This is a genomic window from Microvirga aerilata (genome assembly GCF_016743775.1).
GTDB lineage: Bacteria > Pseudomonadota > Alphaproteobacteria > Rhizobiales > Beijerinckiaceae > Microvirga > Microvirga aerilata.
The window spans coordinates 111760-158871 of record NZ_JAEQMY010000009.1; the positions used below are offsets into that span (position 1 = coordinate 111760).

The window sequence follows — 47112 nt, forward strand, 5'->3', positions numbered from 1 at the left end:
CCGGCCGAGAGGCTCTCCCCGGCGGTTGCTCACCGGCAGGGGGCAGTTCAGGCCTTTGAGGGCGAGGTGCTGCATGAGGCCGAGGAAGAACGGCAGGTCCGCCTCCCGCACCCGCTTTTCGTAGAGGGTCAGGATGTAGGAGCCCTGTGTGGTGTGGAGGAAGTAGTTGGTGTTCTCCACGCCCTCCGCGATGCCCTTGTAGGAGAGCACCGTGCCGATATCGTAGGTTTCGAGGAAAGCCGACAGCTCCTCGTCGCTGACTTCCGTATAGACTGCCACCGCTTACTCCGCCGCCTGCTCACGAAGCTCGCGAGGCAAAGGAAAGAACACGCTCTCATCCGCCGTCGACACGCTCTCCACCGACACCTCGTAGCGGGCGGCGAAAGCGTCGATGATCTCCTCGACCAGCACCTCGGGCGCGGAGGCGCCGGCCGTGATGCCGAGGCTCCGGATGTTCCCGAACAGGTTCCAGTCGATGTCCTCGGCTCGCAGGATCAGGCGGACCAAGCGGCACCCTTCCCGCTCGGCCACCTCCCGCAGGCGCTGCGAATTGGAGGAGTTCGGCGAGCCTACCACGATCATGGCCTCGACGGCCGGCGCCACGCGCTTGACCGCGCCCTGGCGGTTCGTGGTGGCATAGCAGATGTCTTCCTTGTGCGGCCCGACGATGGAGGGAAAGCGCTCCTTGAGGGCATTCACCATGTCCTGAGTGTCGTCGACCGACAGGGTCGTCTGGGTGACGAAGGCCAAGTTGTCCGGGTTCTCCGGCTGGAGCCGGGCGATGTCGTCCACGGTCTCGACCAGGGTCGCGGCCCCTTCGGGCAGCTGGCCCATGGTGCCGATCACCTCCGGGTGGCCCGCATGGCCGATCAGGAGGATGTGCCGGCCCCGCTTGTGATGCACCTGCGCCTCGCGGTGGACCTTGGTCACCAGGGGGCAGGTGGCATCGATGGCGAAAAGGTTGCGGGCCTGGGCCGCCTCGGGAACTGTCTTGGCCACACCGTGGGCCGAAAAGATCACGGGGGCACCGGTATCCGGCACCTCGTCGAGCTCCCGCACGAAGACGGCGCCCTTCCGCTTCAGGTTTTCCACGACATATTTGTTGTGAACGATCTCGTGGCGCACATAGACCGGCGCGCCATGGATCGCCAGCGCCCTCTCGACCGCATCGATGGCGCGAACGACCCCGGCGCAGAAACCGCGGGGGGCACACAGCAGAATGTCGAGAGAGGGCTTCGTCATGATGAGGCGATGTGGCGAGACGAGACCCCTCCTGTCAAGCGGGAGCGACGCTTATTCGCGGCGGGATGACAGTGGGGCGTCCCCTTCGATATCCTGACTGACCTTGTGCCGACCATCCATGTCTTGAACCACCGCAAAGACGTGGAGGCGAAGACGAGAGTCTCAGAACCTGTGCCATGAGGCACAAGGCGCGACAGCCCGCGTCAAGAAACGCTCGCGCTTGTCCTTAAGAATCCCTAGAAAGGCAAAGCAGCTTTCACCCCCTGATCACCCATGGCATCCACAGCGTCCCACGTCAGCTTTCTTCCACCCATCCTGACCTTCTGCGGGGCGGCGGTCGTGGCCGTGCCCGTGTTCCGGCTCCTGGGCCTGAGCGCCGTTCTGGGCTACCTCGCCGCAGGCGTCGCCATCGGGCCCTCCGGCCTGAGCCTGGTGGAAGATCCGCAGACCATCGCGACCGTCGCGGAACTCGGCGTGGTGCTCCTGCTCTTCATCATCGGGCTCGAGCTCAAGCTGTCTCATCTGTGGTCCATGAAGCGGGACATCTTCGGCCTGGGGTTCGCCCAGCTGACCCTGACCGCGGTCTGCCTCGGTGGCGCGGCACTCGCCATCGGCTTCTCGCCCAAGGCATCCTTCGTCACCGGGGTGGCGGTCGCGCTCTCCGCCACGGCCATTGCCCTCCAGATGCTGGGGGAACGCAACGATCTGCCCACCCCTTACGGCCAGCGCTCCTTCGCGATCCTGCTGTTCCAGGACCTGTCCGTCGTGCCGCTGCTGGCCATCCTGCCTCTTCTGGCCTCCGGCGCCGCGGCGGAGCAAACCTCCCTGATGGATCGTCTGCTGACGGTTGGCGAAACACTTGCTGCCATCGCGGCTGTCATTTTGGTCGGCCGCTATGGGCTGAACCCTTTCTTCCGAGTGCTCGCCCGCAGCGGCGCCCGCGAGGTGATGACGGCCTCCGCCCTGCTAGTGGTGCTCGGCGCCGCCCTGCTGATGCAGGAGGTGGGTCTCTCCATGGCCATGGGGGCGTTCCTGGCAGGCCTGCTGCTCGCCGAATCGAACTTCCGGCACCAGCTGGAGGCCGATATCGAGCCCTTCCGCGGCATGCTGCTCGGCCTGTTCTTCATGAGCGTGGGCATGTCGATCGACCTCGCCCTGGTGCGGGAGCAATGGCTCCTGCTGGCGCTGGCCGCACCCGTGGTGCTTCTGGGCAAAACCCTCCTCATCACCGTCCTGTCCCGGCTGTTCGGCGCGCGCTGGCGCGACGGCCTGCGCTCCGGCACGATCTTGTGCACCGCCGGCGAGTTCGCCTTCGTCCTGCTTCCCGTCGCAACGGGCCTCGGGCTCATGACGGCTGCCGAGGCGCAGCCCGTCACGGCGCTTGCAGCCATCACCATGCTGCTGGGCCCGATCCTGTCCACGGTGGTCGAGAAGGTCCTCAGCCGCCACCGCGAAGCCGAGGAAGAGCCCGATCCGGGGGCCGTTCCCGGTCATGAGGGAGAGCTTGAAAGCCGCGTCCTGGTGATCGGCTTCGGCCGCTTCGGGCAGATCGTCAACCAGGTTCTTCTGGCGCAGGGCATCGACGCCACCGTGATCGACAACGACGTGGCGCGCATCCGCGATGCGGGGCGCTTCGGCCTGAAGGTCTATTACGGCGACGGCACGCGCCTCGACGTGCTGCGCGCAGCCGGCGCCGAGAAGGCCGAGATGATCTGCATCTGCATCGACGATCAGGACGCGATGATGAAGATCATCGAGATCATCCATGAGAACTTCAAGAACGCCCGCAGCTTCGTGCGCGCCTTCGACCGCATTCATGCGGTCGAGCTCATGCACCATGATGTGGACTACCAGATCCGTGAGGTGTTCGAATCCGCCATCGTCTTCGGGCGGGCGGCGCTCGAGGAGCTCGGAACCGATCCGGACACCGCGGCCGCCACGGCAAACGATGTGCGCAAGCGCGACATCGCCCGTCTCGTCCTGCAGAAGGAGGTTGGAACCATGGGCGGCGCGGAACTTGTGGTCGGCGCGAAGATTACTCCCGAGCCTCTCAAAGCCCCGACGGGCAAGGCCAAAGCTCTCAGTCCCGAAACCCGCGATATTCTTGGCGAAGAGGTTCTTTAATGGATGCCAGCCCCTCGGCTGCCGATGCGGACCAGAAGGCCGAGGCGCCACGCTTCGTCGTAGGTTCGACCATGCGCCATGTTCTGGTGATGACCGGAACGGGAGCAGCCGGTCTCGTTGCGATCTTCATCGTCGATCTCGTTTCGCTTCTCTACATTTCCTGGCTGAACGATCCCAGCCTCACCGCAGGCGTCGGACTTGCCACGGTCGTGATGTTCTTCACGATCTCCATCAATGTAGGCCTGATGATCCCCATTGGGGCGCTCGTCTCGCGGGCGCTCGGCGCGCGAAGGCCCGAGGACGCCCGCCGTCTGGCGACTTCGGGCAGCATCCTCATGGCCATCGTGGCGGCCTGTGTCAGCCTTATCCTCCTGCCGCTGCTCCCGCTCCTTTTGAACGCGATGGGCGCCAGCGAGCAGACCTACGAGGTGGCTCGCAACTTTCTCTGGATCGCCCTGCCGACGAACGCTCTCATGGCGGTCGGCATGGCGTTCTCGACCGTGCTGCGCGCGGCGGGCGATGCCAAGCGCAGCATGTACGCCACCCTGTCGGTTGCCGCCGTCACGGTGGTGCTCGATCCCATCCTGATCTTCGGCTTCGGGTTGAAGGCCAACGGCGCGGCTCTGGCGATCAACATCGCGCGCGTGGCCTATGTCTATGTGTGCTTTCTCTATCTCACGCGTGCCCATAATCTCCTGGTCGTGCCCAGGCTGAAGGCAGTCCTTGCCGACGCGCGGCCCTTCTTCGCCATCGCGGTACCGGCGATCCTGACCAACATCGCAGCTCCCGTATCCAACGCCTTTTTCACAGGCGTCATCGCGCAGTTCGGGGATGAGGCCATCGCGGCATCCGCCATCATCGACAGGGTGACGCCCGTTGCCTTTGCGGGCGTTTTTGCGCTCGCAGGAGCCATCGGCCCTGTGCTGGGACAGAACTGGGGCGCGCAGCGCTACGACCGCATGAAGCAGACGCTCAAGGATGCCCTGACCTTCACGGTCGTCTATGTGGGCTGCGTGTGGCTGGCCTTGTTCCTCGTGCGCGTCCCCCTGACACACGCCTTCAACGCGCCGCCGCTCACGGCCGATCTGGTGCAGTTCTTCTGCCAGCTCAGCGGCTTCATCTGGTTCTTCATCAGCCTCGTCTTCGTGGCGAATGCCTCGTTCAACAATCTCGGCTATCCGCTCCTGTCCACGTTCTTCAACTGGGGCCGGGCGACGTTGGGCATGATTCCCTTTGCGTATTTCGGAGCCCGGATCGCCGGGCCCGAAGGTGCCCTGATCGGCATCGGAGCAGGGTCCGTGGTGTTTGGAATCGCAGCCGTGATCACTGCGTTCTGGACAATCCGTCGTTTGGAGAGGCAAGCTGTTCCGGCCTTGTGACCGGGACAAGCAAAAGGAGGCCGCGATGTTCAACTGGTTCGACCTGATGCGCCAAGCCCAGACCAGCGCGGCCATGGACGCTCTTGCGCGGCAGTTCCAACTGTCAGGCGATCAGCCCCAGAAGATCATGGCGGCCTTCATGCCGGCCTTTGCCATGGGGCTGCAGCACGCCACCACGTCCAGCGACCCTGCCCGGCTGTTCCAGTCGATGATGAGCGGGGGCTACCAGAACTTCTGGCAGGCTGCGGGCAATGCCTTCACGCCGCAGGCTCAGCAACAGGGCCGGCACCTGCTCGACCAGCTCTTCGGCTCCGACGAGGTCAGCCGCCGCGTGGCCCATCAGGCGGCCAACTATGCGGGTATCAGCGCGGAAACCATGCAGCAGGCCCTGCCGCTCCTGGCCGGCATTTTCGCCGGCGGCATGGCTCAATGGATGAACACCCAGGGCCAGGCCTTTCAGGCCGGTGCGCCCACCAAGCCGGCAGCACCCGCCAATCCTTGGGCCGAGTTGTGGGATGGCTGGATGAAGGCGGCGGCCCCTGAGAAGAAGCCCGCCAATCCCTTCGAGGAGATGATGGCGAGCTTTCTCCAGGCGCCGCCTGCCGCAAAGCCGGCACAGCCGGAGCCCGATCCTTCGGCACCCCTCAACGAGATGATGGAGAAGGGACGCGAGATGCAGATGCAGTATCTCACGTCCCTCCAGTCGATCTTCACCGATGCCTGGAAGGGCGGTCCCGGCAAGACCTAGGCGCAGCGCTTGTCCAGCGTCACCATCGGCACTACGGGCCGGATCTGATGGGCGGAGCGATCTGGCCTCTCGGCCCGGGAATGTCGCTCCGCACTTCGCACCAACACCCATGACGGATTGCGCAGGAGCGGCTCGTCGAGCGCGCTCGACACATCGCCGCGCGTGAGCCCGATATCCTTCAGCATGCGGTCATCGAACTCTTCCAGGTTCTTGATCTCGCGGCGATGCCTCAAAGCTTTCGTGAAGCGGACGAGCGAACGGGTGAACTGCCCCACAGCGGCCATGGTCAAAAAGGTCATGGTGGATAATGCAGACCGGCTCATCGTACCTCTCCTTACGTCACTCTCGATGCATTCGCTCTGGAAGGAGCTTCCAAAGACATGTGAGAGAAGCCACCATGGGTCTCTCACTTAAATCATTGATTCTGCTGGTTTAAACTCTTTCATCTGGCATGTTCTACCAGAGGCATTTCATCACTTGAAGCGATTGTTTGAAATATGTATCATCATGATTATTGATGATGGAGTGTGAGGCCATGCACCTGCTCGATATCGACCAGCTCCGGACGTTCGTCGCCATTGCGGATACGGGGTCGTTCACCCGCGCGGCGGAGATCGTGCACAAGACGCAGAGCGCCGTGTCCATGCAGATGAAGCGGCTGGAGGACCGGGTCGGCAAGGCGATCTTCGAGCGCGACGGACGCCTGTCCAAGCTCACTGACGAGGGCGAGCGCCTGCTGGACTATGCCCGGCGCATCGTGCGCCTGAACACGGAATGCATGGCGTCCTTCAACGACAACGAGCTCACCGGCCGCGTGCGCCTAGGATTGCCGGACGATTACGCCGACCGCTACCTGCCCGAGATTCTCGCCCGCTTCTCGCGCTCCAACCCGAAGGCCGAGGTGACGGTGATGTGCGAGCCCACGCACAACCTGATCGAGCGGGTGCAGCACGGGGACCTGGATCTGGCGATCATCACCCATGTGGACCGGCGCGGGCCGTCCGAGATCGTGCGCATCGAGCAGCTGCTCTGGGTCACCTCCGCCCGCCACGGGGTGCACGAGGAGACGACCGTGCCGCTGGCGCTGGGCCGCCCGAACTGCGGCTGGCGCCACTCGGCGACGGAGGCTCTGGAGAGCGCCAGCCGCCCCTTCCGCATCGCCTATGTGAGCTGGCATTCCACCGCCGTGGGCGCGGCGGTTCTGGCGGGGCTTGCGGTGTCCGTGCTGCCGGAAAGCGCCGTGCGCCCCGGCATGCGGATCCTCGGCCCGTCCGACGGCTTCCCGGCCCTGCCCTCGTGCAAGATCGGCCTCATCCGCGCCCGCGGCGAGGAGAACCCGCTGGCGGACGCGCTGGGCTTTCACATCAAGCAGTCGCTGGACAACCTGGGCTCCACCCGCACCATGCAGCCCATCGCGGCGGAGTAGACCGCGGCGGGCCAGACCCTACCTGGCCGCGGGCCGGCGCAGCACCAGCACGTTGCCCGCGAGCGCCAGCACGACGCCGATGCCGGCAAGAGCCGTCCACACGTAACCCTCGATCACGGTCGAGACCGTGAGCGCCACGACCGGAAACAGCACCGTGGCGTAGCCCGCCCGCGCGGCCCCGAGCCGCCGCAGCAGGGTGAGGTACGACATGAAGGCCAGCACCGACGCGCCGATGGAGAGATACAGCAGCGAGCCCACGTATTTGGCGGTCGGCTCGATGATGAAGGCGTTGCCGCGCACGAGGTTCAGCGCCAGCAGCACCGCGCAGCCATAGGTCATGCCCCAGGCGGTGGCCGACAGAAGCGGCACGCCCCGGCGCTGCACCACCGTCGAGATCATGTTGCCCGAGCAGAAGAACAGGGTGCCCATCACGCAAAGCCCGAGGCCGAACAAGGCATCGGCGTTGAAGCCCGCCCCCGTAATCTCCGGCCAGAACAGGAACACGATGCCCGCCACGCCGATGACGCCGCCCAGCGCCACCCGCGGCTCCACCTTCTGTCGGAACACCAGGAAGCCGAGGGCCAGATTGAACACGGAGGCGAGCGAGAACACCACGGACAAAAGCCCGGACGGCACGCTCAGGCCCCCGTAGTAGAACGAAATGAAGTTGAACGAGAACAGGCAGCAGCCCACCGCCGCGAAGCGCCCGTGATCGGCGCGCCCGAAGCGCACCTTATGGCCCGTGGCCAGCACCCAGGCCCACATGACGGCAGCCGCCAGCAGGAACCGCCACAGCACCGACATCTCCGGCGCCAGGACGCCGAGCTGCGCCCGGATGCCGATCCAGCTCACGCCCCACAGGAACACGGTGGCCGCGTAAAGCCCCAGGGTGGTCCCGTCGACCCCTTTCAGGCTCGGCTGGGGAACGGTGGCGGTGGCGTGGGTCATGGCAGGTCCGTTTCGTCGTCAGGCTGCCGGAATACGCCCGATGACGCATCAGCACAAATGATGAAAACTAATCGGTTGCCCCTGGATCGGTGATGAAACGCCCGAAAACCCCTGCCAACCCTGCAACACCCGCTGCAACGGGGCTGCAACGGGGGACTGCAACGGGGGACTGCAACGGGCTGCAACGGCGGTGCGGTCCGTTGCAGCCGGGGCTACATGCCGGCCCAATCTTGACAATTGCGGGTGTTCCGTTATCTTGTTCTTGTTTTGTTCCATGCGGGAGGCCATTGCCATGACGCTCTCTTCCTCCTCGTCCGCATTTCGCCGGGAGAAGCTCACCCCTGAGCGCATTGCCGAGATGCGCGGGATGGTGGAGGGCAGCACCCTCTCCTTCCGGCGCATCGCCGCCAGCATGAGCCTGACGGCCTCCACGGTATCCCGCTACGCGGCGGAAGGCGGCTGGCAGCGCCCAAGCGATCCGGCAGGCCCTGCCGGCGTCCCGGCTCCCGCTCCACCCCATGCAAAGGCCCGCCCGGCCCTCCCGACCGTTCAGCAGCGCGAGCGGATCACGCAGAAGCTCTGGCGGCTGGCGGAGCGCCACGCCGAAGAGCTGGAGGACCAGCCCCTCGAGGTCGCCCAGCGCGCCCTCCAGCCGCTCGCCCGCCTCACCCGGACGCTGGGCGAGATGGACAAGCACGTCCAGCCGCCCTTAGACGCGGGGCAATACGAGATCGACACCAAGCCCCGCCGCAGCCTCCACGAAATGCGCGACGAGCTCGTGGCTCATCTGGAGCGCATCGAGCGCGAGGAGCGGGAGTATGAGGAGCGCTATCGGTGGACGTTTGAGGATGGGGCGGGGATCTAGAGGGGTGAGCGTAAAAGTCGAAAAGCAGACGATCAGCGAATCTTTGAGCATCCTCGAATGACTCTAAGCGTAATCTGCTCAAGTTTTGATATTATTGGTCCCAGCAATTTTGGTGCAGCTTGATTGACTGACGAGAGCTGATCAAAGGCTGCAAGTCTGCATTCCGCACTTTCTTATAGTCAGTTTCACGGCTCCGCTTATGCCATGGATTCATTGCCGATCTTACGTTACTAAGGAACGTAGATCAGCATGCTGCTTGGGTCGATGATCCTACTCTAGCGCAGTGAGTTGTTGTGGAGTGCCAACTGGGATGCCCGAAGCTGATACACCTGCATCGGGAACAGAGACTGCGAAGGCATCTGTTCCCGATGTTGCACACTGGCGCGAGGAACTGCGCCTCCTCCTCCATCCCGGCAATATCGGTCAATTCGACCACATCGAGCTGACTGAGATCATCGCCACGCCGCGCGGTGCCCGAACGCTCAACGTGCTGTCTGTGGCCGTGCTGGCCGAGGGGAGACCAGACGTCGGAAAGGTCGAGCAAACCCAGTTCCGCAATCTGCAAATCAGAGTTGACGGCTTCAAGGATTGGCGTTTCGGTGTTGGGCGCACCCTCCGGTCGCTCATGGCCCTCGACAAAGCTTTAGAGGAGTTTGCCACGACGGGAGTATGGGCGCTGAGCGGCCAAGCGCTCGAGGTGGGCAATATGTGGCCTGAACCTGCGATGTTTGCCCCACCAGATGGGACAGTCGAGGTCCCACTAAACAAGATCCTGAAGAACAATTTTTGGGCTGGCTCGCACGTGTTCCGTCTTACCGACCGAGGCAAGGAGAGCTTTGCCCCATTCTTTGCCGACAGACGGCGCCTGCAGGCGCTGTCTGATGCCGTTTCCCAGGACGTGCCAATGGCCTTCGCGGGTCTTGCGGATCTGCTGGGCGATATCGTAATCCAGCTCCCAGTCACCATCTTGGCGCCGAGTGTCGAGGCGCCGCGCGGCGCGGAGCACTCGGAAGTGAAGGTAGCGTGGCGGCGAAGATCGGCGCCGCGAGATCTAGTCGTTGCCGCTCGGAACCGTTGGGACGAACTTTTAATCGGTGCAGCCGTGAGCCAGGGCTTTAGGGATACTGCGAACCTCCCTATCAATGGCCATCGTCAATCTGTTGAATCAGAAACTTGGGACACCACGACAGGTCGCCTTATCAGCGCAACAGTGTCTACATCGACCCTCAAGACGATTGAAGTTGATGTGCACGAGGTGCAACATGAACCCCGACTGTTCGCCGCTCCAGATCTTGACGGTGAGCCGCAGAGGGGACGCGTGGAACTGACGCGCACGAGGACCATCGTCGTTGGTGAGGAGGCGGTGCAGGACGCCAACTATTGGCTCAGTCGTCGGCAGGATCTTGAGGAGAGGCGCCGTCTCACGGAGACCCGCGACTTTGTCCAATACCGCTCCCGCTCTGGCTCGTCGGACGAGCGAGTCCGGGCTCTGACTGATCTCCGCTTTCTAATAAACAAACACGGCGAGGCTGGGGTGGATCTCTGGGATCCGTACCTAACTGGAGAGGATCTACTTCAGACCCTATTCTGGTGCAGTCATGGGGACGCACCCTTGCGAGGGCTGACCGATGGCCGCGACCCACCATCCAGCGAACCTCCGGACGATGCCGCTCCGCGGGAGCCCACAACGCTAAGAGTGGCCTTCCCACATCGGCAGAGGGCTGTCCTTGAGCGCGATAAGGGCAACTGCCAGGGCCTGCATCTCGAATACCGAACTCGGCGGGGTCCGAAGGGTTGGGGCTTCCATGACCGGTTCCTAATCTTCCCGAATGGGCGAGATGGCCCACGGGCATGGTCGCTCGGGACTTCCGTCAACAGCCTGGGTAAGGCGCACCACATCCTGCAACGAGTCTCGAACCCCGCGATGGTGGCTGGCGCTTTTCAAGATCTTTGGGAAGCGCTGGATGAACCACAACACGTCGTATGGAGATCGTGGTGAGCCCGCGTGCGAGGGCGCTAGTGCACCTCCTTAAAGCGTGGGACGGGCACGTCGAGCCACCCGTGAGCCTTGAAGCTGTTATCCGAGAGATGCAGCCGTCGGCTGCCGACTCAATGGTTGAGAGCCTGATAGAGGCCGTGCGCAGCGACCTGGCTGATGTTCCGGGCCTGCTTGCAACGCTGACGACGTTAGACCCAGCAGAGTTGCTCCGGTTAGCTAGGCGTCTCGGCTGGACCGTGCAGACATTCATCGACTTTGATCTTCACCAGCAGCGGTCCAGGTTGAGAATCGAGGCGGCTCTCGCATCCGCCGCGGTGTGGGACGATACAGGGAGCTTCTGGGAAGCTATGCGCCTCCAACTTGGCGGCTGCCGCCCGGTTTTGACAGCCTTCGAAATCGTGGTGCGGAGCCGGGCCGCAGATATTCACGTACCTGAAGGTACACCGATATGGGAGCGCGAACACCTCCAGGATTTGCAGGAGGCAGACAGTGAAGCAGATTGGGAGCGTCTTGCAGAACGAGCCCACGCTTTTCCTAAACTCCCGAGACCCGACCTATGCGTAGCACAGGCAACCCGAGCCCTTGCGCTGCTGGATTGGCCTCGTTTGGTCCACCTTGCCGATGAGACAAAGAGTTGGCTGCTCGGCCATATGCTCCTAAGCCCCTTGCCGTTGGCAGATGCCTTCCGCCTTGCGACCGCAAGCGTCAGCGGCCACGTTCGCTTCGCGGCACTGGAACGTATCGTGAGGCGTGAAAAGCGCAGGCTATCACCAGAAGAAGAGACAGCGTTAAAGAATCTTCTGCTTATCTTGGCCAAGGATGAAAACGATTGGCCGCGCTGGCTTGCAGTCTGCAACCGCTATCCCGTTCGCAACCCTCACATGCAGGCCGCCCTCGGTCGCGCTCTCGCGCGCAGTGGGATGAGAGCACTTCGGGACTATGTAGAAAGTATCTCATTGCACATATCGGGCGGAGAGGGTCGTGAGTGCGTCACCCGGTGCCTGTCAGTTTTTCGAGCCTGCGCAGGGCAATCAAAGCGGCACACGCTCTGGCGCGAAGCGTTCAAGCGGTGGCAGACTTGGGACTTCGGCCGTGACGAAGAGCAGGGACTCAACACTATCGCTAGGAGCGAGCTCGACTATGGTGTTGTGGGATGGCTTATAGAGGGTGAGGAACAGGAGCCATGCCTGAATCTTGATCAAGCTTTCGAGCAGGAGTTGAGCGAGCTAGACATACAATGGCATGCATCAGTGAGCACAGCCATTTCAGGTTTTTTTAGATTGTTGTCCCGACATCAAGTCTTGGCTCATGCAAGGAGGCAATCAACACGCGATGCGGACTGGCTTCCAGGACCGTCCGTTTATGTGCCGGCAGCTGCAAGCGACGTGTTCAATCAGCGGCGCTACCATTGGGATGGCCGATAAAACAAGGCGCACAACACCCGCCCGGTGTTGCCTGAATGCATGGTCCGGCGGGCGCGCTCAATGCGCAGAGCATCGGCGGATGCATAATTTTTCCTCATGCGACTGCTGCCTTTGACCCTAGGCGGACACTCATGCATCACCGCAGCGATCCTGGCGTGTTGCTTCCCAGACGCCGCGGACAGCATTCGCATTAATCGCCGCAACGCGGAGGCCAACCATCCGATGGGCCACCTGAGCGCCACGCGTAATGCGATTGCGAATCCGCGTGCTACAATGGCCCGGACCTGCCAATCGAGCCCTGTGACGGCAATCTCCAGCTCAACCAAGACATTCCGTGGGTGGTCGCCGGAGCATTGTCGCGTCGGGCAATAGGACAAGCGAAACGGCCAATCATGATCAGGAACCGTGGGAATGCCAGTGACGGCGGGACGGTGAGCGTTCCGGTGATCGGTCACGTTGTGTGCGCGGGCTTTCCCTCCCCGGTTCAGGACGACGTCGAGGGCAACGTGGAGCTTCCGCGCTGGATAGTGCCTAATCCGGCCTTCCGCTGGCCGATACGGCGATGACGTTAAAGTGGATCAACCCATGGGAAGGGTCCTGGCTCAATCCACGCTCTTCACCTGACAGCGTCAGCGCCCGTCAAAGCTCCTGCCTGTCCCAGTGGGGTGCGTATCCGCGCCGTGTTCGGCCATAATCCGGCACGTCAGTTTCCCGGTTTCTCCTCTCGCCGTGGATCAGCCAGGCGAGGGCGTATCCGGCCGCTGCCGCCGTGAACAGCGCGAGCAAGGGGTTTCCTGCGACCTGCTGCGTCACGGTGCGCTGACCCTGGCGGATGTAGCGCTCCGCCTCCGGGTATCGCTCGCTCGCCTGTCGGGCGTAGTGCTCGCCGCGACCGTACATGTCGCGGGCGACGCCTGACGCCTGATCCGAAACCTCGTGCAGGGCATCCCGGACCTGATTCAGAACATGCTCGGTCGAGGCCTGCGGCGGATCGGCCTGCCGGTCGCCCGCCTGATGGCCGGGTTCCCGCTCGGGCTCGGGGCCTTTGGTGATGGTCACGGAGACCGGGTCGCTCGTCGGAAAGGTCTCCTCGATGGCGTGGTCGAGCCTTGCATCCAGGTTCTCCTGCGAGTTCTCGGCCAGATCGTTGTCCAAAGGTTGCCTTGCAGACCCGTTCCCCTCCCTTTCAGGTGCGGATCGGCTGCCAGCATGAGGGGGGTTTGCCATGTGCGTTCTCCAGGGCGCTCCGGGCGGGTCCGTCGCTCAGCGTCCTCGGGGTAACGCCAAGGCCGCAAAGGCTGTTCCGGCCCTGCTCGATCCGTGCAAGCAGCCTCACCGCACGCAGCGCCCGTCCGGCGGGCTCACGGTCGGGATCGGCGTTGACCCGTCCCCTTGTCAGCGCCATGTAAACGCAACGTCCATCAGGAAAGGAATGAACTCCATGGCCGGCAAAGCGCGCACCAGACCCTCGTTCAAGAAGAATACCCGCCGCTACAAGACGGTGATCGCCCCGGCCAAGGTGCTCGAAGGGCAGAGGAACCTCACGAAGAAACGCCGCTACGCCAACCGCCACGGCTAGCTGGACGGCAGACACGGGAAGAACAGCGGATCGCCCCGCTTCTTCAGGGACCGAGGCCACCGGCCACGCCTCGGGCTGCCCCTTCAACCCGGCTGCAACCATAGGCCTTTCGGGAGGCAGGTTCCGGCGCGAACGGCCGTGACCTAGCCCATCCCGAGGGCCAGCCTCCGCATGGTGCGGATCGGGCCTAGAAGGTGGTGAAAGCTGATGGTTCTATTTCCAGCTCCACCGCGCCTGTGGATGCCTACCACACCTCCGCGCATGACAAGGACCAGCCGCAGCGGAGCGTCTCGACGACCGTGCAGCTGATGGAGGCCACCAACGACACCACGATCCTGGTCAAGGCGGCCGAGGCGGGGGCCCGGCAGCTGTGGCGGGACGGCTACCGCTACTCCAAGGCCGGAGTCGTGACGGTCGATCTCGTGGCCATGGACCGGGCGCCACGCGCCCTCTTCGGCGGCTTCGACCGGGAAAGGGGCGCACGGCTCATGAGCGCCCTGGATGCGGCCAACGCCCGCTTCGGACGCGGCGCCGTCACGCTGGCGGCGGCGGGCATCAAGAAGCCGTGGGAAACGAAATTCGAGAAGCGGTCACCGCGCTACACGACGCGCCTGAGCGATCTTCCCAGCCTTTAGGACAATCGACCGGGCGGCGGCACCCCATCCGAGCCTTCCAGGGGGGCTGCTCTATATGAGCTCGAAGCCGAGCCTATTCGGATGATTGAGGGCGCCATGAGAGTGATCGTCTGCGGTGCCGGGCAGGTGGGCTCCACCATCGCCCGCCATCTTGCCACCGAGGGAATCGACGTAACGGTGGTGGACATCTCGCCGGAGCTGGCCCGGCGGGCGGACGAGAGCTACGACGTCCGCGGGATGGTCGGCCACGCCGCGCATCCCGAGGTTCTCGAGCGGGCGGGCGCACAGGATGCCGACATGCTGATTGCGGTCACCCGCTCCGACGAGGTCAACATGGTGGCCTGCCAGGTGGCCTATTCGCTGTTCAACGTCCGCCGGCGCATCGCCCGCGTCCGCCATCACGGCTATCTGGAGCCGATCTGGAAGGGCCTCTACGCGTCCGACCAGCTGCCCATCGACGTGATCATCTCACCCGAGGTCGAGGTCGCCAACGGCATCGTCCGGCGCCTCAAGACGCCCGGCGCCTTCGACACCGTGGCGCTCGCCGACGGCCGGGTTCACCTCCTCGGGGTTCACTGCAACACGGGCGGATGCTCCCTGATCGGGCAGCGGATGAAGGAGCTCTCCAGGGCGGGCGGCTCCGGCATCGTGGTCGGCGTCATCGTGCGCGACGGCCAAGCCTTCGTGCCGAGGGCCGAGGATCGGGTGCAGCAGGGCGACGACGTCTACGTCATCACGGAAACGGACCGCGTGGATCGCGTCATGGCGTTCCTGGGCCACGAGGAGCAGGTCGCCCGCCGCATCGTGATCGTGGGCGGGGGCAATGTCGGCCTCAACCTGGCGACCCGGATCGCCCGCCATGCCCCGTACGTCTCGCTGAAAGTGGTCGAGCATTCGCGGGAGCGGGCCGAGTACATTTCCCGCGAGCTCCGGGATGCCGCCGTGGTGATCCAGGGCGACGCCCTCGACAAGGAGGTGCTCATCGAGGCCAATGTCCAGAGCGCGGAGACGATCATCGCCGTGACGAACGACGACGAGACGAACATCTTCGCCTCGGTTCTGGCCAAGCGCGAGGGCTGCACCCGCGCCATCACCCTGGTGAACAAGACCTCCTATGAACATGTGCTGCCGGCGCTGGGCATCGATGCGGTCGTGAGCCCGAGCGCCATCACCATATCGACGATCCTGCGCCATGTGCGCCATCGCTCGATCTCCGCCCTTTACACGCTCCGGGAGGACTTCGGCGAGGTGATCCAGGCGACGGCCCAGGAGGGCTCGCGGCTGGTCAAGGGCACCCTGCGGGAGGCCGGCATGCCGGACGGCATGCTGATCGGCGCCATCGTCCGCAACGGCGAGGTGATCATTCCCACCAGCTCGACCCGGGTGCATCCCGGCGACCATGTCATCGCCGTGGTGGCCTACCGGGCCCTGCGCAAGGCCGAGGCGGTGCTGGCCGGCTCGGCAGCCGATCCAGAGCACCAGGGCTGACCGATGCGCGAGAGATCGTTTTCGGGCGCATGGTCCCCACCCTACCTTCGTCCGGTCTTTCACCTGACGGGCCGCATGCTCCTGGCGCTTGCGGTCGCCATGCTCCTGCCCGCGGGCGCCGACGCGCTCACGGGCGATCCCGACTGGCGAGCCTTTCTCATCGGCAGCGGCATCACCTTCGCCTGCGCCGCCGCGTTGACCCGTGCGACCCGCTGCCGGCTGTCCGGCGGGCTGACCCTGCGCCAGGCCTTTCTCCTCACGCCTGTCGCCTGGACGACCATCGCGCTCTTCGGAGCCATCCCCCTCTACATCTCCGATTACGCCCAGCTGCGGGACCACTTCACCAATGCGTTGTTCGAGTCCGTGTCGGGCCTGACGACCACCGGCGCAACCGTGATCGTCGGCCTCGACGACGCCCCCAAAGGCATTCTTCTGTGGCGGGCGCTCCTGCAATGGCTGGGCGGCATCGGCATCATCGGGGTCGCCATCTCGATCCTGCCCGCCCTCGGCGTCGGCGGCATGCAGCTGTTCCGGACGGAGTCCTCCGACCGGTCCGAGAAGGTGATGCCGCGCGTGCGGGAGATCGCGACCGGCATCGTCCTGATCTATATGGCTCTCACGGTGGCCTGCGCGCTTGCCTACTGGCTGGTGGCGATGACGCCGTTCGATGCCATCGCTCATGCGCTGACCACCGTCTCGACGGCCGGATTTTCCACCTCCGACGCCTCGATGGCCCGCTGGAACAATGCCGCCCTGCACTGGATCGCGACCCTGTTCATGCTCTCGGGCGCCGTGCCGTTCGTGCTTTACCTGCGGCTGTTTCAGGGGCAGCGCGATGCCCTGCGCGACAGCCAGGTCCAGTTCCTGGCCATTCTCCTGGCGGCCCTGATCGTCGCCGTTGCAGCATGGTTGATCCTGGCGGCCGGGCACGGCTTTGCGGACGCCCTGCGGCTTGCCGCCTTCAACGTGGTGTCCGTGGTGACGACGACGGGCTATGCCACAGCCAACTACACCCTCTGGGGCAACCTGATGGTGGGCCTGTTCTTCGGCCTCATGTTCGTGGGCGGCTGCACGGGATCGACCACGGGCGGGATGAAGATCTTTCGCTTCCAGGTGATGGTCCGCATGCTTCAAAGCCAGTTCCTGCGCCTGCTCTATCCACGGGGCGTGTTCCCCCGCGTCTATGCGGGCCGGCTGCTGCCGGACGACGTGATCGGGTCGGTGGTGGTGTTCTTCTCGCTGTACTTCATCTGCTACAGCGCGCTCACCTTGGCCCTGATGGCGTTCGACCTCGATTTCCTGACCAGCGCCAGCGCCGCCGTGGCAGCCCTGTCGAATGTGGGGCCGGGGCTGGGTCCGATCATCGGTCCGGCCGGCAACTTCGCGACGCTCCCGGACGCCTCCAAATGGCTCCTCTGCTTCGGCATGCTGCTGGGGCGGCTGGAGCTGTTCACCGTGCTGATCCTGCTCTTTCCCCAGTTCTGGCGCGGGTAGGCCTCATCGGTCCTGCTCCCGTCCAGGCTCTCCGGCGACGTCGCCGGAGAGCCTGCCCTTCAGGCCGTTGCCGCATCAAGAGCTGCCGAAGCTCTTCGTGCCCGGAGCACCGATCCGCCCATGGCACCTTCCCGACCCCGCACGCCGCCATCGCCAAAGCGCATGCTGGAACGGGCGTCACGGCATCATTCGATCACCGTGTCGGCGCCGCTGATCAGGGAGGGCGAGACATCGATGCTGAGGGCCCTTGCCGTTTTCAGGTTGACCACCAGCTCGACCTTCGTGACGAGCTGCACCGGCAGGTCGGCGGGCTTCTCGCCGCTCAGGACGCGTCCGGCGCAGTTGCCCGTGCGGCGATGCGACTGCATGAAATCGCCCCCGTAGCTCATGAGGCCGCCGGCTGTCGGAAAGTCGCGGGACTGGGTGACCGCGGGCATGGAATAGCGCAGGCACAGATCGGCAAGCTGCGTGCTGCGGAAGGCGAAGTAGGGATCCGAGGTGAAGACGAGCCCGCCCGCCTGCTCCCGGGTGGCGGAGGAAAACATCGCCTCGAACTCCTCCTCCTTGCTGGCATTCATCACATGGAGCCGCACGCCCAGCGCCTCGGCCGCCATCTGGAGGTTGCGCAGCTGCGAGCCCGAGGTCGGGCTGGTCGGGTTGACCGCAACGGCGAAGGAGGAGGCTGACGGGCGCAGCTCGTGCATGAACTCCAGGCGCTTGCGCGACACCTCCACGCTCAGACTCGACACCCCGGTGAGATTGCCGCCCGGCCGCGACAGGCTGTCCACCACGCCGAGGGCCACGGGATCGCCTCCCATCTCGAACACGATAGTGATCGTCTTCGTCGCGGCCTTCGCGGCGAGCGCGGCCGGTGCGCCGCCGGAGGCCACGAGAACCGCGACCTTGCGGCCCGCGAGATCGGCCGCAAGGGCGGGCAACCGGTCGTACCGGCCTTCCGCCCAGCGGTACTCGATCGCCACGTTGCGGCCCTCGACATAGCCCGCCTCGGCAAGGCCCTCCCGGAAGGCCTTGAGGCGGCTGTCGAAGGGTCCGGGGGATTCCAGGCCGAGATACCCGATCACCGGCATGGCCTGGGATTGCGCGCGCGCAGGCAGCGCGCATGCGGCCGCGCCGCCGAGCCAGGCGAGAACGTCCCGCCGCCTCATGGTCCCGGCCTCCGGGATGGTCCCGGCCTCCGGACGCGAGAAAGAGGCGGATCCGCGAGATGGGACCTTCTTCCAACCGCCATCATCCGGGCACCTCGCAGGGTTCAGGGGCAGCCGCCAGCCTGGGCCGTATCATAACCGCAACGGCCGCCTCACGAAACCGGCCCGGGCGACCCTTAAGGGGAGGTGATCAGGCCGCATCGGGCTGATCGGCGAAGGCCACGCGGTAGACGAGGAGCTCCTCGTCGTAGCCCTTGATCGGACGCATTCCCATGGGGTTCACGGCGCGCTTGCCGTCGACCGCGCGGGCCACCGCCCCGTCCGCGAGAATCTCCCGGTCGGCGGCGGAGGCGCACAGGCGGGCCGCGAGATTCACGACGCTGCCGATGGCCGTGTAGTCGAACCGGCTCTCGTAGCCGATGCGCCCGACCGTGGCGGGCCCTAGGGCAAGCCCCACCCCGAATCCGATCCGGTAGCCCCGCCGCCGCCAGCCGGCGATCAGGGTCTGCACGCTCAGCTGCATCTCCACCGCCATGTCCACGGCCTGCAGCGCCGGCTCCGCGACCGGGACCGGGGCGTTGACGAGCACCATCAGCCCATCGCCCGAAAAGCTCGTGAGCGTCGCCTCGTACCGGGTGATGATCCGGCCCAGCGCGTCGTAGTACTCGGACAGGACGCTCATCACCTCCTCGGGAGCAGCCCTGGCCGAGAAGGGCGTGAAGCCCCGCAGGTCGCAGAAGACCGCCACCACCTCGGTGCGGCGGCCCTCGAGCACGTCGTCGTCGCCCGTGCGGTCGACCAGCTCCGCAACCTGGGGCGCCAGGAACCGCTTGAGCTTGGCGATGCGCTCCTGGCGTTCCTGCGACACGGCGAGCTCGGCCGCCATCGCGTTGAAGCTATCGGCCAGCCGCTCGAGCTCGTCCCCCGTCCTGATCTCGATCCGGTGGCCGAACTGCCCGGCGCCGATGCGCTCGGTGCCATCCTCGAGCAGGCGGATCGGCTCGGTCATCCTGCGGGCGAGAATGAAGGCCAGGAGGCATGCGAAGGCGCCGCCGGCCAGGAGAAGGCCGAAGGTCCGCCACAGGGCCGCGTAGATCGGCCCGAAGGCTTCGGAAAGAGGCTGCTCGACCACCACGGTCCAGTCGGGGCCGGCCACGGGCGTGGCGGCCGCCGCGACGGCTATGCCCCCGGCGTCCCGGCCCGTTGCGACATCCGCCGGCGCGCGCCTGATCTCCTCCCGGATCCTCTGGAAGGGAGCGAGCGTCGCCTCGTCGGCGCCCCGCAGCACGAGGTTGATGTCCGGGTGGGCCACGAGCCGCCCCGGCCCGTCGAGCACGAAGGCGTGGCCCGTCCGGCCGATCTTGATCGCCGCGACCACGTCCCAGATCAGCTTCAGGTTCACCTCGGCGACAACCACGCCGACGGACGGCCGGTTACCGGTGAGCGCGATCGTCATGTAGGGTTCGGAGTCCCGGTAGTAGCCCACCTTGCCGTACCAGAGCCGGTTCATGCGGGCTCCGGCGACCGCCACTTCGGCGGAACGATCCATCCGGCTCTCGGTGCGGTTCAGGCCGATGCGCGAGACGTAGAGACGCTCCCGGCCGTTGCCGTCGAGCAGGGTGAGGCTTGCCACGGCCGGCACCTGCCGCAGCAGGCGCAGGGCATCGATCTGCCGCCTCTCGTCCGGTTCTCCGGTCCAGGGGAGCTGGACCAGCCAGCCGAGCTGATTGGTGATGCCGTCGAGGAAGCCCTGGATCTTGGCTCCCGCGGACCTGGCCTCCACGCCCAGAAGCTGCTCGAGCCTCGTGCGTTGATCGCGGTAGCCGAACCAGGCCTCGCTGAGGCCATTGGCGGCAAGCGGAATGACCACGGCCAGAAACAGCACGAGAAAATATTTCAGGAAGAGGCCGCGGAACTGGAGATGCTGCCCGATCATGACCGTATACGTCAGCCGGTTTCGCCGAGGGCTGGCTGAAGCCGCACGGCAGGCATGGCGCGGTGCGTCGGAACGGAAGGCGAATAGATCATCGAGATCCCCGGACCCTCGGCTGTCGCATATGGGCGATTAAGAAGCCAGGCGCGGCGCCCCGCCAGTGGTTTGCCTCCACGGTGCGCCACTATCCCCTGCGCCGTCGCGCCGATCCCTCAGGCCGCCCGGTTCGCCGTCCCGCGCGAGGTCACCGTCAGGGCGAGCCCGCCCAGGACCGGGATCACGCCAGCGGCGACCACGAGCCCGGGCCGGAGCCCAAGGCCTGCGCTATGCCGGCAGAACGATCACCTTGGTCTTGACCGGCGTCCGCGAGTACAGGTGCATCATGTCCTGGGTGAGCAGGCCGACGCAGCCGCTGGTGATGCCGTTGCCGATCGATTCGGCGTCGAGGCTGGCATAGATCGTGTAGAGCGTGTAGGCGCCGTTCTGGTAGAGATGAAGCGTGCGGGCGCCGAGCGGGTTGTCGAGGCCGCCCGGCATGCCGCGGGCCCATTTGGCCGCTTCGGGCTGACGCTTGATCATCGCCGCGGGCGGGGTCCAGGTCGCCCATTCGCTCTTGCGCCCGACATAGGCGTCCCCGCTCCACCGGAACCCGTCGCGCCCCACATTGGCGCCGTAGCGGGTGGCGTTGCCGTCTTCCTCGACGCGGTAGACGTAGTAGTTGCCGGGGTCGACGATGATCGTGCCGGGCGCCTCTTTGGTGTCGTAGCGAACGGTCCGGCGATAATATTTCGGATCCACCTTGCTGACGTCGATCGCCGGGATCGGGAATTTCTCGTCGGGCACCGGCCCGTAGACCTTCGACGCCTCGGCGAGGCTCATGCCGTCGGAGGTCACGCAGCCGGCCAGCCCCAGCGCGCCGATACCGGCGGCCGAGCCGGCCAGAAACGACCGGCGGCTGAGAAGCCCCGCCCGATGCCCGGGCAAAGCGACCTCGTCCGTTGCGCCTGCATCGGCATTCCTACCGTCGTTGATCATGATTGGCCGCTTCCCTTGCTTCCGCTGCCCGGCGAGACAATGCTCCGGCAACCACCCGCTGAATGTCTTGTTGAGCGGGAGATTGCCGTCCCACGGCTCGATTGGCAAGCCCGGGCCTTCGCCGGGCAAGGCTTGGCCCCGCATCCGAGCCGGTCACGTCCCCCCGGTTTCGCTTCCCCTGGCGCTCGGCCAAGCCCGAGGCTTGGGCAATCCGGGGTACCCATCCCGATGGCATAACCCGTCAAGGTAGAAAACAGGCCTGTCTTCCTTTGATCCGCCTTAGCCCCTTTGAGTCTCTGTCGGACTTCATGGGCTTGGTGCAGTCTGCTGCACGACGATCGCGCGCTCGTGATGGTGGCGCCACCGACAAATACCTCGGGGTTACCGAGGCAGGGACGGGTAAATGCTTCTAGAGAACGAGAAACTGGCTCGCGTGAATGGCTTCGCCGGCGCCTCGCCTTCCGGCGAAGGCGCAGGGTCCGAAGCCGGGATCACGCTGAGCCAAGTGCTTCGTCGCCATGCAACCCGGCTCCCGCACCATCCCGCCATCGTGTCGGCTGCTTTCGCGCCTCTGACCTACCATGACCTCCAGCGCCAGCTCGACGAGATCCGCCGTCAACTGCGCCAGGCCGGCTTCGACTGCAACAGCCGGATCGGGGTGCTGATGCCGAACGGCCCGGAGGCGGTTCTGGCCATCGTGGCGGTCGCCTGCTGCTGCATAGCCGTGCCGCTGGACCCGCGCCTGACGCCGGCCGAAATCGACGATCGCCTCGACCTGCTGCGCCTGAAGGCCCTTCTCGTGCCGCAGGGCAGCGCCTCCGCGGCGCGCCAGAGCGCCGAGCGACGAAAGCTTGCGGTGATCGAGGCTGCTTCGGCCGGGCACGGCCGGCTCGGGCTCGACATCGCCGTGCAGGCCGCCGGTTCGCCGGTTGTCGACGTGGAGCCCGACCCGCGCTCGCCTGCCTTCATCCTGCCGACCTCGGGCACGACGGCCCAGCCCAAGCTCATTCCCTTCAGCCATGCCAACATGCTGGCGGCGGCGGACCGGCTCAGGGCCTGGTTCGACCTCACCCCTTCGGATCGCTGCTTGAGCGTGTCGCCCCCCTACTACTCCCATGGGCTCAAGGTCACCGTCTTCACGCCGCTCCTGACGGGCGGCAGCATCGCGGTCCCGGCGAACGCGTCGGTGCTGGCCCTGGACGAGTGGTTCGAACTCCTGCGGCCAACCTGGTACTCGGCCGGCCCCACGCTCCACAACGCGGTGCTGGACAAGGCAAGGGGCTTCGCGGATGCGCAGGCGGCCCACACCCTGCGCTTCATCGTGTCCGGCGGCGCGCCGCTCCCGAAGGACGTGCGGGACGACCTGCAGCGCATCCTGGGCGTGCCGGTGCTGGAGCACTACGGCTCCAGCGAGGCCGCGCAGATGGCCGCCAACCGGCCGCCGCCGGGCCCGAACAGGCCGGGAACCTGCGGGCAGGCCTGGCCCGGCACCCTGGCCGTCGTCGGAGAGGGCGGCCGCCCGCTGCCGGCAGGCGAGCACGGCGAGGTCTGGGTTCGCGGCCCCACGGTGATGTCCGGCTATCTCGAAGCGCCCGCACTCAACGAAGCCGCTTTCTCGAACGGCTGGTTTCGCACCGGCGATATCGGCAGCCTCGACCAGGACGGCTTCCTGTCCCTGCACGGGCGCCTGGGCGAGCTGATCAACCGCGGCGGCGAGAAGATCTCCCCGGCCGATATCGACGCCGCGCTCCTGCGCCATCCGGCGGTCGCGGAGGCGGCAGCCTTCGCGATCCCTCATCCGCGCCTCGGCGAGGACGTTGCGGCCGCCATCGTCCCCCATCCCGGCGCGCAGACCACGCCTGCGGAGCTTCGCGGGTTCCTGCAAAGGGAGCTGGCCTCGTTCAAGATCCCCCACCGCATCCTGATCCTCGACGAACTGCCCAAGGGCACGACCGGAAAGGTTCAAAGGCGACGGCTGCGCGAGATCCACGGCGCGCCGTCGAACCATCCGGCGGCGCAGCCCCCGCCCGATGGGCGCAAGGAGCCTTCGGATCTGGAGACGGAACTGCTGACCCTGTGGCGCAGGCTCCTCAAGTCCGAGGCCGTGACGGCCGACGACGACTTCTTCGAATCCGGCGGCGATTCGCTTCTGGCGACGGAGATGCTGATCGAGGTCGAGCGCCTCATCGGGCATCTCGTGCCGGAAACGATCCTGTTCGGGGCCGAAACCATCCGCCAGCTCGTCCCGAGGCTCACCATGCTGGCGGCAACGCCCGCAACGCCGTTCTTCCAATCCCATCCCGACGGCGACCGGCCGCCCCTGTTCTTCTTCCATGGCGACTTCGTGAGCGGCGGCTTGGAAGCGCGGCGACTGGTGGAGCTTTTCGGGCGCGGCTACCCGATCATCACCATCGATCCCCATGGCCTTCGCGGGGAGCCGGTTCCGCCGTCGATTGCGAAGATGGCCGCCGACCGCCTGCCGCTGATCCTGGAAAAGCAGGCGAGCGGGCCGTTCCTGCTGGGCGGGAAATGCAACGGAGGCTTGGTGGCGTTCGAGACGGCTCGCCTGCTGATGGCCGCCGGCCACAGGGTTGAGCTGGTTGCGATCATCGACCCGCCGGGCATCAGCGCTCGCCCGGCATCGCGGGCGATGCTCGAGCTCATGCAGCCCCTTGTCGCGCCGCGCCGCCTGGGCTGGGCCTATGAGCAGATGGCCCGGCTGGAACGCTTCCTGAAGATGCAGTCGCGCGAGCGGCTCGCCAAGATGCACAACGCCCTGTTCAAAGCCAACAAGCGCCCCCCGTCGTCGCTGCTGGAGGTTTATTCGATCGCGATGGCGCAGTATCGTCCGGAGCCGCTCAATGTGCCGGCAGTCTTCTACTCGGCCGGTCACGACGGTCAGGCATGGCGGCGCCTCAGCCCGCAGCTCGAGGTCATCCAGGTGCCCGGAAGCCATCTCGGCTGCCTGACGGTCGGCGTGGAGCCGTTGGTCGACCATCTGCGGCATCGGATCGACGCTCTGGCCGACGGCGCACCGCTGTCGTCGAGCCGGGCGCGCTGAACGTCATCGCCAGCCCATCGCTGGGGCCACATGCTTCAGGATGGCCTCGATCACATGGGCGTTGTAGGCGACGCCAAGCTGGTTCGGCACGGTCAGAAGCAGCGTGTCGGCCTCCGCGATCGCCTCGTCGGCTTTCAGCTCCTCCACGAGCCTGTCGGGCTCCGCCGCATAAGAGCGGCCGAAGATCGCGCGCATGTTGTCGATGATGCCGATCTGGTCGCCGTCCTTGCCGCGCCCGAAATAGGCGCGGTCCTGGTCGTTCACGAGGGCGAACATGGAGCGCGAGACCGAGACGCGCGGCTCGCGGGTGTGGCCGGCTTCCTTCCAGGCTTCCCTGTAGCGGCGGATCTGCCGGGCCTGCTGCACGTGGAAGGGCTCGCCCGTCTCGTCCTCCTTCAGGGTGGAGCTCTGGAGGTTCATGCCCTGCTGGGCCGCCCACACCGCCGTCGCGTTGGAGGCGGAGCCCCACCAGATGCGCTCGCGCAGGCCCTCCGAATGCGGCTCGAGGCGCAGGAGGCCGGGCGGGTTGGGGAACATCGGGCGCGGGTTCGGCTGGGCAAAGCCCTCGCCCTTGAGCACGTTGAGAAACACCTCCGTGTGCTGGCGGGCCATGTCGGCGTCGCTTTGGCCTTCTTGCGGCGCGTAGCCGAAATAGCGCCAGCCGTCGATCACCTGCTCGGGCGAGCCGCGGCTGATGCCGAGCTGGAGCCGCCCGCCGCCGATGTGATCGGCCGCGCCCGCATCCTCGGCCATGTAGAGGGGGTTCTCGTAGCGCATGTCGATGACGGCGGTGCCGATCTCGATGCGGCTCGTCCTCGCGCCCACCGCCGCCAGCAGCGGAAAGGGCGAGGCGAGCTGGCGCGCGAAGTGATGGACGCGGAAATAGGCGCCGTCCGCGCCGAGCTCCTCGGCCGCCACGGCCAGGTCGATGGACTGGAGGAGCGTGTCGCGGGCGGACCGGGTCTGCGACCCCGGCGAAGGCGACCAATGTCCGAACGAGAGAAAGCCGATCTTCTTCATGGGGCGGTCCTGTGCAAAGGCTTCAGCCGGTTCGGCGCGCGAGCCGGCGGACGGGCTGTGTGCGGTCAGGAACCTCGTACGACCGCCGCCGCCGCAGATCAACCTTGCCGCGGCTCTCGAACCGGGCTCCTCTCGACTCTGCTCCCTTGCGGTCGCGCGAACCGATCCGCCCCGCGCCCGCGCATATAGGCCTGGGGGCTGCACCCCATGTCGGTCCGGAACGCATAGACGAAGGCCGAGGTCGAGCCGTAGCCGAGCTCCAGGGCCGTGCGGGTCACGTCCAGGCCGCCGCCCATGAGCTCGATCGCCTTGAACAGCCGCAGGCGCCGCCGCCACGAGCGCAGGCTCATGCCCATCTCGGCCTCGAAGCGGCGGGCGAGCGTCCGTTCCGACATGCCGAGCTCCCGCCCCCACGCCTCCGGCCCGCGCGGGTCGGCCGGGCTGGCGTAGAGCGCCTCGCACAGCAATGTCAGGGATGATCCGCCCCGAGGCCACGGGAGTGCGCCCGGGAGGGCTTGCGCCCGCCGGAGCTGGTCGAGGATCAGGCTCGTCACGCGGCCGGCATAGCCGTCGCGGTCCTCCTCGCCCTCGATGGCCGTGGCCTCGACGATGAGCGCCTTGAGCAAGGGCGTGACGCCGAACACGGTCGGGCTCGCGGGCAGGCCGCGCCCGGCCTCGTCGGCGATCCAGAGGCTGCGAAACTCCGCCCCGAGCAAGGACCCGGTGCGGTGCGGCAGGCCCGTCGGCAGCCACACGGCCTGCTCCGGCGAGATCACGAAGGAGTGCCCCTCCACGGCCACCGTCAGCACGCCGGAGATCGCGTAGACCATCTGGTGCCAGCGATGCGCGTGCTCCGGGAAGGAGTGGCGGGCCGGGATCGCCTGCGCCCGCACGGTGATCGGCCGCGGCGGCGCGAGGCCGGGCGGCGCTTCAATCGTTTCCCAGGTCATGCGTTTCCCAAGTCATGCGTTTTTCAGGTCATGCGTTTTTCAGGTCATGCGCTTTCCAGGTCATGCGTTTCCCAGCTCGCGCCTGCCTCAGTTTGGCCGATATTCTATAGAATTTGGCAGGCTGTCAAAATACGGCCAGGAGAGGTTGGCGTATAAACGGCCTCAACCCGCGCGGATGCCCGCCGCCCCAGAACGAGGAACCTGCCATGACACGCTTCGACAGCCGTGGCCTGCCGCTCTCGACCGCGTCCGACCTTGCCGCCGGGCGCTACCGGGAGGGCATCGACCTGCTGCTTTCGGCCTGGCCCGGCGCCGCCGAGGTCCTGGACGAGGCCATCGCGGCCGACCCGGACTTCGCCCTCGCCCATGCGGCCCGCGCGCGCCTGCACGCCATCCGGACCGAAGTGGCGAAGGCCAAGGCGCGCATGGCTGCGGCGGAGGAGATCGTCGCCCGGCGCGGGACCGAACGGGAGCGCAGCCATGTGGCGATCCTGTCGCTTGCGGTCAACGGCCAGTCGGCCAAGGCCCTGGAGCGGGCGCTCGCCCATACGGAGACCTGGCCGCGCGACGTGCTGATCCTGTCGCTGCCGCTCGGGGCCTTCGGGCTGTTCGCCTTTTCGGGCATGGCGGATCACGATCAGGCGCGCGTCGATCTCTGCGAACGCCACGCCCGGCACTTCGACGCGGACGACTGGTGGTTTCTCACCTACCGGGGCTGGGCGCATGCCGAGAACGGCAACGTGGCGCACGGCCGGGCGCTGACGCAGCGCGGCTACGACCTGCGCACCAACAACGCCAACGCGGCCCACGCGCTCTCGCACGCCCTGTACGAGGCCGGCGCGCACGAGGATGCGGAACGGCTGATCGAGTCCTGGCTGCCGGGCTACGACCGCTCAGGGGTTCTCCACGGCCATATCGCCTGGCACTCGGCGCTCGGCGCCCTGGAGCGGGGCGATCCGGAGCGGGCGCTGGCGATCTACGCCGATCACATCCAGCCCTCGGTGACGGCCGGCATGCCGGTGAACGTGGTGAGCGACACCGCCTCCTTCCTGTGGCGGCTGAAGGCCTATGGGCACACGGTGCCGGCGGGGCTGTGGGAGCAGGCGGCGGCGTATTCGGCGGGCTACTTCCAGAAGGCGGGCTTCGCCTTTGCCGACGTGCATATGGCGCTGATCGCGGCGGCAACCGGCGACAAGGCCGCCGTCGAAGAGCGCGTGAAGGCTCTGATGGGGCTGGTCGAGGCCGGCGCCCTGCCGGCGGGACCGGTGGTGCCGGCGGTCTGCCGCGCGGCGCTCGCCTTCGCGGAGGAGGACTACGCCGTCTGCGCCCGCATCCTGGAGCCGGTCGCGGCCGAGGTCGTGCGCATCGGCGGCAGCGGCGCCCAGCGCGAGATGATCGAGGACATGCTGCTGCTGGCCCTCATGCGGGGCGGCGAGGCCGCGAAGGCAGGCCAACTGCTCGACCGCCGCCTCCACCGCCGCCCGTCGCCGCGCGACACGCGCTGGCACGGCCTGCTCGCCGCCTGAGGATCCTCCATGTCACATGCCGATGCCGATGCCGCGATGGCGGTCGGGCCCGCGATCCGCTCCGGGGATGCCGATGTCTGGAGGCTCGCGGTCGCGCAGGCGCTCGCAGGCGCCAACTCGGCGGTGGTCTACGCCACCGGCGCCATCGTCGGCAGCATGCTCGCCCCGAGCCAGGCGCTCGCCACCCTGCCGATCTCGATCTTCGTGGTGGGCATGGCGGCCTGCACCCTGCCGGCCGGCGCGATCGCCCGCCGCCATGGCCGCCGCGCCGCGTTCCTGACCGGAACCGGATGCGGCGTGCTGACCGGGCTGCTCGCTGCCCTGGCGATGGTGCTGGGCTCGTTCTGGCTGTTCTGCTTAGGAACTTTCTTCGGTGGCGCCTATGCCGCCGTGGTCCTGTCCTTCCGCTTCGCCGCCGCCGATTGCGTCCCGGCCCCACGCCGCCCGCGCGCCTTGTCCGCCGTGATGGCCGGCGGGGTGTTCGCCGGGGTCATCGGTCCGCAGCTCGTCACCCACACCATGGACCTGTGGCAGCCCTACCTGTTCGCGGCGACCTTCCTGGCGCAGGCGGCGGTGGCGGCCCTGTCCGCCCTCGTGCTGCTCGGCGTCCGGGTTCCCATGCCCACCCTCGCGGAGATGGCCGGCGGCCGGCCCCTCGGAGCCATCGTGCGCCAGCCGCGCTTCATCACCGCCGTGATCTGCGGGATCGTCTCCTACACGCTCATGAACTTCATCATGACCGCCGCCCCGCTGGCGATGCGCCTGTGCGGCCTGTCGCAGGAATCGTCGAATCTCGGCCTGCAATGGCACATCGTCGCCATGTATGCGCCCGGCTTCTTCACGGGCCGGCTGATCACGCGCTTCGGCGCGCCGCGCGTGGTGGCCGCCGGATTGGCGCTCACCGCCGTCTCCGCCGCCATCGGGCTCACGGGCGTGGACGTAGCGCATTTCTGGCTGACCCTGATCCTGCTCGGGCTGGGCTGGAACTTCGGCTTCGTGGGCGCCTCGGCGCTCGTGCTGGACTGCCACCGCCCGGAGGAGCGGACCAGGGTGCAGTCGCTCAACGACTTCCTGGTGTTCGGCACGATGGCCGTGGGCTCCTTCTCGTCCGGCGGCCTGCTGACGGCCTATGGCTGGAGCACGGTCCTGTGGGTGTCGTTCGCGCCCCTGGCGGTCGCGGTCGCGGCTCTTGCCGTCACGGCGTCGTCCCGCCCCGGCCGCGCGGCGGGCTGAGGCGTCACCGGCGGGCGGTCTTCCTAGCTGGGCAAAGGCGCGCTTCGGCAGACCTCCATCGAGACCCTGACCGTCATGACCTGCTGCCCCTGCTCGTCCCTCACCTCGACGGTGATGTCCCGGGTATCGCCCTTCGGAAGCTGATCGCGCCCGATCTCGGCCGCACCGCAAGCCGCCTCGTATTCGGCGGCATCGAGACTGTCGAGTTCAAGACCTGCCTCGTCGGAGGTGAAGCGCGTTCCTTCCCGCACATCGAAGTAAAAGCGAGGCACTGCCGTCTCCTGGGAACAATTCTATAATCCGCGGCAGCATCGTTTGTTCAGCCGTCGCCGAGGTTGCGGCCCTGCTAGCGCGGCTCGCTTTCCAGGCACAGAAAGGTCGGGTCGAACTCGGCGATCTGCTGCAGGCGCGGCCAATCCTCGATGATCACCGTTTCTCCCCGCCAGACGATCACGCCCTCCGCCCGCAGCTCCTGGACGACCCGGTTCACGTGAACGGTGGAGAGCCCGAGGCAGTCGCCCAGCTCCGCCTGGGTCAGGGGGAGCTTGAAGCTGTGGCCTTCGGTAAGCCCGACCGCCTGAAGGCGCAGAAACAGCTCGCAGAGCAGGCTGGCGGCGTGCTCCAGGGCGGACTGGCGCCCGATGGTGACGATCCAGTGGCGATGGATGGCCGCGTCGACGGCGATGTTCACGCCCAGCAGGCGGGTCAGGTGCGGCTGGGTCTCGGAGATGACGCGCAGCGCCTCGTGAGGCACCACGCCCACGGTGCAGGCCGTCACGGCCATGACGCCATGATCCATCCGCTTGACCAGGAAGCTGTGGAGATCGACGAAGTCGCCGGGCACGTGCAGGGCCGTGATCTGGCGTTTGCCCGTGCGCACCAGGTTGTAGCGGGCGGCAAAGCCCGTGATCAGGAAGAGGCTCTCGGAGGGACGGTCCCCCTCCCGCGCCAGGTCCTCCCCCTTGGCCGCGGCCCTTTGCCGGACGACGGCCTGCTCCAGCAGCCGGCGCTCCGCGTCCGAGATGCGGTCGAACTGTTCAAGCTTCCGGATCAGAGGGGCGGCTGGCATGAACGATTCCTGGGAGCGGTGGAACTGGGGAGCAGCTTAGACCAGATGCCGCAGGATGACGAGCAGGGCTGAGCCAGGCCCCGATCCCGACCCGTAAGCGGCCTTGCCGGAACGCGACAGCCCTTCTCCGGCCCGGAAAAAAGCACCCCTAGCGCAAAGCCCTCTCGATGAAATCGGCGCGCTCCGAAACATCCGCCTTGGGCAAGATGCAAAGGTCGTAGCCCAGCGCCGGATAGGCCTCCAGCAGGCGGGAATACTCCGCTTCCGCCGCCGCGATGCCGTGACGCCGCTCGGGATCGGTTGCGTAGATCTCGGGCCATGGCGGCGCAAGAAACACCCTGCGGTGGTAGCGGTGCTCCCAACGGAGCGCGGCCAGGGCCGGCTCACCTGTGAGGTGCTGCAGCGCAGCCGCGGCATCGACCAGGCCCCTGTCGAAGAACACCCACCCGTCCGAGATGGCCGCCGATGCCCGGTCCTCGAGGGCCATGGCCATGGCGCGGCGCGCGAAGGCGGCCGCGTCGATCCAGGGAAGCGCCGATCCGCCCTCCTGCAATTCCTGCTTGACGATTCGCCGGCCCGGCTCCTCCACGACCGCGTGGCCGCGCCTGCCGAGCTCGGCGAGCAATGTGGACTTTCCCCCGCCCGAACAGCCGGAAACAACGACAAAACGCTCCATTTTCTCCCATCCCATGGTGTGACATCCGTGTTTTCTCAGTCTCCCGCCGGAGCGTCCGGCGCGAGGGCAACCGGCAGGGCCGCTCCGGTGTTGAAGCGGGTTAAGGGGATCCCCGAATGGACAGCCCGCTTGCAGCTTGGCAATGACCGGTTATCCTGCTTTCCCTTAGGTTAGAGCATTCATGACCTCACTTCCTTTCGATCCCGACGACGAAGCGCTCCGCTGCCTTGTGGAGGCCCTCACGGAAAGCGGGCAGGCCGTGTCCATCTTCGATGCCGAGGATCATCTCCGCTACGCCAACAAAACCTACCAGGGCATGTTCCTGGGCGACTACGACGGCCCCCTCACCTTCGACGGCATCATCCGCCACGCGCACAGGAACGGGCTCGGCGTGCGCATCGACGACGGGGATGTGGAAGCCTTCCTGGCCAGAACCCGTGGCCGGCGCAGGAGCGTGCACCGCAAGTCGTTCGAGACCGACCTGCTGGATGGCCGCTGGTTCTGGATCGATCACACGGTGCTCCCGAACGGCTGGGTGCTGTCGGTCGGCGCCGACATCACGGCCCTGAAGAAGAACGAGAAGTCCCTGCGCCAGGCCCACGAGGCGGCCCTCAAGGCATCGCGGACCGATCAGCTCACCGGGCTGCCGAACCGCCGCCACATCCTGGGGCTGCTCGACGAGGCGCTCGCCGCCCACGAGGGCACGGGATCCGTCCTGTGCGTGGCCGTGATCGACATCGACCGCTTCAAGGCCATCAACGATTCCTATGGGCATGAGGCGGGCGACGCCGTGCTCGAGCATTTCGCCCGGACCTGCCGGGAACGGGTGCGGGCCCAGGACCATCTGGGCCGGACGGGCGGGGAGGAGTTCCTGCTGCTGCTGCCCGACGTCGGCATCGAGGGCGCCGTGCGCATCGTGGATCGCATCCGGGACGGCTTTCCTTCGGCGGTGCTGGGGCATGGCGAGCTCGAACTGCCGTGCACCTTCAGCGCGGGCGTGACCGAGGCCCTGCCGGACGACGACCGCAGCTCCATCCTGCGCCGGGCCGACCGGGCCCTTTACGCCGCCAAGGCGGCGGGACGCAACCAGACCCGGATCGGCCTCGAAGCGAAGCGCTAGAGCATTCCTCGGCGAAGCCGGTCCGGTTCGCCGCCGGAAAATGCGGCAAACCAAAGCCTGGCGCCGATCCCATGTGGGTGAAAACGGCGCCAGGGTTGCGGCGCACGGGGGCTGCGCGCGGGATCCGGGCCGCTCAGCAGGCGATCTGCGCCCCGGTCATGTGAACGGGCGTGATGGGCCTGACATCCCGGCCGGTCACGGCACAGGTGAGACGGGCCTCGGAGCGGCATTGCGGTCCCTTCGGGGGGCCTGCCCTCGGGCCGACGGCGAACTGCACGGTCACCTCTCCGGGCGCGGTCTCGATGAAGCCCTCCACGGAGGACAGCCAGGTCTGGGCCACCACGTCGTCCGTGGCGCGCGCCTCGTTCACGGCGTTCTCCAGGCAGGCGGCCGCGGCCTCCTTCGGCTGCAGGGGCGTCAGCACCACCGGCTTGGCGATGGCCGCCGTGGCCTCCACCTCGGGAGCGGGCTTGGTCGCGGACGGCTGCGGCTCGGACGCCTCCGGATCGCCGCGGAACCCGTTGACCGACGCAAGCGCCAGAACCGCGAAGACGGCGGTCTGGACCGGGATGCGCTTGAGCTTGCCCAGGAGCGTCATCCGGCTGAAGAGCACGTGCCGGTAGGCATAAGCGAAGACGGCCACAAGGGTCAGGAAGATAACGGCTCGGAGCATGATGAAACGGGCTCGCGCAGGGTCGGGCAAAGGACTGATTGATTCTGGGAACGCCCTCAATCTAGCGCAGGATCCTCAGCCTCGCATGGACTAAGTCCTGCTTTCCGCCGGCATGGTTAACCATGTTTTAAAATGCCCTTGGCGTGCGGCCGGAAAACGGGCCTACACTGCCATGACGTAGGGAGAGACAGTCCGTCGTCTCCTGCGTTTCGGGCATCCGGCAGGATTGCTCATCGGCCCATTCGAACGGTGGGTCCGCTCAGAAAGGTTGCAGCATGAAGAGGTTGGTCACCGCCCGCGGCCCCATACCGGCTGCCCAGATGGACGGATACCTGATCGAGGAGGGGCTGCTCGACGGCATCATGATTCAGGTGAGCGACAGGGGCGGCAACCTGGAGATGGCCTTTGCCGACCGGGACCTGCGCTACCTCTCGCAGTTCTCCGCAACGCAGCAGGCCCAGTGGCTGCAGGACGCGATGCTGCATTGCGAGGCCGGATGCGCGCTCGAGACCGCCGACGGCAAGCCCGCCTGGATCATCGACGAGGTGCCGCAAAGGCTCCCCTCCCCCATCAAGGCGATGCGCCCGGCCCGGGCGACCCCGGAGCTTCCCCCCGGGCTGGAGTTCCTGAGGCGCGGCTGATCCCGCATCCCAGGCCCACCGGGGGACCTCCTTCGACCCGGAGCCGCCCCGCGGGCGCTTCGGACCAAGCCTGCGGGCGCTTGAGGCCCCGCCTGCGGGCGCTTGGCGAATGCGCAGGATTATCGAGAGCCCCGAACGTTGCATGACATCGGCTGTCCGAGCCGCCGGAATGCAAAATGAACTTACGTTGTTAAAGATTTCATTTGCATGACCGTTATCCTATGTTAGATTGAGTCGGACTCAGAGTAGACTTTTAGCGTATCAGCTAAGTACTGAGTACTATCACCAGCAGCGTGATCCTTTCCGGTACATCGTTTGTACCGATGTGTTACTTGTATCCAAGTAAAATTGATCCTTCCTGACGTATAGCTTCTCATTCCAGAAGATGAGGGAAGTTATGGCTAAAAAAGCTCTCCTAGTAGCGATCAACGATTATGGCCACCCGGCGAACAATCTGCCGAGTTGCGTGGCCGATGCGCAGGCGATGGCGGACCTGTTCGAGACCCGGTTCGGCATCAACGACACGAAACAGCTTTTCGACAAGGAAGCCACGCTGGAAGCCGTCGAGGAGGGACTGGATTGGCTGTTCCAGGACGCCACCAAGGACGACCGGCTTATCTTCTACTTCTCCGGCCATGGCTATCAGGCCCCGAAGGGCACGACGCTCGACGAGGTTCTCGTCCTGCGGGAGAACAAGTTTCTGCCAGACGACCGCTTGAGCAGCCTCAGCCAAGGGGTCCCGGAAGGAACCCTGACGGTGATCCTCGACTCCTGCTTCTCGGGCGGACTGGACAAGGTCCCGATCTTCTTCGACGACAGGGTCGAGCTCGCCATTCCCAAGCGCTGGACGCCGACCGATCCGGACATGCTGACGGCCGAAGTGAAGAGCTTCAAGCGCGTCAAGAACTACCGGCCCTTCGGCTGCGAGCCCATCAACGGCATCAAAAGGAAGTCGTTCAAGCTCTCGTCCAAGGGGCTGTCGGTCAACCCTGCCTCACCGGACGAGGTGGCTCAACCGCGCCTGAACGGCCTCCTGCTTTCAGCCTGTCTCGAAACCGAGACGGCGTCGGCCTCGACAAGCAAGACGGACGGTCTGTCCGCATTCACATACGGGATCATCACGTCGCTCAAGGATCTGCCCGGCAACTGCTCGAACATTTCTCTGATGGAAGCGGCGGCTTCCCAGCTGAGCACGCTCTCGTTCCGTCAGACGCCCGTTCTCAAGGAGCCTCCCGCTCCGCCCAACATCGCAAAGCGCAGCTTCATCACGTTCGACGAAGCTGCATCCAAGCCTGGTGCCGCGTCCCATGTGGCCAGTCCGGCGGAAATCATCGAAAGCATTTTCCGCTTGTTCCTCAAGCAAGGAGAGGGTGAAAAAATGACCGGTACACCGATCTATGGAAGCTCGCAGGACAAGGGTTTGTTGGATCTCCTGCCCGTGCTCATCAACGTTCTCTCGAAGGATTACCAGCCAGGCGCCCAAGGGGCTTCCAACGGCCAGTCGCAGGACAAGGGCCTGTTCGACCTCCTGCCCGTGCTGATCAACGTTCTGTCCAAAGGCTATCAGCCCGGCATGCAAGGATCCTCGGGGATGTCGTCCCAGGACAAGGGCATTCTCGACCTTCTGCCGGTGCTCCTCGGCGCCCTGACCAAGGGCTACCAGCCGGGAATGCAGGCTCATTCGGGCGCCCAGTCGCAGGACAAGGGCATCTTCGATCTCCTGCCCGTCATCATCGGGGCCCTGACCAAGGGTTACCAGCCGGGAATGCCGAGCTACGGCGCTAGCCCGTCGCAGGACAAGGGCCTGATCGACCTTCTGCCCGTGCTCCTCGGGGCCTTGACCAAGGGCCATCAGCCCCAGGCCAATATGGGCATGGCCGGAGGGATGATCCACTGAACGGCCCCGAAGCGCCTCCGGACGCGAACGGTTGAACGCTCCTCTCCCAAGCCGGTCTCCGGCTTGGGAGATTGCTTTGGCGCACGGGCCCTCACCTGCGCGCAGCGCCCGCCATCCGCCTCGGCCTGGCGCGAGGACCGGGCCGGCCGCAGGACCCATGCAGCGATTTCATCAAACGGCCCAACCAAATCATGTGCGACGCACGGCGGGTCTGCGGCAGCGTAGCGCTGGTTCGAGGAACCGAGCACACGCGACCGAGGGAGACGATCTTGAAGCAGCGACCAGCACCGCGTTCCGCCGAGGCGATGAAGACCCTGACCGCAGGCCTCACCATGCTTGCAGCCACGGCGCTCGCCGGCACCGGCGCCCACGCCCAGCCTCCCCAGGAGGCCTGTGCGCGCTTGGCCAACCTGTTCATTCCGGCCTGGGCCATCGGCCTGCCCACCTCCGGCGCCGCTGAGACAAGGCTACGTGACGCAACAGGCACCGGGCTGATCGCTCGAAGGGCAGGCCTTAGCGGGCCGGCCCTTCGAACCCCGCCCGTGCCTCATGCACCGCCGCGCCAGTAATCCTCCATCTCGCGCTCGCGCCCGAGGTCCCGGCTCTCGTCGGAGAGGGCCGGCGCGGCGCGCAAGGCTTCTTCCGTGACGTCGGTGCGGTAGCCTTCGAGCTCCGTATCGTAGGTGAGCTTGTCCCAGGGGATCGTGTGGTGATGGGCGCCCACGCCGAAGAACCCGCCGAAGGTCGCGTCCACGTAGAGCACGCGTCCGCTCACCTTTTCGATCAGCAGCCGCTTGATGGTGCCGATCTGCGCGTTGTTGCGGTCGTAGACTGCCGTTCCCTCGACGCGGTCGCTCTCGATGATCGGCCTGGAGGACGCGGGCCGCTTGATCGGGCCGTACAGATAGAAGCCGTTTTCCAGGATGCCGGCAACAACCACCGCGCGGCTCACATCGAGCGTCCATTCCTCGTCGGCTTCGATGGTCTGCGTCAGGATCCAGGGTCCCAGGTCGGGCGGCAGCTTGCTGCCGCGCGGCTCGTCGGTGAAGCCGCGAAGGCCCGGAGAGTTTGCGGCCTGGAACACATGATAGGTTCTCACGACAGCCTCCCTCGTCACGAAGGGCGCCCCCGCATCATTGACTCACGATCACCGACGAAACGCAAGATGCGGCGCTGCGGGACCGGCCCGCTGGAGCCGACGCTCAGCGCACGGTCACCTGATCCTTGATCTTCTCGAAGGCCGTGCGGCGCAGCACCTTCTTGCGCATGAGGTCGTCGACGGAAGCGTAAGGGCGGCCTTTGATGATGGCGCGGCCGAGGGCGCCTGCGCCCTTGAGGCTGTTCAGCTGCGCGAAGGAGGCCGTGTTCAGATCGACGAGGGAGGTCTCCGCCGCAGCCAGGGGCTTTGCATCCGCAAGGCTCGCTTGCGGGGTGACGGTGCCCGTCATGTCCGTGTCGACGGGATCCGCAGGCGGCGGCGAGGCGACCGGCTTGAGGCTCGCCTGCGCTTTCAAGGGGGCCGCGTTGGCGGCGGGCGGAAGGGAAACTGGAAGGGAAACAGGCTGGTTCGAGGCGTCGGCGGGAACGTAGGAAGCAGCCTCCACGGCAGGGACCGCGCCACGGAGCGGCGGGTTGACCTCAACCGCCTCCAGGCGTGCGGTGTGGTTTACCAGGGTCGGCGGCTGCGGGATGGCAGGAGCCGCCTGCAGATCGGCTGCCGCGACCGCTCCCTGCGGCGACGGTCCGGTGCGGTGCGACCACCACGACAGGCCGAGGCCGCCGGCGGCCATGAGGCCGATCACGAAGAAGACGCGCATGGCCTGGCGCAGGGCGCTGTCCTGCGGCGTGCGGGGTTCCTGGGTTCGGGAAAGATTACCAATCTGCATGGGTACTCGCACAAGGTTCGCCGAAAAAATCCAGATTGGACGCAAGGGTTAAACCCCGGATGTGGCGCAGGCGTGGCAACGAAAGCCGATCGTTCCGCGTCGGCACGGGCCTGCGGCCTCGGCGCGGGAGCGGCCGCAACGCTATCACGGCGCGCCCTAAACCCGGCGCGGGCGTGCGGGCACGCCAGGGGGGCATTCGAGGGCGGCCCGGTCCCACCCGCCGCGGTCGGCCGCCGCCGCATAGGTGGTGACGAGAAAGTCGTGCAGCAGGGCATCGGGATCGGCGGCCCCGCGCAGGGTCTCGTAGGGCAGGATGAACTCACCCAGCGCGGTGTCGTAGGACGCGCCCGGCGTCACCGCCGCGTCGCGAAAGCCCGGCGGCTCGGGATAGGCATAAGCGTAGAAGGCGGCCTGCGGATAGGCGTCGCTGCCGGGCCAGAAGCCCGCGCTCGACACCTCGTGCGAATAGGCCTCGCGGGTGACGGCATCCGGCAGGCCCGGCACGCCGCCGGGATGGAGCGGCGCGTGGCGCCCGGAAAAGCGCGTGACAGCCAGATCGAAGCTGCCCCAGAAGAAGTGCACCGGCGACACCTTGCCGAGATAGCTGCTGCGAAAGAGCTTGAACACCCGGTCCGCCTGCACGAGGGCGCGCCAGAAGCGGTGCGCGGCGTCCGGGTCGTAGGATGCGTGGTACCAATCCTCGGAGAAGCGCACGGGATTGGGCACCTCGTTGGGCATCTCGTTGATGGCAACACGAATGCCGAGATCGGCCAGGAGGCCCACGAGGGCGGAATGAAAATCCGCGACGGCCTGCGGCTTCAGGTCCAGGTGCCGCTCGTCCCCGCGGCTGGTGCGAACGAGCAGGCGATGGGCGATGAAGTCGAACTCGATCTCCAGGATCTCGCGGCCCGCCGGTATGGGCGAGGTGCCGAGGCCCCGGGCGGTCACGTAGAGCGGCACGTGCCAGCCGTGATTGACCCAAGGGGTGAGCGAGAGGCGAACCTTGCCGACGATCTGGGTCCAGAGCTGCAGGGTCGCGGCCGTGGCCCGCCAGGCCGGATAAGGCAGCTCGGGCCAAGCGGATGCTTCGAGCCTGCTCCCTGCGGCGTCCTCGGGTTCCGCGGGCCGGGACGGGGATCCACGTTCACGCGCAGCAGCCATCGATTCCCTTCCCCTCCACCGGTCGCGCCATCTCCGGCCGGGAATGGCACGGGAGGGCCGAGCAGCCATTTCCTGACGCATCGTTCGACACGAAAACCCGGCTCCCGTTTCTCACGCGATGCCCCAGAGCGGAGAAGTATAGCGGGCGGGCCGCAGGCGGTGAACAACTCTTCGGAGCAGCCACGCGCCTGCGGCCGATGGGCCTCAAGCGGCCGGGCGCATGCCGGCGGTGATGGAGGTCGGGATCTCGATGTCGACCTCGAGCGTCGACACGGAGGCGCCGCGGTCCATCTTGATCTGCACGCTGTCCTGCGGCACCGCCATGTGCTTGGCGATCACGGCGAGGATCTCCTCGCGCAGGATGGCCACGAGATCGGACTCGCCGCCCACGATGGTGCGCTCATGGGCGAGCAGAACCTGAAGCCGCTCGCGGGCGACCGGTGCCGAGGTGCGGCGGTTGAAGAAGCTGAACAGGCTCATGCGGCCCTCCTGGCGAACAGTTTGCTGAACAGACCACGCTGCTTCTGCACCTCGACGGTCTGGCCCTGAAGCTTGCGCACCGCTTCGAGATAGGCGCGGGCGGGCGCGGAATTGGGGCTGCCGAGGGTGACGGGCGCGCCGAGGTTCGACGAGCGCAGCACCTCGGTGCTTTCCGGGATGATGGCCAGCAGCGGGATAGACAGGATGTCGAGCACGTCCTCCACCTTCAGGATCTCGCCGCGCTGCGCGCGGGCGGGATCGTAGCGGGTGAGCAGCAGGTGCTTCTCGACCTGCTCGCCGTTCTCCGCCTTCAGGGTCTTGGAGTCGAGCAGGCCGATGATGCGGTCGGAATCGCGGATGGACGACACTTCCGGGTTGGTGACGACCACGGCTACGTCGGCGTGGCGCATGGCCAGCGTCGCGCCGCGCTCGATGCCGGCCGGGCTGTCGCAGATGATCCAGTCGAACTTCTCGCGCAAGCCCTCGATGACGCGCCCGACTCCCTCGTCGGTGAGGTTGTCCTTGTCGCGGGTCTGGGAGGCCGGCAGCAGGTGCAGGGTCTCCACGCGCTTGTCGCGGATCAGTGCCTGCTCGAGCTTCGCGTCGCCCTTGATCACGTTGATCAGATCAAACACCACCCGCCGCTCGGCGCCCATGATCAGGTCGAGGTTGCGCAGGCCGACATCGAAGTCGATCATCGCCACCTTCTGCCCCGATTGAGCCAGCGCCGCGCCCAGGGCAGCCGTGGAGGTGGTCTTGCCGACGCCTCCCTTGCCCGATGTCACGACCAGTACTTTCGCCATCCTTGGTTCTCCTATCCCGTTCGAATCTGTGCTTGCGACGGCATCACCAGCAGGTTCCCCGGAGGACCGCAGAACATGTTCGGAGAGCGGAGGCGGCTTGAAGCTGTCGCGATTCCCTACGCTTTGTAAGGAAGCCTATTGCGCGCCAAGTATGGTTACCGGCTGGTTAACATTGCCGGCCCACGGGAGGTATTTTGGCGGAAAACCGCCAAAAATGACGGGTTCGGGCGAGATTGGAGAGGAGGTGCGGGCGCTACCCTCGAGGGCGGTGCATGCTCCCGCTGCGGCAGCGGGAGCGCCTGGGGTCCGGCGGCCCGCTGCCATAGCGGTGCCGGCGGTTCTTGCCATCCGGTGCTGCTCCGGAGGCAAAAACCGCCTTTGACGATGGGTGCGGCTCTTACTGCCCGTCCCGCTTCAGCCCGCCGGTATCCGCAGCCCCCGTCTGGGCGCCGCCGGTGCCGATGGCCCCCGGCGAGGTTGCGGGACCGCCGGCCGGCAGCGTTCCGCCGGGCTGCAGGGGCGTCGACAGGCCCGAAGGGGCGCTCGGCGGATTGGCCGAGGAGAACCAGTTGTCGTCGGCGGGGCTGCCGCCCGCACCGGGTGCGGTCGATGCGGTTGCACCCGTGCTTGCGCCCGTCCCTGTACCCGCCCCGGCACCCATGCCCGTCCCTGTACCCATGCCCGTCCCTGTACCCATGCCCGTGCCGGCGCCGTGAAGCAGGGCGTCGTCCGCCTGTCCGGCCTGGTCGGACATCCTGGCCGAGGAGGCCCGCGGGGGCGCGGATGCTCCGGCGCCGGAGGACATGCGGGTGGTGGATGATGCTCGTCCGGCCGTGGTGCGGGAGCCTTCGAGGCTGCGGTCGATCACGCCGCTTTCGAGCGGGAACGGCGGCTCGGGGCGCCGGGGCGCCGGGCGCAGGCCCCCGTTCTGCCGGGAGCCGGATTGCCCGGACCGATTCATGTTCCACAGGAGGGCGCCGGTCCCGATGGCGGCGATCCCGGCGAGGATCCCGAAGACCGTGCCCGTGGGAAGGCCGTAGCGGCTCGGCATGACCGACTGCGGCATATGCCAGCGGTCGGCCTCATAGGACGCGATGCGCTCGCGCTCGTAGGAGCGGCGCAGCTCCTTGAGCTCGCTCGGGGAGAAGACGCCGCGGGCGACGATCATCACCCCGTTCTCCTCCAGGGTGAAGGCGTGGCGGATGGAGCCCATGAGCTCCTTGAATTCGGTGGCCCATTCGCGGCTGTCCTTGTCCGGCCGGGCGGCGAGTTCGTCGAGCCGCCGCAGGATGGCCTCCTGCTCCCGTTCCAAGTCGGCGACGTAGCTCGCGGTGCGCTCGTGACCTGACAGGGCCGGGTAAAGAACGTTCTGCTGGGCCGCGATGTGGCGCTCCAGCTCGTCCTGGAGGTCGGCGAAAAGCTCGGCGCGGCTGTTCGGTCCGCTGCCGGTGGCATGCAGCACCTCACGGCAGAGCTCCTCGATATTCGCGTGATCGTTCGTCACCATCTGCCATAGGTCCATCGAAGCCTCCTTCAGAGCCTTTGCCTCATGCATGAACGGCTGTGGCGGGCACCTGTTCCGCCCGCAAAGGCGCTCGACCGGCAACCGAGGCGCAGGCGCTCCACGGAACCCGACCCGTGGAGCGCCCGGGGCCGCCGCGCAGGGATCAGCCGTTCGGCGAGATGCCGAAGTCGCTCGCGCGCAGATGGGCCAAGCGGACGTCCTCGATCGTCAGCACGAAGGATGCGGCGCCGTAGCCATAGGTGATCTGCACATCGTCGCCGGACTGGACGGCATAGTTCCCGTCGATCATCTGCCGGAATGTTTCGAACAGATCGCTCTCGATGGCGATCCGGTCGTAGCCGGGCTTGAAGTCCACGATGGTGTCGCGGCCATGGTTCGGCCGCCCGAAGGAGACCCAGAAAAGATCCCGGCCCAATCCCCCAAAGAGCCAGTCGTCGCCCAATCCCCCAAAGAGCCAGTCGTCGCCGCTTCCCGCATCCAGGAGGTCGTTGCCGTAGCCGCCGTCGAGGGTATCCCGGCCGTCGTTGCCGTGCAGCCTGTCCGTCCCGTGCTGGCCGCCCAAGGTGTCGTCGCCGCTGCCGCCCTTGACGGAATCGTCGCCGAAGCCGCCGTCGATGGTGTCCCTGCCCTGCTCGCCCCGCAGCTCGTCGACCCCATCGCCGCCCCGGATGACGTCGCTCCCGCCGCGCCCCAGGATCTTGTCGTCGCCGTAGCCCCCGAACAGGAAGTCGTTCTTGCCTCCGCCCTTGAGGTAATCGTCCCCGAAACCGCCCCAGAGCCAGCCTTGCCCTGTTTTGAGGAACAGGGTGTCGTCGCCGTCGCGGCCGGAGAGAAAGTTGTACTGCGCCGTTCCGCGCAGGCTGTTGTCGCCGTTGGTGCCGCTGAGCACGAGCGGCTTGACGGTCGATGGCAGCCAGATGCCGTCGATGCGGGCGCCGATGCCGGTCGGCGCATGCTCCAGGGTCGTGCCCGACGACAGGATGAGGGGGTTCGGGATCTCGGCGATCGAGATGCGCAGGCCCGCCAGCGGCGCATCCCCGGCCCCGAGATTGAGCCAGACCGATGAGTTGAGATCGATGTCCTTCTCGGTGTAGCCCCCCTGGCTTCCGAAGTTCGGCTGCTCGAAGAAGAACGAGAAGCCAGATTGTGCCGGGGACAGGAAAACGTCATCGCCGCGGGGAACGGACGTGGCGATCGCGAGGGCCTCGCCGGAGAGGGACAGATGGCCGGTGATGAGCTGCGCTTCCCTGTACCCGAATGCGGCGGCTCCATGCTGCGGGGACGCAAGATCGAAATCGTCGATATCCTGGTTCTGGTAGAGGCCCTCGACGCCGCCGTAGAAAACGTAGCGCAGGGTTTGCGGTGAGCTGGACATGTGATCTCCACTGCATGGGAGCAACGCGGGTGCGGAGCGGCTGTGCCACGTCCAATAATCATCCAAGGGCAAGGGCCTGTTCTTCTCGCCCGCAGATCCGCGTTCCTCCTAAGCCCCCGGCCCAATGTCTCAATTCAATGTAAGGTTGTATAGATGCCCGGAAGGATAGCATCCTCCTGAAGGGCGGTGCCCTCCCTTTCGCCGGCGGACTCGAAATGTACCCCGAAAGGTGTAAGGATCCCGGGCCTCAAGGGAGCCGATGCATCGACCATGACCCCATCGCCGCAAGACACACTCGCCGCCGGCCTGCCAACCTATGACGACGTGGCCGCAGCCGCCGCGCGCATCGGCGGCGCCGCCTTTCGCACGCCGGTTCTCACCTCCCGCACCGCCGATGAGCGCACGGGCGGAACACTGTTCTTCAAGGCGGAGAATTTCCAGCGGGCGGGAGCCTTCAAGTTTCGCGGCGCGTACAACGCCATCGCGCGGCTGTCCGACGACGCCAAGCGGCGCGGGGTCGTGGCGTTTTCCTCCGGCAACCATGCCCAGGCCATCGCCTATGCGGGCCAGCTGCAGGACGTGCCCACCGTGATCATCATGCCGAAGGATGCGCCGGCCATGAAGGTGGCCGCCACCCGGGGCTATGGCGGCGAGGTGGTCGCCTACGACCGCTACACGGAGGACCGCGAGGCGATCGGGCGCAGGCTCTCGCAGGAGCGCGGCCTGACCCTCATCCCGCCCTACGACCATGAGGACGTGATCGCCGGCCAGGGCACGGCCACCAAGGAGCTGATCGAGGAGGCAGGCCCCCTCGACATGCTGCTCGTCTGCGTCGGCGGCGGCGGCCTGCTCGCGGGCTCGGCGCTGGCCGCAAAGGCGCTCTCGCCGGACTGCCGCATCTACGGCGTCGAGCCGGAGGCGGGCAACGATGCGCAGCAATCGTTCCGCTCAGGAAGCATCGTGCGGATCCCCGTGCCCGTCACCATCGCGGACGGCGCGCAGACCACCTATGTGGGCGGCAAAACCTTCCCGATCATTCAGGCGCTCGTGGACGACATGCTCACCGTGTCTGACCAGCAACTCGTGGACACCATGCGGTTCTTCGTGGAGCGCATGAAGATCGTGGTGGAGCCCACCGGCTGCCTTGCGGCCGCGGCGGCGCTCAACGGCATCGTGCCCTGCCGGGGCAAGCGCGTCGGCATCATCATCAGCGGCGGCAACGTGGACCCGAAGGCGCTCGCGGGGTTCTTGGCCGGGTAGGCAGACGGGCTTTTCGGCATGCAGTCCCGGGGGGCGCACGGCGACGATCCGGGGTTTTTCAAACCAGCCCGACACTGTCATCCCGGGGCCGCTTAAGCGGAGCCCGGGATCCATAGCCACTAGCGGTGCAGAATGATGCGCAGCGCTGATCGCCTCGTCCGAAGACGTCGTGGTTATGGATCCCCGCCTGCGCGGGGATGACAGTGTTGAGGTTCCGGCATCCTCCCTGCATCCTATCCCGCGTTCTGCTCCGCTCGCCCGGGATGACGAGAGGGTGTCAGGAAAGGCGCATTCCTCTACCGCCCGGCGCGCACCACGACCGCCATGCCGTCGTGATCGCCTGTCGTGAGCTTCGGATCGTGGATCAATGCGTTGCCGAGATCCACGAACCCGCTCACCTTGAACGCGGTGCTTCGGTCGAGGCGTTGCGTGAAGTCGTCCCGCGCCCGGTTGAACGAGCCGTAGCGATGCGGCGGATAGCGGAGCGGATCGACCTCCTCGCGGCTGAAGGCGCCGGTGAACAGATAGCCTTGCTCGAATGCGTGCGGCCCGAAGATCCGGCCGTGGTTGTTGCTGACCTCGAACACGTCGTTGGAGAAGGCATCGTCCCGGCCCTGCGGCAGTTGCGTGTAGAGCTGCCCGCCGATGAAGCCCCGATAGCCTGTCGAATGCCCGAAGCGGATAGGGTATCCGGCGTGGGCGGCCGCCGCCAGGAGCCTCGCCTTCGCATCCTCGGCGCTTGACGCGCCCTCGTCGACGATGATCACGTTGATCGGCTCGCGCAGGTTCCTGCCCTGATAAACTTCGCCGAGCCAGTCGGACGGCACCCCTTGGCTCGTGAGCATCCATTTGCCGATGGCAGGCAGGCCCGGCACTGTTGCAGCATCGGCATTCTGCTGCGAGCGAGCCTCGAAGGCTGTTGCCGTCAGCGCGGCACAGAGGGCGAGAACACGAAAAAAGCCTTGTCCCACTCGTCTCCCCCGGCGATGCGGCCCCTTGTCGGGCCGCATCAGGAGAGCACGATCCGGGCCCGCAGGCCACCGGATTTCAGGCGGACGCCTTCACGGCCACAACGGCATAGCGATGCTGCGTGGCGCGTTCGAGCCCTTTGAGCAGCGGCAGGTTCTTCGCCTGCTCCCGGTGAATCGGCTTGAGATTGCGGTCGATGGCCGTTTGGGCGAATCCGGCATCGCGCAGCAGGGAGGCGACCTCCTGCGCCCGCGCGCCGTTCGAGAAATAAACCCGCTTGAGGATGCGCTCATGGGTTTCGCGCATGGCGCTGGGCGCGTGCGGCGCTCCCGCAAGCCCCGGCACCAGCCGCTCGACGAGGCGGATCATGCGCCGGGCAAGGGTGTCGGACACGGAATCGCCGTCCACGACGAGAAGCCTGCCGCCCGGCCTGAGAAGCGAATGCCATTCGCGAAACGCCGCCTTCGGGTCGACGAGCGTCCACACCAGGTGGCGGGTGACGAGCACGTCGTAGCTTCCCGGCGCCTCCAGGGTGCGCTCGGCGTCTCCCATGACGAAGCGGATATCCGCGCCGGTGCGCGCGGCTTTCATGCGCGCCTGCTTCAGCATCGCCTCGGACCAGTCGAGCCCCGTGACGTCGAAGCCGAGGCCGTGGAGCAGATGGGAGATCACCCCCGTGCCGCTGGCCAGATCGAGCGCCCTGCGGCCCTCGCCCGGGCCCAGATGGCGCAGGAACAGCGCGCGCCAGGCCTCGCGCTCCCCTTCCGAGAAAATCTCGTGACCCACCTGCTCGTCGAAGGTCGCCGCGCGGGCCGACCAGTAGTCGCGGATTTCGTCGCGCAGCGTGTAGTTCGCATTCATGGGGAGGCTCATGGCATAAATGGTTTTCGGCGCTCCTCTAGTCGCAAATCCGCAAGTCGTCAAATTGTAATCATTATAAACTGCAGAATATAATTGTTCTAAACTACAGATGTTGGAGTTTTCATTAAAGTAGTTCTAAAAGATAATTCTTGCACTGTAGTCGAGCCCACCTTAGGAGAAGCCCGCTTTCTTCCTGATGCGAGGCGCGTGATGCAACTCTCCAAACTGGTTATCGGTGCCGCCCTGGCGCTTGCAGGGCTCCTGCCCGTCTCCTCCCATGCGGCCGGCTCCAAGATCACGGTCACGGACATCACCGGCCGTCAGGTCGAGGTCAGGGCGCCTGCCGAGAAGGTGATCCTCGGCGAGGGGCGGCAGATGTATTTCGTCGCGGCCCTCGACACGGACCAGCCCTTCCGGCGCGTCGTCGGCTGGCGCGACGACCTGCAGAAGGCGGATCTCGACGGCTACAACGACTACCTCGCCCGGTACCCGCAGATCGGCAAGATCCCGACCTTCGGCGGCTTCAAGGAAGGCACCTTCGACGTGGAGCAGGCCGTCTCGCTCCAGCCCGACGTGATCATCCTCAACGTCGAGGCCAAGACCGCCACAGACGACGCCAAGCTCATCGAGAAGCTCGCCAAGATCGACATCCCGGTGGTGTTCGTGGACTTCCGCGAGAAGCCCTTCGAGAACACCGACCCGAGCATGCGCATCATCGGCAAGCTGTTCGGCAAGGAAGCGCGTGCGGAAGAGTTCATCGCGTTCCGCAAGGAGCAGATCGAGCGCGTCACGCAGACGCTCGCCCAGGCGAACCCGGCCCGGCCGCTCGTGATGATGGAACGCGCCGGCGGTTACTCCGACGATTGCTGCATGTCCTTCGGCAACGAGAACTTCGGCAAGTTCGTGGAGGTCGCGGGCGGCCGCAATCTCGCAGCCTCGATCATTCCCGGCACCTTCGGCGTCGTGAACCCGGAGCAGATCATCGCCTCGAACCCCGACCACGTGATCGTCACGGGCTCGAACTGGGAGCTTTACGTTCCCGGCGGCGCATGGGTGGGCGTGGGCTCGGGCGCCAACAAGGCGAAGGCCCGGGAGAAGCTTGCGGCGCTGATGAAGCGTCCCGCCTATACGGGCGTGAAGGCCGTGAAGGACAGCAAGGTGCATGCAGTCTGGCACCAGTTCTACAACAGCCCCTACCAGTTCGTCGCCATTCAGGCGATGGCCAAGTGGCTGCACCCTGAGCTGTTCCGGGATCTCGATCCCGAAGCGACCATGAAGACCCTCTACGAGCGCTTCCTGCCCGTGCCCTACAAGACCGGCTACTGGGTATCCCTCACCGACAAGGAATAAGGCTCTTGGCCCACTCTCCCGCCATCGCCATGCCGCAGGGACGCGGTGCCTACCGCGTCCTCGTCCAACGCAAGAAGCTCGTGCTTCTTGC

The 47112-nt window shown here is 66.4% G+C and carries 43 protein-coding genes (1 of these 43 only partly in view); 20 read left to right on the forward strand and 23 right to left on the reverse strand.

The window, feature by feature from the left end:
- Both JKG68_RS08660 and ispH read right to left on the reverse strand, forming a co-directional pair.
- Window positions 1-279, reverse strand: the 5' portion of a protein-coding gene (locus tag JKG68_RS08660) for a homoserine kinase (RefSeq protein WP_202058186.1). 687 nt of this gene lie to the left of the window's left edge; only the first 279 of its 966 coding nucleotides appear in the window; the start codon lies at window positions 277-279; the stop codon falls past the left edge of the window.
- A gap of 3 nt (window positions 280-282) precedes the next feature.
- Window positions 283-1242, reverse strand: coding sequence for a 4-hydroxy-3-methylbut-2-enyl diphosphate reductase (gene ispH / locus JKG68_RS08665; protein WP_202058188.1), 960 nt, complete (start codon window positions 1240-1242; stop codon window positions 283-285).
- 273 nt (window positions 1243-1515) lie between these two features.
- Between ispH and JKG68_RS08670 the strand changes: the two genes are divergently transcribed.
- Genes JKG68_RS08670 through JKG68_RS08680 form a run of 3 tightly spaced genes read left to right on the forward strand, consistent with a single transcriptional unit; the run spans window position 1516 to window position 5493 of the window.
- Window positions 1516-3366 carry a monovalent cation:proton antiporter-2 (CPA2) family protein gene (locus tag JKG68_RS08670; RefSeq protein ID WP_202058195.1) on the forward strand — a complete coding sequence of 617 codons (1851 nt, stop codon included), beginning with the start codon at window positions 1516-1518 and terminating at the stop codon, window positions 3364-3366.
- A complete protein-coding gene (locus JKG68_RS08675) occupies window positions 3366-4745 on the forward strand; it encodes an MATE family efflux transporter (protein WP_202058197.1) in 1380 nt (459 codons plus the stop codon). The genes JKG68_RS08670 and JKG68_RS08675 overlap by 1 nt, the downstream gene beginning before the upstream one ends.
- A gap of 25 nt (window positions 4746-4770) precedes the next feature.
- Window positions 4771-5493 (forward strand): DUF937 domain-containing protein, encoded by a 723-nt coding sequence (locus tag JKG68_RS08680; protein WP_202058199.1) that lies wholly within the window; start codon window positions 4771-4773, stop codon window positions 5491-5493.
- Here JKG68_RS08680 and JKG68_RS08685 read toward each other — a convergent pair.
- A complete protein-coding gene (locus tag JKG68_RS08685) occupies window positions 5490-5816 on the reverse strand; it encodes a DUF1127 domain-containing protein (RefSeq protein WP_202058201.1) in 327 nt (108 codons plus the stop codon). The two genes, JKG68_RS08680 and JKG68_RS08685, sit on opposite strands and share 4 nt — an antisense overlap.
- 212 nt (window positions 5817-6028) lie before the next feature.
- On the opposite strand from JKG68_RS08685, the gene JKG68_RS08690 reads away from it, so the two are divergent.
- The gene (locus JKG68_RS08690; protein WP_202058203.1) at window positions 6029-6919 is read left to right on the forward strand and encodes a LysR substrate-binding domain-containing protein; all 891 of its coding nucleotides are present in this window, start codon (window positions 6029-6031) and stop codon (window positions 6917-6919) included.
- 18 nt (window positions 6920-6937) lie between these two features.
- On the opposite strand, the gene JKG68_RS08695 is transcribed toward JKG68_RS08690, so the two are convergent.
- On the reverse strand, window positions 6938-7867 hold the full coding sequence (locus tag JKG68_RS08695; protein WP_202058205.1) for a DMT family transporter: 930 nt from the start codon (window positions 7865-7867) through the stop codon (window positions 6938-6940).
- 292 nt (window positions 7868-8159) lie between these two features.
- On the opposite strand from JKG68_RS08695, the gene JKG68_RS08700 reads away from it, so the two are divergent.
- The 3 genes from JKG68_RS08700 (at window position 8160) to JKG68_RS08710 (ending at window position 12155) form a co-directional block, all read left to right on the forward strand.
- Window positions 8160-8732, forward strand: coding sequence for a hypothetical protein (locus JKG68_RS08700; RefSeq protein ID WP_202058207.1), 573 nt, complete (start codon window positions 8160-8162; stop codon window positions 8730-8732).
- Window positions 8733-9042: 310 nt separating this feature from the next.
- Complete coding sequence (locus JKG68_RS08705) at window positions 9043-10731, forward strand: VPA1262 family N-terminal domain-containing protein (RefSeq protein ID WP_202058209.1); 1689 nt, start codon at window positions 9043-9045, stop codon at window positions 10729-10731.
- Window positions 10732-10793: 62 nt separating this feature from the next.
- Window positions 10794-12155, forward strand: a complete 1362-nt coding sequence (locus tag JKG68_RS08710) for a hypothetical protein (protein ID WP_202058210.1) — start codon at window positions 10794-10796, stop codon at window positions 12153-12155.
- 639 nt (window positions 12156-12794) lie between these two features.
- On the opposite strand, the gene JKG68_RS34665 is transcribed toward JKG68_RS08710, so the two are convergent.
- Window positions 12795-13382, reverse strand: coding sequence for a hypothetical protein (locus JKG68_RS34665; RefSeq protein WP_202058217.1), 588 nt, complete (start codon window positions 13380-13382; stop codon window positions 12795-12797).
- Here JKG68_RS34665 and JKG68_RS08720 point away from each other — a divergent pair.
- The 4 genes from JKG68_RS08720 to JKG68_RS08735 all read left to right on the forward strand — a co-directional run bounded on the left by JKG68_RS08720 (window position 13381) and on the right by JKG68_RS08735 (window position 17351).
- Window positions 13381-13734 carry a hypothetical protein gene (locus JKG68_RS08720; protein WP_202058220.1) on the forward strand — a complete coding sequence of 118 codons (354 nt, stop codon included), beginning with the start codon at window positions 13381-13383 and terminating at the stop codon, window positions 13732-13734. The genes JKG68_RS34665 and JKG68_RS08720 overlap by 2 nt on opposite strands.
- A 194-nt stretch (window positions 13735-13928) precedes the next feature.
- Window positions 13929-14369, forward strand: a complete 441-nt coding sequence (locus tag JKG68_RS08725) for a DUF4113 domain-containing protein (protein WP_312890761.1) — start codon at window positions 13929-13931, stop codon at window positions 14367-14369.
- 96 nt (window positions 14370-14465) lie between these two features.
- Window positions 14466-15857 (forward strand): Trk system potassium transporter TrkA, encoded by a 1392-nt coding sequence (gene trkA, locus JKG68_RS08730; RefSeq protein ID WP_202058227.1) that lies wholly within the window; start codon window positions 14466-14468, stop codon window positions 15855-15857.
- Window positions 15858-15860: 3 nt separating this feature from the next.
- Window positions 15861-17351, forward strand: coding sequence for a TrkH family potassium uptake protein (locus JKG68_RS08735; protein WP_202058229.1), 1491 nt, complete (start codon window positions 15861-15863; stop codon window positions 17349-17351).
- 185 nt (window positions 17352-17536) lie between these two features.
- Here the strand turns inward: JKG68_RS08735 and JKG68_RS08740 are convergent, their stop codons facing one another.
- The 3 genes from JKG68_RS08740 to JKG68_RS08750 all read right to left on the reverse strand — a co-directional run bounded on the left by JKG68_RS08740 (window position 17537) and on the right by JKG68_RS08750 (window position 21485).
- Window positions 17537-18517 (reverse strand): ABC transporter substrate-binding protein, encoded by a 981-nt coding sequence (locus JKG68_RS08740; protein WP_202058231.1) that lies wholly within the window; start codon window positions 18515-18517, stop codon window positions 17537-17539.
- A 190-nt stretch (window positions 18518-18707) separates the two neighbouring features.
- Entirely contained in the window at window positions 18708-20453 is a 1746-nt protein-coding gene (locus JKG68_RS08745; RefSeq protein ID WP_202058233.1) for a cache domain-containing protein, read from the reverse strand.
- Between the two features lie 321 nt (window positions 20454-20774).
- On the reverse strand, window positions 20775-21485 hold the full coding sequence (locus tag JKG68_RS08750; protein ID WP_202058235.1) for a L,D-transpeptidase family protein: 711 nt from the start codon (window positions 21483-21485) through the stop codon (window positions 20775-20777).
- Between the two features lie 403 nt (window positions 21486-21888).
- Here JKG68_RS08750 and JKG68_RS08755 point away from each other — a divergent pair, with 403 nt between their 5' ends.
- A complete protein-coding gene (locus tag JKG68_RS08755; protein ID WP_202058237.1) occupies window positions 21889-24546 on the forward strand; it encodes an AMP-binding protein in 2658 nt (885 codons plus the stop codon).
- Window positions 24547-24549: 3 nt separating this feature from the next.
- On the opposite strand, the gene JKG68_RS08760 is transcribed toward JKG68_RS08755, so the two are convergent.
- Both JKG68_RS08760 and JKG68_RS08765 read right to left on the reverse strand, forming a co-directional pair.
- Window positions 24550-25566 (reverse strand): LLM class flavin-dependent oxidoreductase, encoded by a 1017-nt coding sequence (locus JKG68_RS08760; protein WP_202058239.1) that lies wholly within the window; start codon window positions 25564-25566, stop codon window positions 24550-24552.
- A 98-nt stretch (window positions 25567-25664) separates the two neighbouring features.
- A complete protein-coding gene (locus JKG68_RS08765; protein ID WP_202058241.1) occupies window positions 25665-26516 on the reverse strand; it encodes an AraC family transcriptional regulator in 852 nt (283 codons plus the stop codon).
- A 206-nt stretch (window positions 26517-26722) separates the two neighbouring features.
- On the opposite strand from JKG68_RS08765, the gene JKG68_RS08770 reads away from it, so the two are divergent.
- Both JKG68_RS08770 and JKG68_RS08775 read left to right on the forward strand, forming a co-directional pair.
- Window positions 26723-28042: a tetratricopeptide repeat protein gene (locus tag JKG68_RS08770; RefSeq protein ID WP_202058324.1), complete on the forward strand. Its 1320-nt coding sequence runs from the start codon at window positions 26723-26725 to the stop codon at window positions 28040-28042.
- Between the two features lie 9 nt (window positions 28043-28051).
- Complete coding sequence (locus JKG68_RS08775) at window positions 28052-29275, forward strand: MFS transporter (protein WP_202058244.1); 1224 nt, start codon at window positions 28052-28054, stop codon at window positions 29273-29275.
- 23 nt (window positions 29276-29298) lie between these two features.
- Here the strand turns inward: JKG68_RS08775 and JKG68_RS08780 are convergent, their stop codons facing one another.
- The 3 genes from JKG68_RS08780 to JKG68_RS08790 form a co-directional block, all read right to left on the reverse strand.
- The gene (locus JKG68_RS08780) at window positions 29299-29547 is read right to left on the reverse strand and encodes a DUF6894 family protein (RefSeq protein ID WP_202058246.1); all 249 of its coding nucleotides are present in this window, start codon (window positions 29545-29547) and stop codon (window positions 29299-29301) included.
- 74 nt (window positions 29548-29621) lie between these two features.
- A complete protein-coding gene (locus tag JKG68_RS08785; RefSeq protein ID WP_202058248.1) occupies window positions 29622-30344 on the reverse strand; it encodes a Crp/Fnr family transcriptional regulator in 723 nt (240 codons plus the stop codon).
- A gap of 148 nt (window positions 30345-30492) precedes the next feature.
- Window positions 30493-31020: an AAA family ATPase gene (locus JKG68_RS08790; RefSeq protein WP_202058252.1), complete on the reverse strand. Its 528-nt coding sequence runs from the start codon at window positions 31018-31020 to the stop codon at window positions 30493-30495.
- A 181-nt stretch (window positions 31021-31201) separates the two neighbouring features.
- On the opposite strand from JKG68_RS08790, the gene JKG68_RS08795 reads away from it, so the two are divergent.
- The gene (locus tag JKG68_RS08795) at window positions 31202-32140 is read left to right on the forward strand and encodes a GGDEF domain-containing protein (protein WP_202058256.1); all 939 of its coding nucleotides are present in this window, start codon (window positions 31202-31204) and stop codon (window positions 32138-32140) included.
- A 133-nt stretch (window positions 32141-32273) separates the two neighbouring features.
- On the opposite strand, the gene JKG68_RS08800 is transcribed toward JKG68_RS08795, so the two are convergent.
- A complete protein-coding gene (locus JKG68_RS08800; RefSeq protein ID WP_202058257.1) occupies window positions 32274-32813 on the reverse strand; it encodes a hypothetical protein in 540 nt (179 codons plus the stop codon).
- Window positions 32814-33088: 275 nt separating this feature from the next.
- On the opposite strand from JKG68_RS08800, the gene JKG68_RS08805 reads away from it, so the two are divergent.
- The 3 genes from JKG68_RS08805 to JKG68_RS08815 all read left to right on the forward strand — a co-directional run bounded on the left by JKG68_RS08805 (window position 33089) and on the right by JKG68_RS08815 (window position 35920).
- Window positions 33089-33454, forward strand: coding sequence for a hypothetical protein (locus tag JKG68_RS08805; RefSeq protein WP_202058258.1), 366 nt, complete (start codon window positions 33089-33091; stop codon window positions 33452-33454).
- 397 nt (window positions 33455-33851) lie between these two features.
- Window positions 33852-35351, forward strand: a complete 1500-nt coding sequence (locus tag JKG68_RS08810) for a caspase family protein (protein ID WP_202058260.1) — start codon at window positions 33852-33854, stop codon at window positions 35349-35351.
- Between the two features lie 269 nt (window positions 35352-35620).
- Window positions 35621-35920, forward strand: a complete 300-nt coding sequence (locus JKG68_RS08815) for a hypothetical protein (RefSeq protein WP_202058262.1) — start codon at window positions 35621-35623, stop codon at window positions 35918-35920.
- On the opposite strand, the gene JKG68_RS34505 is transcribed toward JKG68_RS08815, so the two are convergent.
- The 7 genes from JKG68_RS34505 to JKG68_RS08850 form a co-directional block, all read right to left on the reverse strand.
- Window positions 35899-36450 (reverse strand): PRC-barrel domain-containing protein, encoded by a 552-nt coding sequence (locus JKG68_RS34505; RefSeq protein ID WP_202058264.1) that lies wholly within the window; start codon window positions 36448-36450, stop codon window positions 35899-35901. The genes JKG68_RS08815 and JKG68_RS34505 overlap by 22 nt on opposite strands.
- 103 nt (window positions 36451-36553) lie before the next feature.
- Window positions 36554-37237 (reverse strand): ComEA family DNA-binding protein, encoded by a 684-nt coding sequence (locus JKG68_RS33325; protein ID WP_246515227.1) that lies wholly within the window; start codon window positions 37235-37237, stop codon window positions 36554-36556.
- Between the two features lie 156 nt (window positions 37238-37393).
- Window positions 37394-38398 carry a DUF5996 family protein gene (locus JKG68_RS08830; protein ID WP_246515228.1) on the reverse strand — a complete coding sequence of 335 codons (1005 nt, stop codon included), beginning with the start codon at window positions 38396-38398 and terminating at the stop codon, window positions 37394-37396.
- Window positions 38399-38602: 204 nt separating this feature from the next.
- Window positions 38603-38878 (reverse strand): cell division topological specificity factor MinE, encoded by a 276-nt coding sequence (minE, locus tag JKG68_RS08835; protein ID WP_202058266.1) that lies wholly within the window; start codon window positions 38876-38878, stop codon window positions 38603-38605.
- On the reverse strand, window positions 38875-39681 hold the full coding sequence (gene minD / locus JKG68_RS08840) for a septum site-determining protein MinD (RefSeq protein ID WP_202058268.1): 807 nt from the start codon (window positions 39679-39681) through the stop codon (window positions 38875-38877). The genes minE and minD overlap by 4 nt, the downstream gene beginning before the upstream one ends.
- Before the next feature lie 397 nt (window positions 39682-40078).
- Window positions 40079-41203, reverse strand: coding sequence for a hemerythrin domain-containing protein (locus tag JKG68_RS08845; RefSeq protein ID WP_202058270.1), 1125 nt, complete (start codon window positions 41201-41203; stop codon window positions 40079-40081).
- A 145-nt stretch (window positions 41204-41348) separates the two neighbouring features.
- Window positions 41349-42581, reverse strand: a complete 1233-nt coding sequence (locus JKG68_RS08850) for a calcium-binding protein (protein ID WP_202058272.1) — start codon at window positions 42579-42581, stop codon at window positions 41349-41351.
- Window positions 42582-42851: 270 nt separating this feature from the next.
- On the opposite strand from JKG68_RS08850, the gene JKG68_RS08855 reads away from it, so the two are divergent.
- Window positions 42852-43841: a threo-3-hydroxy-L-aspartate ammonia-lyase gene (locus JKG68_RS08855; RefSeq protein WP_202058274.1), complete on the forward strand. Its 990-nt coding sequence runs from the start codon at window positions 42852-42854 to the stop codon at window positions 43839-43841.
- A 296-nt stretch (window positions 43842-44137) separates the two neighbouring features.
- Here the strand turns inward: JKG68_RS08855 and JKG68_RS08860 are convergent, their stop codons facing one another.
- Together JKG68_RS08860 and JKG68_RS08865 are read right to left on the reverse strand one after the other, a co-directional pair.
- Entirely contained in the window at window positions 44138-44812 is a 675-nt protein-coding gene (locus tag JKG68_RS08860) for a hypothetical protein (RefSeq protein WP_202058276.1), read from the reverse strand.
- Window positions 44813-44888: 76 nt separating this feature from the next.
- Window positions 44889-45671 carry a class I SAM-dependent methyltransferase gene (locus JKG68_RS08865; protein ID WP_202058278.1) on the reverse strand — a complete coding sequence of 261 codons (783 nt, stop codon included), beginning with the start codon at window positions 45669-45671 and terminating at the stop codon, window positions 44889-44891.
- A 210-nt stretch (window positions 45672-45881) separates the two neighbouring features.
- Between JKG68_RS08865 and JKG68_RS08870 the strand changes: the two genes are divergently transcribed.
- Window positions 45882-47021, forward strand: a complete 1140-nt coding sequence (locus JKG68_RS08870; protein WP_202058281.1) for an ABC transporter substrate-binding protein — start codon at window positions 45882-45884, stop codon at window positions 47019-47021.
- Window positions 47022-47112: the final 91 nt, after the last annotated feature.

Excerpts from the sequence above, each read along its gene's own strand:
- ispH (WP_202058188.1), bottom strand. The coding sequence starts at position 1,242 with ATGACGAAGCCCTCTCTCGACATTCTGCTGTGTGCCCCCCGCGGTTTC.
- JKG68_RS08670 (WP_202058195.1), top strand. The coding sequence starts at position 1,516 with ATGGCATCCACAGCGTCCCACGTCAGCTTTCTTCCACCCATCCTGACC.
- JKG68_RS08675 (WP_202058197.1), top strand. The coding sequence starts at position 3,366 with ATGGATGCCAGCCCCTCGGCTGCCGATGCGGACCAGAAGGCCGAGGCG.
- JKG68_RS08680 (WP_202058199.1), top strand. The coding sequence starts at position 4,771 with ATGTTCAACTGGTTCGACCTGATGCGCCAAGCCCAGACCAGCGCGGCC.
- JKG68_RS08685 (WP_202058201.1), bottom strand. The coding sequence starts at position 5,816 with ATGAGCCGGTCTGCATTATCCACCATGACCTTTTTGACCATGGCCGCT.
- JKG68_RS08690 (WP_202058203.1), top strand. The coding sequence starts at position 6,029 with ATGCACCTGCTCGATATCGACCAGCTCCGGACGTTCGTCGCCATTGCG.
- JKG68_RS08695 (WP_202058205.1), bottom strand. The coding sequence starts at position 7,867 with ATGACCCACGCCACCGCCACCGTTCCCCAGCCGAGCCTGAAAGGGGTC.
- JKG68_RS08700 (WP_202058207.1), top strand. The coding sequence starts at position 8,160 with ATGACGCTCTCTTCCTCCTCGTCCGCATTTCGCCGGGAGAAGCTCACC.
- JKG68_RS08705 (WP_202058209.1), top strand. The coding sequence starts at position 9,043 with ATGCCCGAAGCTGATACACCTGCATCGGGAACAGAGACTGCGAAGGCA.
- JKG68_RS08720 (WP_202058220.1), top strand. The coding sequence starts at position 13,381 with ATGTGCGTTCTCCAGGGCGCTCCGGGCGGGTCCGTCGCTCAGCGTCCT.
- JKG68_RS34665 (WP_202058217.1), bottom strand. The coding sequence starts at position 13,382 with ATGGCAAACCCCCCTCATGCTGGCAGCCGATCCGCACCTGAAAGGGAG.
- trkA (WP_202058227.1), top strand. The coding sequence starts at position 14,466 with ATGAGAGTGATCGTCTGCGGTGCCGGGCAGGTGGGCTCCACCATCGCC.
- JKG68_RS08735 (WP_202058229.1), top strand. The coding sequence starts at position 15,861 with ATGCGCGAGAGATCGTTTTCGGGCGCATGGTCCCCACCCTACCTTCGT.
- JKG68_RS08740 (WP_202058231.1), bottom strand. The coding sequence starts at position 18,517 with ATGAGGCGGCGGGACGTTCTCGCCTGGCTCGGCGGCGCGGCCGCATGC.
- JKG68_RS08745 (WP_202058233.1), bottom strand. The coding sequence starts at position 20,453 with ATGATCGGGCAGCATCTCCAGTTCCGCGGCCTCTTCCTGAAATATTTT.
- JKG68_RS08750 (WP_202058235.1), bottom strand. The coding sequence starts at position 21,485 with ATGATCAACGACGGTAGGAATGCCGATGCAGGCGCAACGGACGAGGTC.
- JKG68_RS08755 (WP_202058237.1), top strand. The coding sequence starts at position 21,889 with ATGCTTCTAGAGAACGAGAAACTGGCTCGCGTGAATGGCTTCGCCGGC.
- JKG68_RS08760 (WP_202058239.1), bottom strand. The coding sequence starts at position 25,566 with ATGAAGAAGATCGGCTTTCTCTCGTTCGGACATTGGTCGCCTTCGCCG.
- JKG68_RS08765 (WP_202058241.1), bottom strand. The coding sequence starts at position 26,516 with ATGACCTGGGAAACGATTGAAGCGCCGCCCGGCCTCGCGCCGCCGCGG.
- JKG68_RS08770 (WP_202058324.1), top strand. The coding sequence starts at position 26,723 with ATGACACGCTTCGACAGCCGTGGCCTGCCGCTCTCGACCGCGTCCGAC.
- JKG68_RS08775 (WP_202058244.1), top strand. The coding sequence starts at position 28,052 with ATGTCACATGCCGATGCCGATGCCGCGATGGCGGTCGGGCCCGCGATC.
- JKG68_RS08785 (WP_202058248.1), bottom strand. The coding sequence starts at position 30,344 with ATGCCAGCCGCCCCTCTGATCCGGAAGCTTGAACAGTTCGACCGCATC.
- JKG68_RS08790 (WP_202058252.1), bottom strand. The coding sequence starts at position 31,020 with ATGGAGCGTTTTGTCGTTGTTTCCGGCTGTTCGGGCGGGGGAAAGTCC.
- JKG68_RS08795 (WP_202058256.1), top strand. The coding sequence starts at position 31,202 with ATGACCTCACTTCCTTTCGATCCCGACGACGAAGCGCTCCGCTGCCTT.
- JKG68_RS08800 (WP_202058257.1), bottom strand. The coding sequence starts at position 32,813 with ATGCTCCGAGCCGTTATCTTCCTGACCCTTGTGGCCGTCTTCGCTTAT.
- JKG68_RS08805 (WP_202058258.1), top strand. The coding sequence starts at position 33,089 with ATGAAGAGGTTGGTCACCGCCCGCGGCCCCATACCGGCTGCCCAGATG.
- JKG68_RS08810 (WP_202058260.1), top strand. The coding sequence starts at position 33,852 with ATGGCTAAAAAAGCTCTCCTAGTAGCGATCAACGATTATGGCCACCCG.
- JKG68_RS33325 (WP_246515227.1), bottom strand. The coding sequence starts at position 37,237 with ATGCAGATTGGTAATCTTTCCCGAACCCAGGAACCCCGCACGCCGCAG.
- JKG68_RS08830 (WP_246515228.1), bottom strand. The coding sequence starts at position 38,398 with ATGGCTGCTGCGCGTGAACGTGGATCCCCGTCCCGGCCCGCGGAACCC.
- minE (WP_202058266.1), bottom strand. The coding sequence starts at position 38,878 with ATGAGCCTGTTCAGCTTCTTCAACCGCCGCACCTCGGCACCGGTCGCC.
- minD (WP_202058268.1), bottom strand. The coding sequence starts at position 39,681 with ATGGCGAAAGTACTGGTCGTGACATCGGGCAAGGGAGGCGTCGGCAAG.
- JKG68_RS08845 (WP_202058270.1), bottom strand. The coding sequence starts at position 41,203 with ATGGACCTATGGCAGATGGTGACGAACGATCACGCGAATATCGAGGAG.
- JKG68_RS08850 (WP_202058272.1), bottom strand. The coding sequence starts at position 42,581 with ATGTCCAGCTCACCGCAAACCCTGCGCTACGTTTTCTACGGCGGCGTC.
- JKG68_RS08855 (WP_202058274.1), top strand. The coding sequence starts at position 42,852 with ATGACCCCATCGCCGCAAGACACACTCGCCGCCGGCCTGCCAACCTAT.
- JKG68_RS08865 (WP_202058278.1), bottom strand. The coding sequence starts at position 45,671 with ATGAATGCGAACTACACGCTGCGCGACGAAATCCGCGACTACTGGTCG.
- JKG68_RS08870 (WP_202058281.1), top strand. The coding sequence starts at position 45,882 with ATGCAACTCTCCAAACTGGTTATCGGTGCCGCCCTGGCGCTTGCAGGG.